The 57,671-nt window shown below is 40.0% G+C and carries 56 protein-coding genes and 1 pseudogene (1 of these 57 only partly in view); 26 read left to right on the top strand and 31 right to left on the bottom strand.

Annotated elements, in window-relative coordinates:
- Positions 1-65, top strand: the 3' end of a protein-coding gene (locus tag ORQ98_RS07170; RefSeq protein WP_274688107.1) for a ubiquinone biosynthesis accessory factor UbiJ. The gene continues 580 nt to the left of window position 1, outside the view; 65 of the gene's 645 nt are visible here — the last part of the coding sequence; its start codon lies beyond the left edge, outside the window; the stop codon is at positions 63-65.
- Between the two features lie 153 nt (positions 66-218).
- On the opposite strand, the pseudogene ORQ98_RS29560 reads toward ORQ98_RS07170, so the two are convergent.
- The 17 genes and pseudogenes from ORQ98_RS29560 to ORQ98_RS07090 form a co-directional block, all read right to left on the bottom strand.
- A pseudogene (locus tag ORQ98_RS29560) lies at positions 219-356 on the bottom strand (MGH1-like glycoside hydrolase domain-containing protein); the annotation flags it as partial.
- Between the two features lie 21 nt (positions 357-377).
- Positions 378-2,564 carry a tetratricopeptide repeat protein gene (locus ORQ98_RS07165; RefSeq protein ID WP_274688106.1) on the bottom strand — a complete coding sequence of 729 codons (2,187 nt, stop codon included), beginning with the start codon at positions 2,562-2,564 and terminating at the stop codon, positions 378-380.
- Positions 2,565-2,700: 136 nt separating this feature from the next.
- Positions 2,701-2,919, bottom strand: a complete 219-nt coding sequence (locus tag ORQ98_RS07160; RefSeq protein WP_274688105.1) for a nuclear transport factor 2-like protein — start codon at positions 2,917-2,919, stop codon at positions 2,701-2,703.
- Between the two features lie 147 nt (positions 2,920-3,066).
- Positions 3,067-3,408 carry a hypothetical protein gene (locus ORQ98_RS07155; RefSeq protein ID WP_274688104.1) on the bottom strand — a complete coding sequence of 114 codons (342 nt, stop codon included), beginning with the start codon at positions 3,406-3,408 and terminating at the stop codon, positions 3,067-3,069.
- A 284-nt stretch (positions 3,409-3,692) separates the two neighbouring features.
- Positions 3,693-4,028: a hypothetical protein gene (locus tag ORQ98_RS07150; protein WP_274688103.1), complete on the bottom strand. Its 336-nt coding sequence runs from the start codon at positions 4,026-4,028 to the stop codon at positions 3,693-3,695.
- Positions 4,029-4,121: 93 nt separating this feature from the next.
- The gene (locus ORQ98_RS07145; protein ID WP_274688102.1) at positions 4,122-4,742 is read right to left on the bottom strand and encodes a hypothetical protein; all 621 of its coding nucleotides are present in this window, start codon (positions 4,740-4,742) and stop codon (positions 4,122-4,124) included.
- A 53-nt stretch (positions 4,743-4,795) separates the two neighbouring features.
- Positions 4,796-5,209 (bottom strand): hypothetical protein, encoded by a 414-nt coding sequence (locus ORQ98_RS07140; RefSeq protein WP_274688101.1) that lies wholly within the window; start codon positions 5,207-5,209, stop codon positions 4,796-4,798.
- Between the two features lie 2 nt (positions 5,210-5,211).
- Complete coding sequence (locus ORQ98_RS07135; protein WP_274688164.1) at positions 5,212-5,910, bottom strand: polymorphic toxin-type HINT domain-containing protein; 699 nt, start codon at positions 5,908-5,910, stop codon at positions 5,212-5,214.
- A gap of 19 nt (positions 5,911-5,929) precedes the next feature.
- Positions 5,930-6,082 carry a hypothetical protein gene (locus ORQ98_RS07130; protein ID WP_274688100.1) on the bottom strand — a complete coding sequence of 51 codons (153 nt, stop codon included), beginning with the start codon at positions 6,080-6,082 and terminating at the stop codon, positions 5,930-5,932.
- 217 nt (positions 6,083-6,299) lie between these two features.
- Positions 6,300-6,797, bottom strand: coding sequence for a hypothetical protein (locus ORQ98_RS07125; protein WP_274688099.1), 498 nt, complete (start codon positions 6,795-6,797; stop codon positions 6,300-6,302).
- Positions 6,798-6,799: 2 nt separating this feature from the next.
- A complete protein-coding gene (locus ORQ98_RS07120) occupies positions 6,800-14,578 on the bottom strand; it encodes an RHS repeat-associated core domain-containing protein (RefSeq protein ID WP_274688098.1) in 7,779 nt (2,592 codons plus the stop codon).
- A 101-nt stretch (positions 14,579-14,679) separates the two neighbouring features.
- Positions 14,680-16,320, bottom strand: coding sequence for a prenyltransferase/squalene oxidase repeat-containing protein (locus ORQ98_RS07115; protein ID WP_274688097.1), 1,641 nt, complete (start codon positions 16,318-16,320; stop codon positions 14,680-14,682).
- A gap of 47 nt (positions 16,321-16,367) precedes the next feature.
- Entirely contained in the window at positions 16,368-16,730 is a 363-nt protein-coding gene (locus tag ORQ98_RS07110; protein ID WP_274688096.1) for a hypothetical protein, read from the bottom strand.
- Positions 16,731-16,747: 17 nt separating this feature from the next.
- Positions 16,748-17,086 (bottom strand): hypothetical protein, encoded by a 339-nt coding sequence (locus ORQ98_RS07105; protein ID WP_274688095.1) that lies wholly within the window; start codon positions 17,084-17,086, stop codon positions 16,748-16,750.
- Positions 17,087-17,203: 117 nt separating this feature from the next.
- Positions 17,204-17,539, bottom strand: a complete 336-nt coding sequence (locus tag ORQ98_RS07100) for a hypothetical protein (RefSeq protein ID WP_274688094.1) — start codon at positions 17,537-17,539, stop codon at positions 17,204-17,206.
- Positions 17,540-17,611: 72 nt separating this feature from the next.
- Positions 17,612-17,983, bottom strand: coding sequence for a hypothetical protein (locus ORQ98_RS07095; protein ID WP_274688093.1), 372 nt, complete (start codon positions 17,981-17,983; stop codon positions 17,612-17,614).
- A gap of 486 nt (positions 17,984-18,469) precedes the next feature.
- Complete coding sequence (locus tag ORQ98_RS07090) at positions 18,470-19,150, bottom strand: ricin-type beta-trefoil lectin domain protein (protein WP_274688092.1); 681 nt, start codon at positions 19,148-19,150, stop codon at positions 18,470-18,472.
- Between the two features lie 508 nt (positions 19,151-19,658).
- Here ORQ98_RS07090 and ORQ98_RS07085 point away from each other — a divergent pair.
- From ORQ98_RS07085 to tatC, 9 genes are all read left to right on the top strand, one after another.
- Entirely contained in the window at positions 19,659-20,681 is a 1,023-nt protein-coding gene (locus ORQ98_RS07085) for a M57 family metalloprotease (RefSeq protein ID WP_274688091.1), read from the top strand.
- A 292-nt stretch (positions 20,682-20,973) separates the two neighbouring features.
- Positions 20,974-21,261, top strand: a complete 288-nt coding sequence (locus ORQ98_RS07080) for a hypothetical protein (protein WP_274688090.1) — start codon at positions 20,974-20,976, stop codon at positions 21,259-21,261.
- A 225-nt stretch (positions 21,262-21,486) separates the two neighbouring features.
- The gene (gene ubiB / locus ORQ98_RS07075; RefSeq protein WP_274688089.1) at positions 21,487-23,094 is read left to right on the top strand and encodes a ubiquinone biosynthesis regulatory protein kinase UbiB; all 1,608 of its coding nucleotides are present in this window, start codon (positions 21,487-21,489) and stop codon (positions 23,092-23,094) included.
- Between the two features lie 15 nt (positions 23,095-23,109).
- On the top strand, positions 23,110-23,535 hold the full coding sequence (gene hisI / locus ORQ98_RS07070; protein WP_274688088.1) for a phosphoribosyl-AMP cyclohydrolase: 426 nt from the start codon (positions 23,110-23,112) through the stop codon (positions 23,533-23,535).
- Between the two features lie 12 nt (positions 23,536-23,547).
- Positions 23,548-23,904 (top strand): phosphoribosyl-ATP diphosphatase, encoded by a 357-nt coding sequence (locus ORQ98_RS07065; protein ID WP_274688087.1) that lies wholly within the window; start codon positions 23,548-23,550, stop codon positions 23,902-23,904.
- A gap of 26 nt (positions 23,905-23,930) precedes the next feature.
- The gene (locus tag ORQ98_RS07060) at positions 23,931-24,266 is read left to right on the top strand and encodes a histidine triad nucleotide-binding protein (protein ID WP_274688086.1); all 336 of its coding nucleotides are present in this window, start codon (positions 23,931-23,933) and stop codon (positions 24,264-24,266) included.
- Between the two features lie 72 nt (positions 24,267-24,338).
- Positions 24,339-24,566, top strand: a complete 228-nt coding sequence (gene tatA / locus ORQ98_RS07055) for a twin-arginine translocase TatA/TatE family subunit (RefSeq protein WP_342455185.1) — start codon at positions 24,339-24,341, stop codon at positions 24,564-24,566.
- Between the two features lie 25 nt (positions 24,567-24,591).
- Positions 24,592-25,023 (top strand): Sec-independent protein translocase protein TatB, encoded by a 432-nt coding sequence (tatB, locus tag ORQ98_RS07050; protein WP_274688085.1) that lies wholly within the window; start codon positions 24,592-24,594, stop codon positions 25,021-25,023.
- A 14-nt stretch (positions 25,024-25,037) separates the two neighbouring features.
- Positions 25,038-25,805: a twin-arginine translocase subunit TatC gene (gene tatC / locus ORQ98_RS07045; RefSeq protein ID WP_274688084.1), complete on the top strand. Its 768-nt coding sequence runs from the start codon at positions 25,038-25,040 to the stop codon at positions 25,803-25,805.
- A 165-nt stretch (positions 25,806-25,970) separates the two neighbouring features.
- Here tatC and dtd read toward each other — a convergent pair whose 3' ends face one another.
- The 3 genes from dtd to pip all read right to left on the bottom strand — a co-directional run bounded on the left by dtd (position 25,971) and on the right by pip (position 28,453).
- Entirely contained in the window at positions 25,971-26,408 is a 438-nt protein-coding gene (gene dtd, locus ORQ98_RS07040) for a D-aminoacyl-tRNA deacylase (RefSeq protein ID WP_274688083.1), read from the bottom strand.
- Between the two features lie 112 nt (positions 26,409-26,520).
- Complete coding sequence (locus tag ORQ98_RS07035) at positions 26,521-26,943, bottom strand: hypothetical protein (protein ID WP_274688082.1); 423 nt, start codon at positions 26,941-26,943, stop codon at positions 26,521-26,523.
- A gap of 535 nt (positions 26,944-27,478) precedes the next feature.
- Complete coding sequence (gene pip, locus ORQ98_RS07030; protein WP_274688081.1) at positions 27,479-28,453, bottom strand: prolyl aminopeptidase; 975 nt, start codon at positions 28,451-28,453, stop codon at positions 27,479-27,481.
- Between the two features lie 56 nt (positions 28,454-28,509).
- Here pip and ORQ98_RS07025 point away from each other — a divergent pair, with 56 nt between their 5' ends.
- Positions 28,510-28,968 (top strand): hypothetical protein, encoded by a 459-nt coding sequence (locus tag ORQ98_RS07025; protein WP_274688080.1) that lies wholly within the window; start codon positions 28,510-28,512, stop codon positions 28,966-28,968.
- A 163-nt stretch (positions 28,969-29,131) separates the two neighbouring features.
- Here ORQ98_RS07025 and typA read toward each other — a convergent pair whose 3' ends face one another.
- Complete coding sequence (gene typA / locus ORQ98_RS07020) at positions 29,132-30,946, bottom strand: translational GTPase TypA (protein WP_274688079.1); 1,815 nt, start codon at positions 30,944-30,946, stop codon at positions 29,132-29,134.
- A 197-nt stretch (positions 30,947-31,143) separates the two neighbouring features.
- Entirely contained in the window at positions 31,144-32,595 is a 1,452-nt protein-coding gene (gene thiI / locus ORQ98_RS07015) for a tRNA uracil 4-sulfurtransferase ThiI (RefSeq protein ID WP_274688078.1), read from the bottom strand.
- Between the two features lie 527 nt (positions 32,596-33,122).
- Between thiI and glnA the strand changes: the two genes are divergently transcribed.
- The 6 genes from glnA (at position 33,123) to ntrC (ending at position 39,916) form a co-directional block, all read left to right on the top strand.
- Positions 33,123-34,529, top strand: coding sequence for a glutamate--ammonia ligase (gene glnA / locus ORQ98_RS07010; RefSeq protein ID WP_274688077.1), 1,407 nt, complete (start codon positions 33,123-33,125; stop codon positions 34,527-34,529).
- Positions 34,530-34,810: 281 nt separating this feature from the next.
- Positions 34,811-35,440 carry a DUF4124 domain-containing protein gene (locus ORQ98_RS07005; RefSeq protein ID WP_274688076.1) on the top strand — a complete coding sequence of 210 codons (630 nt, stop codon included), beginning with the start codon at positions 34,811-34,813 and terminating at the stop codon, positions 35,438-35,440.
- Positions 35,441-35,581: 141 nt separating this feature from the next.
- Entirely contained in the window at positions 35,582-36,133 is a 552-nt protein-coding gene (locus tag ORQ98_RS07000) for a DUF4124 domain-containing protein (RefSeq protein ID WP_274688075.1), read from the top strand.
- 365 nt (positions 36,134-36,498) lie between these two features.
- Positions 36,499-37,098 carry a DUF4124 domain-containing protein gene (locus ORQ98_RS06995; RefSeq protein WP_274688074.1) on the top strand — a complete coding sequence of 200 codons (600 nt, stop codon included), beginning with the start codon at positions 36,499-36,501 and terminating at the stop codon, positions 37,096-37,098.
- A gap of 273 nt (positions 37,099-37,371) precedes the next feature.
- A complete protein-coding gene (gene glnL / locus ORQ98_RS06990; RefSeq protein ID WP_274688073.1) occupies positions 37,372-38,502 on the top strand; it encodes a nitrogen regulation protein NR(II) in 1,131 nt (376 codons plus the stop codon).
- Entirely contained in the window at positions 38,489-39,916 is a 1,428-nt protein-coding gene (gene ntrC / locus ORQ98_RS06985; protein ID WP_274688072.1) for a nitrogen regulation protein NR(I), read from the top strand. Before glnL ends, ntrC begins: the two co-directional genes overlap by 14 nt.
- A 245-nt stretch (positions 39,917-40,161) precedes the next feature.
- On the opposite strand, the gene pdxH is transcribed toward ntrC, so the two are convergent.
- A complete protein-coding gene (gene pdxH, locus ORQ98_RS06980; RefSeq protein WP_274688071.1) occupies positions 40,162-40,803 on the bottom strand; it encodes a pyridoxamine 5'-phosphate oxidase in 642 nt (213 codons plus the stop codon).
- A 143-nt stretch (positions 40,804-40,946) separates the two neighbouring features.
- Between pdxH and ORQ98_RS06975 the strand changes: the two genes are divergently transcribed.
- Positions 40,947-41,645: an alpha/beta fold hydrolase gene (locus tag ORQ98_RS06975; RefSeq protein WP_274688070.1), complete on the top strand. Its 699-nt coding sequence runs from the start codon at positions 40,947-40,949 to the stop codon at positions 41,643-41,645.
- A gap of 37 nt (positions 41,646-41,682) precedes the next feature.
- On the opposite strand, the gene ORQ98_RS06970 is transcribed toward ORQ98_RS06975, so the two are convergent.
- Together ORQ98_RS06970 and ORQ98_RS06965 are read right to left on the bottom strand one after the other, a co-directional pair.
- Positions 41,683-42,033, bottom strand: coding sequence for an STAS domain-containing protein (locus ORQ98_RS06970; protein WP_274688069.1), 351 nt, complete (start codon positions 42,031-42,033; stop codon positions 41,683-41,685).
- Between the two features lie 502 nt (positions 42,034-42,535).
- Complete coding sequence (locus tag ORQ98_RS06965) at positions 42,536-42,976, bottom strand: hypothetical protein (RefSeq protein WP_274688068.1); 441 nt, start codon at positions 42,974-42,976, stop codon at positions 42,536-42,538.
- A gap of 238 nt (positions 42,977-43,214) precedes the next feature.
- On the opposite strand from ORQ98_RS06965, the gene ORQ98_RS06960 reads away from it, so the two are divergent.
- A complete protein-coding gene (locus ORQ98_RS06960; protein ID WP_274688067.1) occupies positions 43,215-44,024 on the top strand; it encodes a hypothetical protein in 810 nt (269 codons plus the stop codon).
- Between the two features lie 8 nt (positions 44,025-44,032).
- On the opposite strand, the gene ORQ98_RS06955 is transcribed toward ORQ98_RS06960, so the two are convergent.
- Positions 44,033-44,926: a LysR family transcriptional regulator gene (locus ORQ98_RS06955; RefSeq protein ID WP_274688066.1), complete on the bottom strand. Its 894-nt coding sequence runs from the start codon at positions 44,924-44,926 to the stop codon at positions 44,033-44,035.
- Between the two features lie 189 nt (positions 44,927-45,115).
- Between ORQ98_RS06955 and ORQ98_RS06950 the strand changes: the two genes are divergently transcribed.
- The 3 genes from ORQ98_RS06950 to ORQ98_RS06940 all read left to right on the top strand — a co-directional run bounded on the left by ORQ98_RS06950 (position 45,116) and on the right by ORQ98_RS06940 (position 46,923).
- A complete protein-coding gene (locus ORQ98_RS06950; RefSeq protein WP_274688065.1) occupies positions 45,116-45,718 on the top strand; it encodes an FMN-dependent NADH-azoreductase in 603 nt (200 codons plus the stop codon).
- Positions 45,719-45,944: 226 nt separating this feature from the next.
- Positions 45,945-46,403: a macro domain-containing protein gene (locus tag ORQ98_RS06945; RefSeq protein ID WP_274688064.1), complete on the top strand. Its 459-nt coding sequence runs from the start codon at positions 45,945-45,947 to the stop codon at positions 46,401-46,403.
- A 178-nt stretch (positions 46,404-46,581) separates the two neighbouring features.
- Positions 46,582-46,923: a hypothetical protein gene (locus tag ORQ98_RS06940; protein ID WP_274688063.1), complete on the top strand. Its 342-nt coding sequence runs from the start codon at positions 46,582-46,584 to the stop codon at positions 46,921-46,923.
- Between the two features lie 44 nt (positions 46,924-46,967).
- Here the strand turns inward: ORQ98_RS06940 and ORQ98_RS06935 are convergent, their stop codons facing one another.
- The gene (locus ORQ98_RS06935; protein WP_274688062.1) at positions 46,968-48,467 is read right to left on the bottom strand and encodes a ricin-type beta-trefoil lectin domain protein; all 1,500 of its coding nucleotides are present in this window, start codon (positions 48,465-48,467) and stop codon (positions 46,968-46,970) included.
- 973 nt (positions 48,468-49,440) lie between these two features.
- On the opposite strand from ORQ98_RS06935, the gene ORQ98_RS06930 reads away from it, so the two are divergent.
- Positions 49,441-49,998, top strand: a complete 558-nt coding sequence (locus ORQ98_RS06930; protein ID WP_274688061.1) for an HD domain-containing protein — start codon at positions 49,441-49,443, stop codon at positions 49,996-49,998.
- Positions 49,999-50,119: 121 nt separating this feature from the next.
- Positions 50,120-50,815: an alpha/beta hydrolase gene (locus ORQ98_RS06925; protein ID WP_274688060.1), complete on the top strand. Its 696-nt coding sequence runs from the start codon at positions 50,120-50,122 to the stop codon at positions 50,813-50,815.
- Here ORQ98_RS06925 and ORQ98_RS06920 read toward each other — a convergent pair.
- Positions 50,782-51,639: a hypothetical protein gene (locus ORQ98_RS06920; protein WP_274688059.1), complete on the bottom strand. Its 858-nt coding sequence runs from the start codon at positions 51,637-51,639 to the stop codon at positions 50,782-50,784. The two genes, ORQ98_RS06925 and ORQ98_RS06920, sit on opposite strands and share 34 nt — an antisense overlap.
- Positions 51,640-51,936: 297 nt before the next feature.
- On the opposite strand from ORQ98_RS06920, the gene ORQ98_RS06915 reads away from it, so the two are divergent.
- Positions 51,937-52,749, top strand: a complete 813-nt coding sequence (locus tag ORQ98_RS06915; protein WP_274688058.1) for a Fic family protein — start codon at positions 51,937-51,939, stop codon at positions 52,747-52,749.
- 64 nt (positions 52,750-52,813) lie between these two features.
- Here the strand turns inward: ORQ98_RS06915 and ORQ98_RS06910 are convergent, their stop codons facing one another.
- On the bottom strand, positions 52,814-55,330 hold the full coding sequence (locus ORQ98_RS06910) for an esterase-like activity of phytase family protein (RefSeq protein WP_274688057.1): 2,517 nt from the start codon (positions 55,328-55,330) through the stop codon (positions 52,814-52,816).
- 235 nt (positions 55,331-55,565) lie between these two features.
- Entirely contained in the window at positions 55,566-56,057 is a 492-nt protein-coding gene (locus ORQ98_RS06905; RefSeq protein ID WP_274688056.1) for a pilin, read from the bottom strand.
- A gap of 982 nt (positions 56,058-57,039) precedes the next feature.
- Between ORQ98_RS06905 and ORQ98_RS06900 the strand changes: the two genes are divergently transcribed.
- Positions 57,040-57,246 (top strand): FitA-like ribbon-helix-helix domain-containing protein, encoded by a 207-nt coding sequence (locus tag ORQ98_RS06900; RefSeq protein WP_274688055.1) that lies wholly within the window; start codon positions 57,040-57,042, stop codon positions 57,244-57,246.
- Positions 57,247-57,249: 3 nt separating this feature from the next.
- On the opposite strand, the gene ORQ98_RS06895 is transcribed toward ORQ98_RS06900, so the two are convergent.
- A complete protein-coding gene (locus tag ORQ98_RS06895) occupies positions 57,250-57,504 on the bottom strand; it encodes a hypothetical protein (protein ID WP_274688054.1) in 255 nt (84 codons plus the stop codon).
- Positions 57,505-57,671: the final 167 nt, after the last annotated feature.

The raw sequence follows: 57,671 nt of genomic DNA, 5'->3' as shown, positions 1-57,671 counted from the left end.
TAACCGCACGAGTAAAAAGGCTAGCTGCGCAGCTAGACAAAGCGACAAATACTAAAAGCTCATAGCTGTGTTTAACGCCCGATATAACAAGTAAAAGTGCCCTGCAGACCAACTAAAATTTGGCGACTCCAAAGGCTCCCCAGTGAGAGGGCGGTAGTTTTCATAAAGAGGTACACCAACTGCCGTCACTCCTTTACCATGGGTGATCAGCTTATCTGCTAATAATCGCGCTTCTTTGTTAAAGCCATAGTTGATATACTGAAATAAGCCTGGTCAAGCCAAACAGCTCCTTGCCAATAGCCATTTGGTTTAAAGCCCGGGCTACTTTGCGAAGCTGAAGGAAAAGGCATATAACTATTAAATTCGTTAGCTACATTTTAAGTTTCTAATTTCAATTGTATTAGTAATCTTTCCGCCCTTTTATTACCTTGCTCTTTAGCCTTAGTTAACCAGTATTTTGCCTTTTCAATACTCTTTTCAACCCCTTTTCCTTCCGCAAGAATTTTTCCATACCAAAACTCGCCAAAATCAAAATTTTGCTCTGCTGATTTTTCAAACCACTTTGCGGCTTCTTGATATGATTTTTCAGTTCCCCAACCATTATAATACAAAACACCTATATTAGTTTGGGCAGCCATATGACCTTGATTAGCTGATTTCTGATACCAATTAAAGGCTTGACTCAAATCTTTACTTACATTCTGCCCAAATTGATATGCAATACCCATCTCATTTTGACCATTTGCATGACCAGCAAATGCTAATTTTTTATTTAATTCAAATGCCTTATTTAAATCTTTATCAACATACCGACCATACTTATACATAGTAGCTAGTCTTTCAAGGGCTTGTATAGACCCTTGCTCACCTGCTTTTTCAAGCCAGTCTACCCCTTCTGGGATATTTATTTCCGTACCTTGCCCAAACATAAGCATCATTGATGTTTTCAATTGTGCAAAGGCATTACCAAACTCAGCATATTTTTTATACCATTTGAAAGCTTCTGTTAAATCTTTTTCTACTGCTTTCCCATTTTCGTACATAAAGGTGAGTGTTTTCAAAGACTCCTCAACGCCTTGTTCAGCAGCTTTTTGTAAATACATTAGCGCCCTATCAATGCTCGCTTCAACACCATCTCCCCTTAGATAGGCAACACCCATTGTGTACTGCATTAAGTGATCACCATTATCAGCTAGTATTTTCGTCCAATGAACAGCTTTTTCTTTATTCTTTAAAGCAATATACTGTTTAACCAACTCTTTTTGTGCCAAAACATCATTACTATCTGCTGCTTTTTCAAGCAATTCAATACCTTCAGAAGTTTTTCCTTGTTCAGCCAAAGCAACTCCAAGATTACGAATACTTGCCATATCTCCCTTATCTGCTGCTCGCGAAAATAATTCAATTGCTTTCTTTACGTCTTTCTTTAGCCCTTTGCCATAATATAAGCTAACACCATATCGCCTAAGCCCTTCAACACTCCCCTGCTCAGCAGCGAGTTTAGCCCACCTTGCAGATGCAGTATAGTCCACTTCCATATCTTCACAGTCATTTTCATAGTAAACCTTAGACAATTCTACTTGGGCATGGACATAGTTTCTTTCAGCTGAATAAGTCAATAATTCAACTGCCTTCTTACAGTCTTTTTCAAAACCTAAGCCATAACGATAAAATCGTCCAAGATTCGCTACTGCTATTTCATTCCCATATTGAGCAGACTTTGTATACCAATAAATAGCTTTCTGGTAGTCTTGGTCAACATAGATTCCATTACCATATAGAGAGGCCAGATTATTTTGTCCTATTAAATACCCTTGATATGCAGACCTTTTGTACAACTCAAATGCTTTTTCATTACTTTTTTCTACACCCTTACCATTTCTATACATAACTCCCAGTTCATTTTGAGAACACGGATCATTGAGAGTAACTCCTTGTTTAAAAAACCCCACAGCTGCATCAATATCTTTTTCAGGAACTAAGCCATATTGAGCCAGAATCCCAAGTCTACAAAATCCTTCTGCTAAACCATTTTCTGCTGCTTTTTGGTACCAGGAAAATGCTAGTTTATAGTCAATTTTAGTTCCTATTCCATCACTATAAAAATCAGCAACAGATTTTTGAGCCTGTATACTTCCTAGCTCTGCTGCTTTATACATTAATTGAAACGTCTTGTTATAATCTTGGGCAACACCTTTTCCTGTATGATATAGATAAGATAGGTGTCCATAAGCATCTGGTACATTGTATTTAGCTACCTGTTCAAACCACATCATAGCTTCTGAGTAAGCTTCAAGCTCAAGTGCCGTTCTACCTAACTTTAGCATTGAGTAACTTGATCCAGAAGAAGCTAATTTTTCATCAAAATACCAACTTACAGCAGTGCTATAAAAATAATAAAGTTTTGATAGTGCCCTTTTTTCCTTTTCTGAAAATAACTGTTCATCAAGTATACTCCGTTTTTCATCAACTACTTCTGAAGTTTTGGGTTGTCTTATATCAGCGTATATTTGTGTAGTTAATGTTAACGCACAAATAGTTAAATAAATACGGTTCAATAACATGTAATGCTGAGGCCTTAGGTTTTGGTCGGTAATTTATGTTTCATTCACTAAAAATAAATGATAATGAATTTTTTTGAGATTGCTCTATCTGCTTAGTAAATAGAACGAATAAGCCCGCTGATGGTTGGCTTTGGACTTATGGAGTTTCAATAGGCTCTTTTATTTCTATAAGCTCCGTTACTTTCCCTTGCTTTACTTTAAGAAACCAACAGAACCTATATCTTAGAAGCGTGAATTCATCTGTCATTTCAAAAAGCATAGCTCCTTGGTCCCCTTCAATTACTACTTTTTTCAGCTCTACATCTTTAGAAGTTGCTTCATCATCAAGCTCTAACCACACTTTTGCGTCAATCATACTTGATGGCCCAATGTATTTGAAATCTTCAGCAAAAAGCCCTTTGTCTAAGCTATTAGTTAACTTCCACGAATTAAAAACCTTAAAAAAGTAGCTCTTTCATTAAAAATTTTAATAGGTGTATCAATTAATCATAAGCGCACTAGTTTATTTTTCAAACTCAAAATGTCGTTTCATCAAACTCATAGGCTCGCGAAGATCTATTTTCAAAAAGTCCAATAACTCAAAAAACCAAAAAAGCTTTTGATCCACTTCATCCAGCCCTTTATTAGCTGATAAAAGCGAAATTCCAATTCTAGAACTTAAAATGGCTTCACTACTAAAATCCCGAATTGCATCTCTACTGTCAATATAAGCCCAGAACTTTTCTAAAATTTTAGAATACTCTTCTTCCGATATATTTCCATGCTGAAAATCACTAGCAACTTGCAATGCATTCGGTAGTTCATCAGGAAAACCAATATCTAGTTTTTCTAGAACTTTAATCATGAAATTGAGGTACAGTTTCATGATATTTTCATTATCTTCAGGCCATCTAATTTGACTGATATACATAGTTTTTTCAGTAATTTATATTTAAGTAATCAAGAACATCGGAAAAAGATGAGCGAATAGTTATGACATGCAAAACATATAAACAACTAACTACCTATTCGCTTCATAGCAATAGCAGAAAAGTTCAACTGATAGTAAACCTTGAAAGCAAGTCTTTTAAGTACCAAATTGCTAAAGAACAACAAACAGCTGGTATTATAAACACAAATTAGCTTTAGTTAAACAGATGAGATATTTATAGGAATAGAAAATAATTGCTGCGCAGAACGTATTCCCTTTAACCAAGTTTGCCCTAATTGACGACTCAGTTGTTGTATTTTTTCCTTGGGACCCACCACCCTGTTAAACTGACGGGTCAGTTGTTGCATAGTATTTACATCAACGCCTAATCGCTGCAAAATAGGAGGGATATGAGCAGGAATTGATCCTCGTTTGTCCTCACGAATAGCTCTACCACTCCAGTCAACTAAATCAAAGTAGTCACTCTCATGAAAATAAATACCACAGGTTGGATCAAGCTCAAGTTTAATATTACCACTAAAAGGTAACAACACTGGTGGTTTATTTTCTTCTGTTGATTTTTGTTTCGTAGCTCTTTTTGAGGTTTTAACTTTTTTAATTACTTTTTTCTTCTGTCGGGCCTGAATTCAACTTTGTACCGAAGTAAAATCAGAAGTTTCTGGCCTGTCAGACAACTTAGTCCGAATAGGATTTAAATCCACATAGGCCATACAGGTTAACAGAGCTTCTTCTGCTAACAAGGCTTGGCTCTTAAAACGAGACTCCCAAAAACGACCTTTACAATTATCCTCCTTATTCGCTTTGCGTGCAATAAACTCATTTAAACAACGCATAAACCAGCTTAAATCACAAAGTCGCTTGCGCCATAGCTGAATAATTTCATTCACTACCAAATTTTCTGCTTTACCCGTTTCACCATTTAACCACCGATTAACTAAAAAGTTACCGTTATAAAGTTTCATCCAGCGTTCAACCACCTCATGATTACTCCACTCTTCTACTCGATGGTTATTAATACGAACAACAATATGATAATGATTGCTTATCGCCGCATAAGCACAGAGGTCAATTGCAAATATATCCACCAACTCTGCTAAGCGATCAACCACCCACTGGCGACGATGCTTAAATGACTGGCCTGTCAATTGATCTTCACCACATAAAAACGCCCGCCTCACACAGCGGGTAATACAATGATAAAAAGGCATCGCATCTAGCGACACCTGTTCTCTATGGGCATGTGTCATACCAACATACCCTTTTATTTGACAATTAATTTGGTCTTAGATGAAGCTTTTATTTAGTCTTTTGCAACTACTCTCATTAAAACAATTGGACTCAATGAACCATTCTCTCCAGTATCACAAATGCACTCCACCATATTAATGTCAAACACGTATATAGCTGGATATCTACCATCATCCCTATTCAATAGATATTCTCTAAACTTTAAAAAATTCCTCGTATATAGTTTTGATCTTTTCCGTGCTTCAATATAAACATAACACGGGTCTGGATCAAAGTCTTTAATTTCATCTAACTTTACCCAATTTACAGCTCCCTTAAAATTACTCCAAATTAAGCCGTGCGTAGATATATCTTTCTTTATAAATTCTTTTCGAAATTTATTTTTAAATTTTTCTAAAACAATCTTCGTCTCATCGAGAGGAAGAGAAAGACCAAAAATATTTGAAAATTGATCATCATCCAACATAATTAATTCCATATATCAAAGAAGACATGCCCATCAGCTCCGGTATTTTTTCCAGAACGCCAGTCATACCATTTAATATGCTGTAAATCATTACTAAATGGCACAGTCCCTGTTTCATTCCCTCTATGATATTCGTAACCGTGTGTCCCTCTAGTTTGAGGTTTCTGGTGTGGTAGCTTATTTCCAAAAGCATCTTTAACCAACTGTTTAGCATCTCGCTGAGAAGTAACACGAAAATTATGTCCACTGCCATCAACAGCATGTCCTGTAGCATTTCTTATAGAATCAACAGCTTTACTCCATGCTTTTGACCCTTGCTTAATAAGAGGTAATTCACTTGCCTTACTACAAGGGCACTCATTATGCACAAATGCTTGCTGCTCGCCAGCATAATAAGTATGGAAATCTGCAACTGTCAGATTATAGGTATCTTCTGTTCGACCAGCTTCTGTCAGGCTTACCACTTCCAGTGACTTACCTTTAAAAGCTTCTATCTGCATCCCTGACTCAAGCTTGGCAGAATCGACCCAGCCTTTCCCGATTACCCAAAATGGATGGTTATCCGTTACTTCAATCGTTTCTTCTTCACCTTCTGTATTTTTTAGCACTAAGGTATATAGGGGTTTACCTTCAGTTAAAATACGATCAGTGATGGGTTTAAGTGCTACTTCTCCTGTTTCAGGGTCTTTCGAATAAACCAGTGTGCCTTCTTCAATGGTTTCAATGGATTACCATATGGTGATCATTGCCTGTTGCCACTTTGAGGTTATCCACTGCTGCCAACTCTGTTAAACGATCAACCACCCACTGGCGACGATGCTCAAATGACTGGCCTGTCAATTGATCTTCACCACATAAAAACGCTCGCCTCACAAAATGATTAATACAAAGTGGTAAAAAGGCGTCGCATCTAGCGACACCTGTTATCTATGGGCATGTGTCATACCAACATACCCTTTTATTTGACAATTAATTTGGTCTTAGATGAAGCTTTTATTTAGTCTTTTGCAACTACTCTCATTAAAACAATTGGACGCAATGAACCATTCTCTCCAGTATCACAAAAAATTTTATAGGATGTCCTTATTATTTAAAGTTTAGTTATTGATATTTCATGGTTTGAAGAATTTTCTATAAATTTATCTATTTCCTTTATGCTTCCGACTTTGATACCAAACAAATAAGTTGGATCAAAAAAAAGTACCTGACCATTATCTAATTTTATAGATAATGCTAAGCACTCAATTTGATTGGAAACACTTTCAGCACCATAAAAAGTTATTGAGTCAATTTTGTTATCAGCCAATGAACTAGTCATATACACATTAGCTGCTGAGTATTTACATAGTGACATTTCTTCTTCAATTTCAAAGTCAAAAGTGAAGTCTACTTCTTTTGTGATGCTAGTCTTAAGTCTTGAATATTGCTCAATTGACTCTAATTTAACGAATACTTGACCTACTTCTAGAAACAAATGTGTATGAAATGTTGTTACTTCTGCAATTTTGTCTTCGAAGTCAACGACGCCGATATGAATAATATCGTCAAGCTTTTTGTGTTTGATCGTATTCCAGATATTATCAGTCATATTTATTCCTTCATAAATTGAGAAAATTGTATATCCATACCTTTGCCAGACTCAAGTAACGTTACAAATTCACCATTCTCTTTAGTAGCTATAGTCATTCCATTCCCTCTATATATGTTTAGCAATGGTTGATCTTTGCCAGCTGTTGACTTACCAACATATTGCACAGTTCCATCTTGAATAACTTTTCCAATATCTTCTAAAAATCTTCCGCTGTCTTTTTTAAACTTTGGATATTTAGTCCCTAACTGATCTTCCAAGATTTTTTTATGTCTAATAAAGTGATCTTTAAAATTCTTCCCTGCTGTAATGCAATCACAATTATGCACAAATGCTTGCTGCTCGCCAGCATAATAAGTATGGAAATCTGCAACTGTCAGATTATAGGTATCTTCTGTTCGACCAGCTTCTGTCAGGCTTACCACTTCCAGTGACTTACCTTTAAAAGCTTCTATCTGCATCCCTGACTCAAGCTTGGCAGAATCGACCCAGCCTTTCCCGATTACCCAAAATGGATGGTTATCCGTTACTTCAATCGTTTCTTCTTCACCTTCTGTATTTTTTAGCACTAAGGTATATAGGGGTTTACCTTCAGTTAAAATACGATCAGTGATGGGTTTAAGTGCTACTTCTCCTGTTTCAGGGTCTTTCGAATAAACCAGTGTGCCTTCTTCAATGGTTTCAATGGATTGTTTACCACTAGCTGTTAATACTGGCGTACCTGCTGCAAAACAACACTTGCAACCACGCTTAAACAAATTTCCTACTTTTGAAGTAAATTTAGCTCCTATCCTTGCAGCACTTGAAGCAGCTACCTTAGCTGGTCCACCAACTAAAGACACAATTTCAACAGTAGCAGCACCTTTACGCTGATTAGCAGGAATGTTTGCATCAGGTAGGAAGTTAACAACTCTACCTGCAGGATGCATAGAGGCTAAGCCTTTAGCTTCATTATAAATAGCCTTTGCACCGCCAATCATCTGGCCTGTCCAAGTACCTTCCGTTTTTTCAGCAAAGGTATTTGGCATTAAAAAAGAGCCAACTGTATGCAAATATGAGGAAGATGTATTTGGCGTATGCGCTTCTGAATTAGTCCCCCACGGATCCACATACGCCACTGGATTATTCATCACATAGGCATAGCGGTTTACTCCGTCCACAAAACCCAGTGGGTCTAGTTGGGTAAAACGACCAACTGATGGATCATAATAGCGGTTACGATAATAAATTAACCCTGTGGCATCCGGTTCACGACCAGTGTAACCATAGGTGCGGATTGCCTCACCAGTTGTTGCTAATTGATTACCCCAGGCATCAAAGCGTTGGCTACCTAATACTTGACCTTGTGTATTAGTGGTGCTGGTAATGGAGCCCAATGTATCACTATGGTAATAGGCAACACCTTGTTCGGTTATTCTGGCTAGCGGGTCATCGATACCAATGCCATAACCGTAACGGGCTTTGGGTTGTTTCCAATTGTTGCCGTATTCTGCCCAAATATCTGGCCCGGCATAATGGTAGCGTGTTTGCTCGCCATTACTGACTTTTTCTATCCGCTTACCAGTAGGGCCGTAACGGTAGGTTTCGGTTAATTGACTGTTTCTTTCTGCCTTAACTAGTTGATCTAGTGCGTTGTAGTGTAGGGTTAAAATATCATCGCCATTTTTACGGCTAATTAAGTTACCGTTTTTATCGTAACTGAATTCACCTGTCGTGGCTTTAACCTCACCGGCATCATCTAATTCATCAATTTTGGTGATTTGATGTAAGGCATTATGGGTATATTTAAGGGTTTTGCCCCATTGTTCCCTCGTTCGCCAATTACCGAATGGGTCATAATTGATTTGGTCAATGGCCAGTTTAGGATTATTACGGTTATGGATACTGGCTCGGCGTTTCCGGTCAATGACTTGGGTTAATCGGTTTAAACCATCATATTGGTAAGAGCGCCAATCTTTAATAAAACCATTAACCTGATGGTTATAGGTGCTGACATTACCTCTATCATTGTAGTTATAGCTATGGGCTTCAATAGCGGTTTGACCAGGTACCCCCGTTTTTATTTCTTTTATGCTGCCATCCCTAAAATAGCTATACGCCATCTGCACATTATTAGGGAATAATTTATGGCTTAAACGGCCTGCTTCATCATAAATGTAACTAACTTGACGTTTATTACCCAGCGATACACTGCTCACCCGCCCAACAGCATCATATTGATACTGCTGCTGGAAGCCATCGTTATCACTAATGCTATTGAGTAACCCACCTAAGCTGTATTGATAAGATAAGATTTTACCAGCACGGGTATCCTCTACTTCTGCCAACCGATGGGCTGCATCATACCCATAACGTAAAGCCATCTCGTTGTTAGCAATACGTAGCAATTGTCCCCAGCGATTATATTGATAGGTTTGATATAACTCATTATCGCTATCTGGCTGAGTGCGCTGACTTTTTAATAGACCGCTTTCATCATATTGATAAAGGGTTATTTGGCCTTCAGCATCAGTACTTTTTATTAAATTACTGTGCTCGTCATACTCAAACTTATTGGTATGACCTAAGGCATTGCTTGCCGTTAATTTACGACCAAAGTCATCATAGGTATAAGTGGCTTGTACGGATACCTGATCAGCCGACTTATCACCAGCCTCATTGGTATAACCTGCTTCAACTTGAGTTAAAAAGCCTAAGTTGTTGTAGGTATAGCGAGTAACTGGCCTGACCCGTTTTAGTAGTTTGTCATCATAAACTGGCGACACTACTCGTATAGCACGACCTAAACTGTCGTATTCAGTTAATGTACTACGTCCTTCCTGATCAGAGACTTTAATCACCTGACCATTTTTGTTGTATTCGTAGTGGGTTTGCTTACCGGTTAATGAAGTTGGGCTTGGTGAAATGGTGGTTTTTAACCAGCCATTATTGTCAGCACCATAATAAACAAACTGGGCTTGCGTGCCATCAGGATAAGTCGTTGAACGTTTTCGGCCTAAAATATCCAGGTCATGGCTAATGGTGTTACCCTCAGCATCATACGCTTTGATCAGCTGATTGCCTGAGTTATACACCATTTGCACTACATATCCATCAGGATTTGTAATGCCAACAACATTACCTACTTCATCATATTGATAACGAGTGGTTGCACCTGTTTGGTTTGATACTGCAACTTTTCGGTTGGCTTTGTTATAGCTCAGTGTTTGCTGGCTAAAAATTTGATATTGACCATCCACAAAATCCGCTACATTTTGACTTAGTGGTAAGCCAGATGCGTCGTATTGAAAAGCGACTTTATTGCCTAAAGCATCTTTGTGGCTAGTTGGCTGGCCAATGGCATTGTAGGTTTTTTCAAAAGGATAAAAGCCACCCGTTACGCCTTTAGTTGGGCGCCCCAGTGCATCATACTCAGTGAAATAAGGGCCATAACCTTCCTTTTCACCAATTACCCCATCACCATTAATATCTCCATAATAGGTAACACTGGTTGGGTATACGCCTTTTACCTTGTTAGTTGTATCGTTATATTCAAATACCGTGTAAGGGCCAGAGTTAGGGTTGTTGAAGTCCTTAACCTGACGAGACTCAACTACATTTCCCCACTCGTTATAACGGTAACGAGACCAACTAATAATATTATCAGCATACTGAGTGAGAGAGTCGCTGGTTAACGCCGTTGGGTTAATACCTGCACCAAAACCCTTTTTAAAGCGTACACTATCAGTTGCTTGACCTTTGTCGTTATACAAGGTCAGGCTAATATCACCTCTGGCATTTTCTACAATACCTGGGCTACCAAAAGCATTATGGTATCGATACTGCACCTTGCTACCAGAAGCCATGGTAGTCTCAACCAGGCTACCTTGATCATCATAATGGTAACTGACTTTATGACCCATTGGGTTGGTATAACTGGTGCGCAAGAAGGGGTCACGCTCATCATCAAAACCAAAGCGATGAACACCGCCATTTAAATCAATCTTTTTAATTAGCAGGGCATTTTCATTAAAAAAGAAATGCTCGCTAAATCCACGCTCACTGGTAAAAATAGCTTCACGACGGAAGTCATTATATTTAAACGATGCGGTTTCATTTAACGCATTGTAATGGCGATAAGCTTTACCATTAGCGTAATACTCAAAGGTCATCTTATAGCCATTGGCATAAGCGAACGTTTTCATACTGTGATTAACGTTCGGGCCATCTGCTTCTGTGTAGTAGCTATAAGTGGTCGCTGCTACCTTGGGGTTATCAGGCCTGAAATAACGAACTAAATCCCCTAAATGGTTATACTCATAACGATAGGTGTTACCACTCCAGTCAGTTATTTGAGTAATATGGCCTTTGCTGTCATAACTGAAATTAACTTGACGATTATCAGCCGCCGTAACAGAGGCTAGTCGGTTATTAGCATAATTTAGTTTCAATTTATTACCGTTATTATCAGTGATTGATAATAACTGGGCTTTATCACCTACCTTGCCTGCTACATTACTGAATAAATAGCTTAAGCCATTTTTTTCAGTTAATTTGTAACCACCAGCTGTTTTTTCAAAGCTAAAATAATAGCCTTTAGGAATTTCAGCATTGGCTTTAGTTAACGTTGTAATTCCAGCAGCATTTGCGGAGCTGGCAGGTACGCCAATAAACCGTTTTGCACCGGAGCCATCAACCCAAATCACTGAAGAGGTTTTATTATCTTTGGATTTACCATCAATAAAGACTAAAGAGTGATTTAAACTATGGGTCCAACCATAACTAAGAGGTCCATCAGTTTTACCACGGCTATTATAGTGGCGCTCAAAAATTATCGGTAACCCCCGTGCCGGTAATATAAAATCACTTTCTTTGTGATACATATTACCAGTGACCATATTAACAGGGTCACCACTATAAATATTTCCTTCGTTTATCCCTGATCCTGTCGAACTATTTAAATCAGGTGCTAGTGTAGAAGACTCTTTAATGTTTAATTTTGAAGTATCACCATTGGCTGCATTCGCCCAAGCATGATCAGTTGTATCAAACCAAAATGAGTCTTGGACTTCCGGTACAACATTATAACCACTGCCTAATGCTTCATTGACAATATTAGGATTAATCCCCATTTCAGGAATCGCATAACCACCTGAGTATTGGCCAATTGAAAATGAAGCACTTAATTTCCCATTCGCTTTATCTTCTAGAAAATATAACGATGTTAGCCCGACCCATCCTTCATAATCTATCGGGTACTGGGGAATTGTTAATTTACCGCCATTGGTTTTTAAACGATTAACTAACTGATCAATGGCTTGAGGCGGATAACAACCTGCAGGTTTAGTATTAGGTGCACAAGCTTTTGCCCATTTTTTAAAGGCATTGCCGTCAGTAAAGGTTTGAACTGGAATATTTTGCTGATGAGCGATTTGGATACCTGTAATAGTACTTACCGCATCCAGCAAGGCATTTTCTTGCCAAATATAGCTTTCGTACTGAGAGCCCACCATTCCAGCCAGCTTGAATGTTTCAGCATTGGTTTTACCTGTTTCAAGATCCGCTATACGACTGATTCCCCCAGGCACATCCACTAAAAAGCCTCTGGAGTATAAGGCGAATGGCGTATTAAACACATAGCGGATATTCGCTTCAGTGCTTGTTAATCCAATATGATGGCCATTCCAACCGGTACTATTATCCAACTGAGCAATACGTTTAGTCGCATCATTGATGTACCGCATATATTTCAGCAGGACAATATCTAAATATTCTCCAACAACATCATCCGGATTTTGCCAAGGGTTAGGGTTAGCTTTAAGGGCTTTTAATAACCGTTGATTACGCTTAGCTAAATACTGATCTGATGCCTGAAAACCATAAGACTGGATTGCATGGTAATTCAGTGGCTGAATATTTCTGTATTCAACATGACCCAAGTCATAACCATCCACTGTTGTGGCTAGTTTCAATGTAACTGGCTTGAAAATATTATGCTGACACAAAGGTATCGCTTGCTGGTTCGCAATTGATATAGGTTGACCATCGACTTTTATTACAGGGTTAACTGTATAGCTATTAGGACAGGTTAAACCACTCTTGCCTTGTTGCCAGGCTTGCAACGCTTGTTGCGCCTGCGGTGTGCTACCCGCAAATGATAATGTTACCCGCTTTTGGGTCATATCAATTAAGTTAACAGTGGCTCGTTGACTACCATTAATTTCAAAACTGAGTTTTACCCGATAGCTGTCTGGCAATGCAGAAGTCGTTGATTGGCTGTTACCTGAAGTCCAACTGGAAAATTGTTTAACTTTATAGGGTAAAGACTCTGGCAAGTGTGAAAAGCTACGATAAATGGGCTCCCAACGATCCCCAACATCATGAACCGTTTTATTAGGGTGCTTTTCTTTAATCGACTTTTCTATTGCCTCTTCATAAATCTCATGAACGAGCTGTGGTGTGCGTTTACTTAAAAAGTCATTATAATCAAATTTAACATCATGTTTTAACCCAGCAATATGTTTATTGGTTTCATAGCTGGGGTCCATTGGCATCCATTGATAGCCTTGTTTCCCCTCGCCGTCACCGCGATAGTTGGCATAAGGTACACAGGCTTCTACCCAAACATGATCAAAATCAAGCCCCGCATTACCATCAACTAATACAGCTTGATTATTAATATGCAATCCAGCACGCTTAATAACAGTAAAAGCAGCATTGATTTTTTTTACTTTTAACCAGTTAAGATGCTCTGGTTTGTTTTCTAAAAATACATTACCACGTACATAATGGGCTGGAATATTACTGGCACGTAATAACGCAATTAACAGAGAGGCTTGGTCAACATCATTACCCGCCTTACTCCAAAGTGTTGAATTAGTCCCTTTTACAGAACCTCGGTAAGGTTCAAATGACACTTTGTTAGAAACATATTCAAAGATTTTAATTGGTGAATAGTCCAGCTTTTTTGCTAGCTGCTTAATTTCATCAGTAATTTGCACATCAGGTGCTGCATCTAAGTCACCCGTTTTGATATTGCCATCGGCATAGCAAGTACCAGCTCCAGAATGATTGGGAGCAGCTTCATTGCTCGTTGTTCGAGCAGGGTTATTGTTTAAATGTAGTGGTGCCTCAGCATACGCAATGGACCGTTTACGTCGTGATGACCTTTTAGGCGGCTGTTGTACATATGCCGGTGGTTCACCAACAGCTGGGGCAGGAACAACTACTAAGTCTTCGATTGATTCAAAGCTTTTATAAGGATTTGCAGGTAAGTTAAACCAATTGTTTTGATCTACTGGAGACTGTAAATCTTGCAGTAAATTAATTGCTTCATTTAGTGCCGTTACCCGGCTCTCTTGACTACTGGTTGCGGTAATTTTATTCAGTGCCTGGGTTAAAGCATCCAGTGATTGATCAACTTGCCCGACCACTGCATTGCTATCTTCTAAACTGCTATCAGCAAAGCTTTCTAGTTCATTTTTTAAACTGGTAAAATTCGTTATCTGTTGAGCGAGTTGTGCATTCGCTTCCCGCTTGGCGAAATAACGTTTAATAAAATTTTTATCAGTTAATGTCCCTTCTTTAACCTTGTTTAGTACAGTTAACGTTTGGCTTGCCTGTTCATTAATCACTCGAAAGACACTATAAAGAGTAATTTCACTACTATTACGTTGAGTAATCGCATCAACAACCACCCTGTCCAGTGGTGCAACATCTTTATGGGTAGCAGCATTTATATGGCTACTAGCCAAACCTTGGGCCATTATCACAGCCAAGGCTATAGAGCTTATCTTATTCATAAATTTACTGTCTTATTAACTTCAATAAGGCAACGACTATTAGTTGAGCGAAATGCTACTTATAGCCGCCACAGAATAAATAATTAGAAAAAAACTTTTGTTTATAAAATAGGTAAAATCAAACTACTATTAATTAATAAAACTGCTGGTTCATTTACCAACGGGTTACGCCCATCAGCAACTTCCTCACCATCACCTGCGTTGTCACCATCAGTATCTGGATTATTAGGGTCGGTATAAAACAGTTGCTCATCATAGTCAGGCAGTAAATCATTGTCCGTATCAAGCGAGCCTTCACCTTTAGGGTTAGTGCCAGCTAAAAATTCATCAATATTGGAAACACCGTCATCATCCGAGTCTTCTTGCGCATCGTGCTTGTTAAATGGGTTTAATCCATATAAATGTTCTACACTAGCAATTAAACCATCTTGATCTAAATCAGAATCTGGTGTTATGACATAAACGCTGGCACTACCCGTTTTTATTACTTTGCCATGGTCACTTACAGAAAATGCTATTAAAAACTGCCCTGTTTGGTCGGTTTTTCCTGTTAATTTATCACCACTAAAACTTAGTCCTGCTGGCAAAGATCCAGAGGTAACTTTGACAGCTCCATGGCCACTATTGAGTGGATAGTTAATTTCAAGCCCCTTGACCACACCAATATTCTGCAGTGGTAATGTGGCAACCTCACCATTCAAACCATTGCCTTTAACCAACTTATGAGCATCTGCTTTATTAGGATCGTGTCCTAGTTTTGTTTCAATTAAATCAGGAACTCCGTCATCATCCGTATCCTTTAATGAAGGCTGGGTTGAATTAATCGCTTGTAATGCAGTAGCTGTTAATAGTGCACTTTTAGCAATATGTCCCTGTGTATCAAGCTGATCTAATAGATACTGTTTAGCTTGTTGATAAGCAGGCTCAATTACATCACTCTCTAATCCATCAACCTGTGTTAATTTTGCTAATGCTAGTGCTGTAAATACAGTATCGGCATCATTACCTATTGCATCATCACCAAATAATCCATTGGCTTTTTGCTTACTGACTAACCATTGAGCTGCTTCAACCACATCAGCTGATGTATTAAATCGATCAGAAGCTGTTAAAGCGATTAATGCAAAGGCTGTTGGCATAACCTTACTGGTAGTTTTTTCTTTATCAGACAGTGTTGCAAATCCCCAACCAGCGCCATTTTCAGAACTAAGGCCAGCTTGGTTACGGCGAGACAACAAATAACGGCTAGCAGTGAGATATAACTGGGTGTTTGCTTGCTGCAAAATTGCTAACATCCCCAAGGAAGTATCAATAGTAGAAAATTTATAGCCTTTAATAGGCCCCCACACCGAAGCCCTTCCAGTTGCAGAGCCTGTATCCTGATAATAAGTACTAATCAGGTAACTCAAGGAAGTTGAGTGAGAAATCCCTAATTTAGTTAATGACAATGACTGTCTAGCTGCATCCTCAACATCTTGTGGCTGAGTGTTACCTAACCATGAAGCTGCTCGTTGTAGGGGTACACCAGCCACATTTAAATAACTGAGAGACTCAGCTACAACTGCAGTATGCTTCAGCTTGTTTTTTGCACTACTTCCCCAGCTACCATCAGGATGTTGTTGCTGTAATAAATAAGCAACTCCATTAACTGTGGCTATTTCTAGAGAGGTACTTTCTTCATTTGCCTGGGTGGAAACAGCTAACACACCCACCAGGCAAATTAATAAATTAAACCGTTTCATTGATTATCCTAAAGTTCTTCATTACTCATCATGAAAATGCTGTTTGTTTATTCTTTAATAACCCGCAATCCAAACATAACAGCACCATGACTTTCACACGTTCCAGTTAGGTACAATTTTACTTTACTACCTAATGCTTGTGCTGAAGATGCCAACATTAACCAAGGTCCATTCCATGAACTTGGCCTACCTTGCTCTGTATAGATAAAAGCCTTTTTTTGGTTAGCACTCTCACAGCTAGTCTTAACTTCTTCATTCACATAAATAGCTAAATGTGACTTACCTCCACCAAGGGCGATATGCTCGATAGCCTGTATGGTGTAAGGTCCTGACCATTCATAGGAAAACACAGGGAAAGAACAAAGCACCAATAATGAGAAAATTAATTTAAGAAAGTGTTTTATTTTCATTGATAATCCTAAAAGTCTCACTTAGTGATATAAAGCTGGTGGAAAGCAGGATAAGTTTCTTGGTTATTCCATAGAGTTGTCCAACAGCCAGAAAAATACCCACCTACTTTTTGCCCTGTCGAGTATGCTGTTAGTACAAGTGTTAACATTGAGTTTTTAGTTGTTTCATCCTTCAGTACAGCAATTTTTGAGCTGCTACAACCTGGATTATCAAAAGCATTTTCAGCTTCAATCATAATCACATTATTTTGAAGCACTTCAACTCTGGTAATTTTTTGTGGTTTAGTAAAACCAGCAGCTAAAGTAAAACTGGAAATTAAGCTTAGCAGCAGTATTATAAGTGTTAGTTTTTTCATTTTGATACTTCCTGATGTACAACTAACCAAGTTAATTAATGGTAAGTTTTCAGTAGAAAACATGAATAAAATTAAATGAGCAGTTTGAAATCTAAAATATTTGTTAGAACTGTTGAATTACTGTTCTTTAATTAAAGTGATTTGAGTAGTTACATCATAGCTTGCACAGTTCCCTTCAGTTAACAGAACATTAACCTTAGAACCAATAGTGAATCCATTAAGAGCAGTTGCATACATTGCCTTGCCTTGTTTCATGTTCATATCCCATGTAATCCAGCCAGAATTAGGACAATTACTTTTCGATTTCCAGCTTTCACAAGGTTTAATATAGGCTTGATCAGTAGTTGTATGAGTCTCGATGGAACAAATTTTGATCGTATGGTAGTCCGCATAACTGTTAATGCTTATAAGTATGGCTAGGGTAGTAAAAAGAACTAATTTAATTACTTTCATTAGCTGAGCCTTTTAATATCATTATTGAGTTAACTGAAAATTTTAAAAAATAACTTTGGAAAGTTTTATAGCTTATTCTTTAACTATGCTTATACCGTGAAAATGAGCACCAGATGGACGGCAAGTTCCTTCTAAATAAAATTTAACTTTACTGCCTAAAGATTGAGCGGTTAATGCCATTGTCAGCCATGTACTATTCCATAACTGTGGCCCGCTTTGGATAATATAATCAAACTCTTTGTTTTTATTTGCACCTTCACAGTGGGTGTTAACATCTTCATTAACAATTATAGCCATATGGCTTTGGTAGGTATTCCCTGTTTTATGGGCGATATGCTTTATCTCCTTGATAGTATAAGGCCCAACCCACTCATTTGCTAAAACACTGCCGGATAAGAAAACAGATAGTAACAATACGAACTTGGCTACAACTTTTAACTGCATGTCAATACATCCTAAGGTATCAAGCCAGGCATCCCTGTGCTTTAAATAATCACACTCAAAATACGCGAATTATTTCACACACACCTCGCACCCTCAATCCCAAAAAAAATACCTATATACACCTATTGCTTTATGGATAAGCAACAAATAACCACTACAAAACAAGCAGGATCTATTTTGTAAAAATTTGTTATTTTTTTATTAATTTTTGTATGAGAGGCTAAACCACCCCATCAATTAGCACTAAAGTACGTATATTAAAATCAAAGGAGACAGCATGATTGAGCAAATATAGAGTTGATTAGAATACATTTAAGATAGGAAACTGACACAGATCTTATGATGTCATATAGCTAGACTTTAGAAGGGAATTCAAAAAGAGATTTGTAATTTAAAGAAATTTTATTCTCACCATCCCTGATGAGAATTTATATATTACTACTTACACAGATCAGATATTAGCTAAGGCCATACACAAATTCACTATCAGCACCGCTTACACTGACATACTGACATTGAACCCCACTCTACTGTATTCCAGTGGCCTGTCCAGCGGCTGTTATATGCTGCGCATACGCCAGGGCAGGTTTCATTAGCATGGCGCTGGTCCCAAATGGGGCCTGCTCGACGGTCTTTAGTTCGGCATGCTGGTTTATAATTGTACTGTTGCTCTTCTTGATAAAAGAACTGATCTAAAAACTTATCGTTGTTTCTGGACTGGCGAGGCTGCCAGTACCACTTTTGATTGGAACGATTATGACGCGGCCAAACACCAACTCTGCCTTGATCTACAAAATAATCCAGCACCACTCCACGATTGGCCTTATTTTGCAAAGTATTGCCATTCCACTGCCAGCGCTGATGTCTGCCTGAGTGACACTCATATATAAATGCCTTATCACCCTGCCTTAAGTTTTGACCAGCTTCTAAACACATATGGGGTGCATGCTTAGGGCGCAAACGGCCCTTGCGGTCCATTTTCCAAAGTTGGTTTGCTCTGCCGTGGCAGTCCCAGGCAATGACGGGGGCTAAATTATCTGCTCTTCCACCATCTACATCCAGACACTTACCTGTTGCTGACTGGATTAATCCATAACGCCCACCAGCATTTGCTTGCAATGCAATAATTGTAAGACAAAACAAACACATCAATCGAATTACTTGCATAAAATACCTCTCCAGCAGCCTGTTTAGCCAGAACATCCTCGTCACTTGAATATCCGGACTGGCAGGTAATTTTCAATAACTCTTATTAGAGGCACCCTTTATTCATACAGCAAAAAAGTTATACCCTATATTAGAGCTATACCCTACATTTTTGATAAATTACAATGGTTTTAAAAAACACAGGCTACTTAAGTTTAAACAGACTGGATATAGCAGAAAATACCTACAAGCCATACAAACCTGAAAAAATTTACACAACATTTACAGTAGACAATAAAAATTTTTAATTTGTCAATTATTTTTTATGATTTAGTCGCATTATTTTATACATACTAACAAAAAACTCACATTTGTATATATAACTCAACGCACTACTTTATTTATTTAGATTTTGCTAATACCACTAAATATACCAATTAGACACTTATATAAGTACTTAACCTAGTACCCATATCAAATATTATTTAATAATCTGAAATAGAGTATTTTTTTAAGGAATATTTCTACCATGAAATTCACTCTTATTTCATCTGCTCTAAGTTTAGTAGCATTAGCCCAAGCAGCATCAGCCTCATTAGTAGATACCTCCAACAAATGGCCAAACCCTGAAAATATACCAGTTTGCTGGCAAATAGAAGAACTGCAAAAATTATCAGATTTCTCTCCAAAATTATCTGTTATCAACGATCTTGATCAATTAATGATGATGGATGCAGAGCAATTGGTGACAATTCTTAGTTTAGAACCATCAGAAGAAAATTTAGATAAAATAGAGAATGAAAGATTTTTATTTCAAACCATTCTCGGGTATGAGCAAGGAACCCAAGCGATCAAGCCCTATATTTCTATATATAAAGAAAAAATAAAAGAGATGGCTATAAATGAATACCATAAAAAAACCAATATTCGATTTACAGGCTGGAACGATTGTACTGAACAAGATAAGCAATCAACTAATAATATCAGAATTAATATAGTAGGCTTATACTTTGGAAATGGAAAATACCAGGTAACAGGCGCTTATTCTGGTATAGGCCAGCCATCAACAGAACTAAAAGGTAAGCCAACCCTTAGCATTACAGTTTCCCCAGAAATAAATGAAAAAACTGAGCTGGCTGTAAAAGGTTCAGTTATTCATGAGTTAGGCCATGCACTTGGACTACAGCATGAACATGACAGAGTTGATGCCCAAGACTGTAAATACAGTAAATTAACAGAGCCTACTATTAGTAATACCCCATCAAGTTATGGTGGCAATTACCGTTACGTTGGCCCTTATGACTCACGCTCTGTCATGAATTATTGCAGTGATGGAACAGAACTTACAAATGGAGACGTACAAGGGCTGCAATACCTATACCCTGAAAGCACTCAATCAAAAGCGGTAAAATGTGCTATCAATCCAGCTTCCAATTATAAGGAAACAGGTTTTAACTATAAAGGCTGGTGCAATGGCTTTAAAAACCAAAATGCATGTGAATCTGCAAAAAAACAAGACATCACTTTATGCAAGTGGACTACTAGCAATTAAATAGAAAGTAGCCCTTATCTATGGCTTATTTCCTTTAGTCAAAGGGTATCCTCTGCCCCTTTTATGTTAACTTTTGCAAACTTACTGAAAGGGGTAGAGTTTGTCATTTCAAGTTAATAAATCTTGCTTGTCACTTTAAATTTTTATTATTCAAGTTATTTTCTTAAATATTTAGTGATTACTATTGACATATTAAAGCAAACTAGGAAAAACGTTCAAACGATCTAAACTTACAAAAAGCCTTTTATTGAGTAGCCAAATTCAAACTAAGACTAGCAAGGACTGATAGTTAATGGATATCCCTCCCAAGTTAACAGGAATATACGACGAAGAACGTAAAAAAATACTTAAGCAGCTTATAGAGCAGCACGAGCCTCTGCTCAAATTATGCTATCGTCACACCAAAGGCATATATGAAATAGGCTTACGTTCTTATTTGCTTGACTGGGAGGAGTGGGTTTGGACAGCAGTAGACTGCACCTATCAAAAAATGGTAGATCGCCATATACCATTAGATTCATTCGAAACTGAGCTACAGAAAGTAGTTTGGCCCTATACTAACAATGCAAATGACAACTGAGTGCTCCCAAACCAAGAAATTAGCTAAACCAACAACACAAAACTGTACAACAGTTCACCAGAAAGACAGTACCTGCCTTTGCGTTTGCATTAACCTACCTCTTTGTTGTGGTTGCCTTAGTCAGACCATAGAAATCCTCCACATAACTCAGTCAGTTTATTGACGAAACTGCCTGGCATAACGACAATGTAAACACCTAGATTAACCACAACTACAGAGTAAACCGTGGTCCAACTGCTTCGTTTGTTTAAAATTATCCATGTTGTCGCCAAGTATCGTTTAGATGAGTTGGTCTACCACCCACAACTGCCCTGGTATCTACGCTTTGCCTTGCTTTTACTTCCCTGGCGATGGATTAAAAATCCTGCTCCTCGTGCCGAACGGCTAAGAAAAGCGCTTGAAGAGCTTGGCCCTATCTTCGTTAAGTTTGGCCAATTATTATCCACTAGACGAGACCTGTTGCCTGATGATGTTGCAAATGAGCTGAAAAAGCTGCAAGACCAAGTGCCCCCTTTTTCTGGAGAATTAGCCACCAAACTGATTGAGCAAAATTTAGGTAAGGCAGTTGGTGAATTGTTTGCCGAGTTTGACCCAAAACCAATGGCCTCAGCTTCTGTTGCTCAAGTACACCTAGCCAAGTTGCCTGATGGTAAGCAGGTGGTAGTAAAAGTAATTCGTCCTGGTATTAATAAAATCATTAAGCAGGATATGACCATCTTGTATTTTATGGCCAAGCTGTTGGTGGCTTTTTCTACTGAAGGTAGACGACTGCGCCCGGTAGAAGTAGTGGCTGACTACGAACACACTATCTTCGATGAGCTGGATTTACAACGAGAGGCAGCGAATGCCTCGCAGCTACGGCGTAATTTTGCTAACTCTGACCTGCTCTATGTACCACAAGTGTTTTGGGATTATTGCTCACGCTCCGTGATGGTAATGGAAAGAATTTATGGTATTCCGGTAGCAGAAATTGACCAGCTTAAGGCCCATGGCATTGACATGCAAAAGCTGGCTGTGCGAGGCGTGGAAATCTTTTTTACCCAGGTATTTCGTGACAGTTTCTTTCATGCTGACATGCACCCTGGCAATATTTTTGTGTCACCTCACGAACCAGAAACCCCGCAGTATATAGCCATTGACTGTGGTATTGTTGGCTCACTAACTGCCGAAGATCAAAGCTACCTGGCCCGAAATCTACTGGCATTTTTTAATCAGGACTATCGGCAGGTTGCTCAACTACATATCGATTCTGGCTGGGTACCCAAAAACACCCGAGTAAATGAGTTAGAGTCTGCCATTCGCGCCGTATGTGAACCCATTTTCGAAAAGCCATTAAAGGATATTTCCTTTGGCCAAGTGTTACTGCGCTTATTCCAAACCGCTCGCCGCTTCAATATGGAAGTACAGCCACAACTAGTGTTACTACAAAAAACCTTACTTAATATTGAGGGACTTGGTCGCCAGCTCTATCCAGACTTAGACTTGTGGCATACAGGAAAACCCTTTCTTGAGCAATGGATGAAAGATCGAGTAGGCCCATTAGGCGTATTAAAGCATATTCACCAGCGAGCCCCAGAGTGGCTAGAGCAAGCCCCCATTATTAGTCAAAATATGCTTCAGTGGCTGGAACAACGTGCTCAAGAGCCGACTCAAATAACAAAACAGCCTCCAACCACTAACAAGCGCTATTTAATTGGCTTATTGTTAGTGGCAGGTTCAGCCGCCAGTTTGATTTGGCCTGACTGGACTCAACTACTCAACCAGGCAAATTTACCTAGCATGGTGGTAGGTGTGGTGGGCATATATTTAATATTAAGTGAAAAAAAAACGTAAAGCAGGTGTCGTAGTATGGCTGTAACGGAGTGGCTTAACCAAGTCAAGTGGGATGAAAATGGTCTGATTCCAGCCATTGCCCAAGACCATAAAACTGGAAAAGTATTAATGATGGCCTGGATGAACCAAGAAGCCCTGACCTTAACTGCTGAGCAAGGCCATGCTGTTTACTGGTCTCGCTCTCGGCAAAAACTCTGGCACAAAGGTGAGTCTTCCGGGCACCAACAGCAAATCAAAGCTATTCGCTTGGACTGTGATGGTGATGTCATTATTTTACAGGTAGAACAAATCGGTAATATTGCCTGCCATACCGGGCGTGAAAGCTGCTTTTTTCGCAAGCTGACCAAGCAAGGTGATCAATGGGCATGGCAAACCATAGATCCTGTGTTAAAAGACCCAGAAGCTATTTACAAAAGCACCACTAAAAAAAACAACAAATAAGGTAAAATCCTTATGAGTGACGTATTAACTGAGTTAGCCAACGTACTGGAAGCCCGTAAAAAAGCTAACCCCGAGGATTCCTATGTAGCCAGTCTACATGCTAAAGGACTTAACAAAATTCTAGAAAAAGTAGGTGAAGAAGCCACTGAAACCCTTTTGGCTGCTAAAGACTTAGCCAACCAGGCTGAGGGGAATAAAACAGCAGCAAAATCAGACCTGGTTTATGAGACGGCTGATCTCTGGTTTCATACCCTAGTGATGCTATCACACCTTGGCCTAGGCCCTGAAGATGTGCTGAAGGAACTAGCAAGACGCTTTGACCTTTCCGGACTGGCAGAGAAAGCAGCCAGACAACAACATCCAGGTTAATAAGTATACAAAGGATAAAGAAGTCTGTGAGTGACTGTATTTTTTGCAAAATTGCCTGTGGAGATTCACCAGCCAAGATTGTCTACCAAGATGACCTCTGCTTGGCATTTAATGACCTACACCCCAAAGCGCCAGTACACTTGCTTCTAATCCCCAAACAGCATATCGCCAATCTTTACGACATTGGTCCTGAGCATCGTGATATAATGAGCCAGTTGATGTTAACGATTCCCAAAGTGGCTAAAAAAGTGGGGTTAGAAAATGGTTTCCGCACCATTACCAATACTGGACAAGGGGGTCGACAAGAAATCTACCATTTACACTTTCATATTTTAGGTGGCGGCACGCTAAAACCCATGTAAGATGAAAGTGTTGCAGCGAGTAGTGCTGACTAATAGCACAGCTTGGGTATCAAAATAGTTTGGAGATAAAGGATGTTTGGCATTAGCGTTCCACAATTAATTATTATTCTGGTTATTGTTCTGCTGATATTTGGTGGCAAACGCTTACGCTCATTAGGCGGCGATTTAGGCTCTTTTATTAAAGGCTTTAAAAAAGCGGTAAGTGATGAAGATTCCAACTCACAGCAACAGCTTGATAAGCCCAAAGGTGATGCTTCTCTTACCGAACAGCAGCAAGCAAAACAGTCAGAAAATAAATAACCACTCAGCTTTGTTTAGGTGATTTGTGTTTGATATTGGTTTTGCAGAGCTAATAGTTATCGCTATCATTGGCTTGCTAGTGCTTGGTCCCGAGCGGCTTCCTCATGCAATTAAGAAGCTGATGCTTTGGACTGGACGGCTCAAACGGGGCTTCGCGGCAATGAAATCAGAAATCGAGCGAGAGATTGGCGCCGACGACATCCGCCGACAACTGCATAACGAGTCAATTATGCAAGACCTGAAGCAAGCTCAAGCCGATGTTAATCGCCAGATCAATGAGTTCAAGCAGTCTGTTGATAGCTCTGTTGAAAAACTGGAAAACAGCGTTGATGTCAATCAAGCAACCAGTTTTGCCCAGTCAGAAGCCTCCCATAATACTGAGCCTGGCCATACCATTGCCCCTGACCAGCAACCAAAAGCCAAACCTACTTCAGCCACGTCCTCATTAAACGATTAGTGACTTAAGCCTTTATGACAGACCAATCGAATGGCTATTACAATTCAGAAGACCCTGAGCTAGGCCAAGAGCAACCCTTAGTACAGCACCTGGTTGAGCTTAGGTCTCGCATTCTCCGTTGCTTGGTTGCAGTACTGATTGCATTTGCCTGCCTGTTTTATTTTGCCAACGACATTTATAGCTTTATTTCTGAACCGTTGCGATCAATATTGCCTGAAGGCTCTTCAATGATTGCAACGGAAATTACCCAGACATTTTTTACACCATTTAAACTGACTGTGGTCGCCGCTATTTTTTTAGCGATTCCCTATATTCTGCATCAAGTATGGGGGTTTATTGCACCAGGGCTTTATCAGCATGAACAGAAGCTGGCCATCCCACTATTAGCCTCAAGTGTTGTGTTATTTTATCTAGGGATTGCATTTGCCTATTATGTCGTATTTCCTCTGCTCTTTAATTTCTTTACAACTATAGGCCCTGAAGATGTATCGGTTATGCCGGACATCCATAGTTACCTCAGCATTGTGCTAAAACTGTTTTTTGCTTTTGGGATAGCCTTTGAAATCCCTATCGCTACGGTATTATTAATTTGGTCAGGAATGAGTAGTGTTGACAGCCTGAGGAAAAAGCGCCCTTATATTATCGTTGGCTGTTTTGTAATTGGTATGCTGCTGACACCACCTGATATTTTTTCCCAATCATTACTCGCCATCCCTATGTGGCTGTTATTTGAAGCTGGAGTGTTGATGGGGGGGATAGTAGCCAGGAGGAAGCCTACTTAAGGGCACCTCTAAAAATGCACTTTTTCCACGATAGCTGCGTTTGCTCCGTACTCAGATCCTCATGTATTCATAACATACATTGCGGCCTTCCGTGCGGTGCTGTCTTGCTCTCACGAAAAAATTACTATTTTTAAAGATACCCTTATTAACTCCCTTCAATTCGTTTCATACCTCTAAAAGAAAAGTCACTGGCCCGTCGTTAACTAAGCTGACTTGCATGTTGGCACCAAAGCGTCCAGTAGCAACTGTTGGGTGAAGGTTGTTTGCTTGTTCCACAAAATAGTTATATAGATTTTCTCCTGCGACTGGTGGCGCTGCAGAGCTAAAGCTAGGGCGTAAGCCTTTTTGAGTATCAGCAGCCAAAGTAAACTGAGAAACGACTAGTAACCCACCATTAATATCTCTTAAGCTGAGATTCATTTTATCTTCAGCATCAGCAAAAACACGATATTTCAGCACTTTTTCAAGCAGTTTAATTGCTTTTGCCTGATCATCTCCTTTTTGTACTCCCAGCAACACCAATAAGCCTTGGTCAATAGAACCAACCACTTCATTATTAACACTAACACTGGCTTGCTTTACTCGTTGAATAAGTGCTCGCATTGCTTCTGCCACTCATTTTTATCGTTACAAATTTAATGACATATCATATCTGTAAAAACATAAAGCCAGCAATCTGCTGGCTTTATGTTATATAGAAACAAGTGAATGGTTACTAGAAAAGTGCTTCTCCCCCAGCTTCTCCAATACCATTATCAAACTGCGGCTCAGCCATATCAAGCTGTTGCATTTGTTCCTGAGTAAGTGGCTTACTCATTTTAATCATATAGAAACAACCTTCCAGGCCATTATAGCCAACAGCAACTCCAGTGGCTGAACGGCTGGTATGGTAGCCTGTGTAATAGGTGTTATTGCTGTATTTCCAGGTAAGTGTTCTATCGATTTCCTTCCAGGTACCCTTTAAGCTACCAGACTGGAAAGTGCCATCATTTTTTAAAGTAAAGTTTTTTGATATAGAGTAAGTACCATCACACCCCCAATCAAAGTGCATTTCATATACGCCAGGTGTTGTAACTTCAGCAGAGGCAAAGTTAGCAATCAGTAATGAGCATCCTGCTACTATTGTAATTTTTTTCATATTCGTCCTTGTTTTAATAATAAGATGGTTTTAACCCCTAACCTATTCCCACAGTAGGTTGTCGCGAATCAGGAAGATTAGAACTGTGGCACTATCCAACGTCCCCCTTTGGAAAAGGGGGATTGAGGGGGATTTCATAAAAGCCTACTCAAAGCACTTTAAACAAATCATTCGCCACCTATTTACGAGCAAATTTAAATCCCCCCTAGCCCCCCTTTTCCAAAGGGGGGAATTAAAGCTATGAAGTAACCTATTCTTTTCTTTCAAAGCAGACTTTCCCTACACCTTCATTGTAAATCTACCGCCCAACATAAAAACGGCAACAGATTTATAATATTGTTATAGCTGATTTAATTGAGTTTATTACCGCTTTTCGCAAAAAAAAGTTACCACTTTAGTACTATAAGATTAATAAATAGACAGCACTAAAGTAGTTTCTAAAAGGAAAGAGTATTAGATGAGATAAGCTGTGCTTAATCATCTCAGCACAGCTCTCCTATTACATTCACGAAGATTTTTTAGCTCAAAATGAAAGCTAGCCCTCATCAGGCATTAGGTCAGGCTTCAGCCGCTTAGCCATTTCATCCGTTGCTCGAATAAGCGCATCAGAAATACTGGGCTCGGCTGCAGAATGCCCTGCATCTCGTACAATATGCAATTCAGCTGCAGGCCACTTCACTTGCAGGGTAAAAGCATTTTCCAGTGGGCACACCATGTCATAACGACCATGGACGATAATCCCAGGTATATCTCTAATAACTTCCATAGTGTCTAAAATTTGGTTTGGCTCTAAAAAGCCCTTATTTTTGAAGTAATGACAAGCAACTGCGGCCAATGCTCTAGCTTTATGTGGGTCAATAAACGCATCCAATACTGCTTGATTAGGTCTTAATGTAGCACAGTGCCCTTCCCACAACGCCCAGGCTTTAGCAGCTCCCATTCTAGCCAGCTCATCATTACCAGTTAGCCTTTTGTAATAAGCATTAATAACATCATTAGAATCAGCTTCTGGAATCCAGCAAGTAAAATCCCGCCAATAATCAGGAAAAATCTGATTTGCCCCTTCTTGATAAAACCAACTAATATCCTGCTCCCGACAGAGAAAGACACCTCGCAGAATCATCGCCAACACTTGTCGTGGATACTGCTCAGCATATAACAAAGCCAGGGTCGCTCCCCAGGAGCCACCAAACAGTACCCACTGATCAACATTGAGAAACTGCCTGATTGCTTCAATGTCCGCAATTAAATCTTGTGTTGTATTGTTTTCTATACAAGCATGGGGAGTTGAACGACCAGCACCACGCTGATCAAATAAAATAATCCGATAAATTTCAGGATTAAAATAACGACGACTAAATTTATCACATGCTGCACCAGGCCCACCATGAAGATACAAGACAGGTATACCATTTGGGTTACCGCTCTCTTCCAAATAAAGCTGGTGTGGCTCATCAACTTCTAAAGTGTGTCGCGCATAAGGTTTTATTGCAGGATAAAGGGTATACATATTTTGTCCTTCAGTTAGACCTGCTATGTTAATTTACTATCTGTGTTAGGCCTTTTATGAGTAAAGCTAATTTTAAACATTACACTAAGTTCATGCTAAAGTTGATATTCCTCCTAAGTTTTTTTCTCCTACTCTCTGGCTGTGCAGAAACACCTGCTGAATCAGCAATTGCTGAGCAAATAGAAAAAATACAAACAGCTATAGAGAATAAGAATAGTCAAAAAGTACTAGAAACACTTAGTGAAAGCTTTAATTCTAATCAAGGAATGGATCGCAAAGGTGTAAAACGCCTTTTATTAGGTTATTTTTTGCGTCATAAAAATATAAAAATTTATATTACTAACAATAACATTTCATATAACACTGCTTATCCTAATGTAGCAACCTCAGAGTCTGCAGTGACTGTCACTGGCGCAGAAAGCATTCTGCCTAATCAATCAGGCATTTACAAAGTCAAAACAGAGTGGGTTAAAGAGGATGGGGAATGGTTGGTGAGTAGTGTGAAATGGGAGTGAGATGCTTGAGATGGAATAACGCACAATCAACATCCCCCTTTGAAAAAGGGGGATTGAGGGGGATTTCATGAAGCCTAGCCAAAGATCTTAAACAGCCAGCTGGTTATTATGTTCAAACTAAAATCCCCCCTAGCCCCCCCTTTTTCAAAGGGGGGAAACAAGGCTACTTAGCTCTGGAAGCTCGCTTACGCTCGTGCTCTTTGAGGAATTTCTTTCTTAGACGAATGTGATTAGGTGTTACTTCAACCAGCTCATCGTCTTCAATAAACTCTAGTGCCTGCTCTAGCGAGTGCTTAACTGGCGGAGTCAAGATGATATTTTCATCAGAACCTGATGCCCGAACGTTAGTTAACTGTTTGCCTTTAGTTGGGTTTACAACCAAGTCATTGTCACGGTTATGAAGCCCAATAATCATTCCCTCGTAAACTTCCACATTAGGCTCTAGGAACAGACGTCCACGATCTTGCAGGTTAAACAGTGAATAGCCCAGTACCTTACCGTTAACCATTGAAACCAACACGCCATTTTGACGCTTGGCTACTTCACCAGCTTTAACAGGACCAAAGTGATCAAAAATATGGGTTAAAATACCACTACCTGAAGTGATGGTTAAAAACTGCGAACGGAAGCCAATCAAACCTCTGGCAGGCATGATGAACTCTAATCGAGTGCGGCCTTTACCATCAGGCACCATATTCGTAAGCTCGGCTTTACGGTTACCCATTTCTTCCATAATGGCGCCTTGATGCTCATCTTCCACATCTACCATTACTTGCTCATAGGGCTCACACATTTCACCATCAATTTCTTTAGTGATAACTTCTGGTCGAGAAACTCCAAGCTCAAAGCCTTCACGGCGCATGGTTTCAATCAACACTGACAAGTGCAATTCACCACGACCAGAAACAACAAATTTATCTGCTGTATCACCTTGCTCAACCCGTAGCGCAACGTTATGGATCAATTCACGATCTAAACGCTCTTTAATATTACGGCTAGTGACATATTTACCATCTTGGCCAGCAAATGGTGAGTCATTGACCTGGAAAGTCATGCTAACAGTAGGCTCATCTACAGTCAGTGCTGGTAAGGCTTCTGGTTTTTCTGGGTTACACAAAGTATCGGAAATATTTAAGCCGTCGATGCCTGTGATACACACAATATCACCCGCTTCAGCTTTTTCGATATCAACCCGCTCAAGGCCTAAATACCCCATCACCTTCAATATCCGGCCAGAACGTTGATTACCTTCACGGTCAACAACTGCTACAGGCGTATTTGGCTCTAGCTGCCCACGAGTAACTCGGCCTACCCCAATAACACCTAGGTAGCTGCTGTAGTCCAGCGCTGAAATCTGCATTTGGAAAGGGCCATCAACATCTACGGTAGGTACAGGCACTTTATCAACAATCATTTCAAACAAAGGCGTCATGTCATCTTGTAATGACTCTGGGTCATCACCAGCGATACCATTTAGTGCAGAGCAATAAATAATGGGGAAGTCCAGTTGCTCTTCAGTAGCCCCTAAGCGATCGAATAAGTCAAATACCTCATCAATGACCCAGTCAGGTCTGGCGCCAGGGCGGTCAATTTTATTGACGACTACGATTGGCTTTAACCCTTGCTCAAATGCTTTTTGGGTAACAAAACGTGTTTGTGGCATTGGACCATCAACAGCATCAACCAGTAGCAATACGGAATCAACCATCGATAGCACCCGCTCAACCTCACCGCCAAAGTCGGCATGTCCTGGGGTATCCACAATATTAATGCGGTAATCTTGCCAAGTAATTGCGGTATTTTTTGCCAGAATGGTAATACCACGCTCACGCTCTTGGTCATTGGAATCCATGATCCGCTCAGTCCCGATATCACGGCGTTCCAAGGTTCCAGACTGCTGCAACAGCTTGTCTACCAAAGTAGTTTTGCCATGGTCTACGTGAGCAATAATGGCAATATTTCTTAACTTCTCAATCACAGAGGGTGCCTCTACAGTAAAACAACTACAATCTGAAGTGGCCTAAGAGCAGCACCCTAGAAACAAGTATGTTAGTAGGGGCATTCCTATAGTAAATGCCAGAATTAGCAAGTTGTCTTACCAATTCAACGTCTTCAGCTAGAAAATCCAGAAAATTTTGGTGCGGTAGTTTACCACCGTTCTACTAAGAAAGTTCACTAGGGACGATAAACTTTGATGTTTTCGTAACCCTCGTCTTTTAAATGCATGGCATGTAAGCGGCTCATTACGCCTTTATCGCAATAAAGCATATATTGCTGATTAGCATCGAGCTCCTTAAATGCAGTATTTAGTTGATAGAAAGGAATGGTTTTTACTTCATTGTTATCCATTTTTAACGGGCTTAGCTCTTCCTCGGTGGGATGGCGGATATCAAGAATCACACTATTAGGCAGCGGAATACTCAGCACCTCGACCTCAGCCGCTTTTAAGTCATCCTGAATAATATCGTTGATTAACACTTCCCGGCGATCAGCCACCGCCTGATCTAATACCGCGAAATTAAAATTCGATTCAACATCCTCAACCTTATGCCGCCTTGCCCGAGTAGTAGGGTTAACCGATATTACGCCACAATATTCAGGAATATTTTTCGCGAAATCTTCTGTGCCAATGGCTCTAGCAGTGTTGATAATATCCTGCTTATCCATGGTAATTAGAGGGCGAATAACCAGGTTTTCAGTTACCTCATCAATGACTGATAAATTTGCTAGGGTTTGACTAGAAACCTGTGCTATCGCTTCACCGGTTACCAGTGCCTCTACCTCTAGACCTTCAGCTACTTGGCTGGCAGCTCGTAGCATCATTCGCTTCAGCACCACTCCCATGTAGGATTTATCAATGTTCTGTAGAATTTCAGCAACAACATGCTCAAAAGGTACGGTGACAAACTTTACCCGATGAGAAGAGCCAAACTTATTCCACAGGTAATAGGCAACTTCCTTAACCCCAATTTCATGGGCATGACCACCTAAATTGAAAAAGCAGTAATGGGTGAGCAACCCCCGTTTCATGGTTAAAAAGCTAGAAACCGTTGAATCAAACCCACCAGAGATAAGCGATAACACACCATCCTGGGTACCGAGAGGAAAGCCACCCAGCCCAGGTAATACACTCTTCACCACATAGAAACGCTTATTTTTAATTTCCAGCTTAACGGTAATTTCAGGATCTTTTAATTTAATAGAAGTATTTGCAACCCTTTGGTGCAATCCGCCGCCAATATATCTTTCAGCATCAGTCGAAGTGAACTCATGGTGACCAGAACGCTTACAACGCACACAGAAAGAATGGCCAGCCAAAGAATCCCCAAAAATGGTAGCCACTTTATCGAGCATATCGTCGAGATCAACCAGAGGGTAATCCACCACTTCCAATACTTGGCAAATACCAGGGGTATGGGTAAGTTTTTCTGCTATTTGCTGGGTAACAGCTTTATCATCCTGTTGCGTGACAACCTCAATTTTATCCCAGCTCCCTACCACCTCAATTTCAGGATCGATGGGCTTTAACGTCCAACGAATATTACGCCGTAACTGTTTAACAAAGCGTTGACGAACCGGCTTACTTTTAATGGTGATTTCAGGAAATAATTTAACAATGAATTTCATGGAAGGGATTTCATCTGATTGCAACTAACATGTAGCAAACTATTATACAAAAACCAGCTATCATGATCACTAAACCAAAGCAGTCCCACCAGTCGTTAGTATAAGTTGCTATCAAAAAGCGCCTGAGTAGTGCATTTATATTTTAATGCACCAGCTTAGTGCGTTGCTGTTCTATTGTTTTGAGCTTCTACATTGCACTCACCCTGATTTTTCTGGTTTAACCCAAAATTAGCGTGATGGCATGACTATTGCTGCTGGTCGCGATGAAGCTGCGGTGAAATAGTCGTTGAGAAATTTTTTTTGGTGCATTCATCTCAACCGGAGTGGCCAACAGTTTATTAATCATAAGTGGTGATTCAAGCAGCTACTGCTGAGCCAATGTTGTTTCTCAAGCTTGATTGATCAATATCAGTAAGTCTTTGAAGCAATAAGTTCTTAATAATTAATAACAAAACTTTATAGCTTGGACTCATCCAAACACAACCAGTTAAACCGAAACCGGCTTATAGACCTCTGGAGAAAACAGCATGTCAGCGAATACTCTGAAGTTAATTGAAGAAAGTGATGTAAAGTGGGTAGATCTACGCTTTACCGACACTAAGGGAAAAGAGCAGCACGTTTCTATCCCAACCAGTGAAATTGATGCAGATTTTTTTGAGGTGGGCAAAATGTTTGATGGCTCATCAATTGCCGGTTGGAAAGGCATTAATGAGTCTGACATGATGCTGATGCCTGATGACTCCACTTCAGTTATCGACCCTTTTACTGATGAAAACACCCTAATTTTACGCTGCGACATTATTGAACCAGCTACCATGCAAGGCTATGAGAGAGACCCTCGCTCTGTTGCTAAGCGTGCTGAAGATTACTTGAAATCAACTGGTATTGGCGATACTGCTTTCTTTGGCCCAGAGCCTGAGTTTTTTGTGTTTGATGATGTGAAATGGAAAGCAGACATTTCAGGCTGCTCTTATGAAGTTAACTCAGAGGAAGCACACTGGGCCTCTTCTGAAGCCTTTGAAGGGGGCAATATTGGCCACCGTCCAAGAGTAAAAGGGGGCTACTTCCCTGTACCTCCAGTAGACTCACTCCACGACCTACGTGCAGCTATGTGCGCCTCAATGGAAGCCATGAACTTGCCTGTTGAAGTTCATCATCATGAAGTAGGAACAGCTGGGCAATGTGAGATCGGAACTCGCTTTAATACCCTGGTGAAAAAAGCTGATGAAACCCAAATTTTGAAATATTGCGTGCACAATGTTGCTCATCACTACGGTAAAACCGCTACTTTCATGCCTAAGCCGTTAGTAGGGGATAACGGTAACGGCATGCATGTACACCAGTCTATTTCTAAAAATGGTGAAAACATTTTCTCCGGTGATGGTTATGCTGGGCTTTCTGAAACAGCACTGTACTACATAGGTGGTATCATTAAGCATGCTAGAGCATTAAACGCCTTTACCAATGCCTCCACAAACTCCTTTAAGCGGCTTATTCCAGGCTTCGAAGCCCCCGTAATGCTGGCTTATTCTGCGCGTAACCGCTCAGCTTCTATTCGGATTCCTTATGTAAATAGCCCTAAAGCTCGCCGGATTGAAGTACGCTTCCCAGATCCAACCGCTAACCCTTATCTGTCTTTTGCTGCAATGCTAATGGCTGGCCTGGATGGTATTAAAAACAAAATCCACCCTGGTGATGCTGCAGATAAAGACTTATACGATCTGCCACCCGAAGAAGCTGCTGAGATCCCAACTGTGGCGACCAGCCTAGAAGAAGCATTGGATGCATTAGATCAAGATCGCGACTTCCTGAAAGAAGGTGGCGTATTCAGTGATGATATGATTGATGGCTACATTGAGCTTAAGCGTGAAGAGTGTGAGCGAGTCAATCAAACCACTCACCCCGTTGAGTTTGACCTGTACTACAGTGTGTAGCTAACTGTAGCACTGAGCGTAATCAACACGCCATCATAAAGCCCTCAATTGAGGGCTTTGCTACACAAGCGTTACTCTCTTCTGCCTTCTGCAAAAAACAACCAAAGCTTTCTCAGGTGTTCCTTACTTAACGAAAATTTCATTGCAGTTCAAAAACTGAAATGATGTCCACTTTATTAATTTTGCATGTCTAAGATTAAGGGTTTAGAGTTTTAATTAGTGCTGCACCCTTAAATTAAGTAGCACTCATTCCTTTCTAAATCAGACAGGAACACCCTCTTATGTTTAAACCAGCTTCACTATTATTGTGGGTATTAACAGCCGCACTACCTTGGGCTGCCAGCCACGCAGAAATTTATAAAACAGTAGATAACGAAGGTAATGTTAATTTTACCGATGCTCCTGGGGATAAGCCTGCAGAGCAGGTAAAACTCAAGCCCAGCACCATTATTTCTCCCCCAACCATTGTGCCACCCGACCCTCAAGGACCTAGCAAAGAAGACACTTTTAGCTACAGTTCCCTTACTATTAAAAAGCCTGTAAACGGTGACACCATTGCTTTAAATGGCGATGTCACTGTGCTTGCAGTAATCAGTCCTAGGTTAAGGCCAGCGGATAGATTACAGTTAGTCGTCGATGGTAAAGCTCATGGCAATAAACAAAAAGGGTTAAGGTTTAAGGTCAAAAATCTAGAGCGAGGCCCACATACTCTTGGCGTTCAAGCACTTAACTCAAAAGGTAAAGTACTAAATACTGCTAGTGTTACGGTTTACTCACGCAACCCATCAGGTATTAAAAATACTGCCCCTTCATCTAGTTCTCCATCACTGGCTCCACAAGCACCAATGGCTCCACAAGCACCTACAGCCCCAAGAGCTCCAAACGCTCCAACTGTACCAACAGGAAGCTAATTACCACCTAACCCACTAACAACTTAGTTTGTGGGTTAATACAGAAATTTTCCTAATAGTCAGTCATTCAAAGCAATAATAAGCTAAAAATAATAATGGACTTACGAGCGCTTCTCTCCTACAGAATGGACTCTTACTGTTATGTTAAAAACAATTGCTTTGCTATTTGCTCTAGTGGCTTTGCTTCCCTTTAGCCTTATTCAAGCCGAGATTTATAAAACAGTGGATGAAAAGGGAAATATTATTTTTACTGACGAGCCTGGGGATAATCCCGCAGAGCCTGTAAAACTAAACCCTAGCAGTATCATCTCACCGCCCCCTGTTATACCAATTAACAATCAGCCTTCCGAAACAGAAGGCCAACATGGCTATAACTTTTTTACAATTAAACAGCCACTAGAAGGAGAAACCATTCGGAATGCAGGCAACTTTAAAGTCAGCACTGAAATTTCTCCCAAACTAAAAGCAGGGGATAGCTTACAGCTTTATTTAAATGGAAAACCTTATGGCAAGAAACAAAAAGGAACGAGCTTTAACCTTGCTAATATCGATAGGGGAACCCACGATCTATCAGTAAAAGTGCTGAATGAAGAAGGTAAAGTACTTAACAGTGCCAATGTCAAAGTGCACCTTAAGCAAACAAGTAAGTTACTACCCAAACCAAAACCTACACCAGTACCACCTTCACCCTGAATTAGAATGTTGTAAAAGAAGGAGAATTAGAACTATGGCGCAATCCAACTTCCCCCTTTACAAAAAGGGGGATTGAGGGGGATTTCATGAAAGTCGGCTCAAAGCACGTCAAATAACCTGCTCGCTTTTTACATTCAAATTAAATCCCCCCTAGCCCCCCTTTTTCAAAGGGGGGAAGCACCTATCGATAGGGAGAAGGACTTGGTTTGAAAGCACTTTTGCATCCACCTCATATCAAATGCAAGCTCTCTACTATAATTTCTGTGCTAATAGAACTTTTTCTAATAGAAGGTATTCTGAATCAATAACGACTAAAAATAATAATATACTCTTCGCGAGTGAGTTTTATTTATGGAATCCTTTTTATGCTGAAGCCAACATCATTGCTATGGGCGCTAATTGCTATCCTACCCTGGGCAGCGAGCTACGCCGAAATCTATAAAACTATCGATAAAGATGGCAAAGTGGTTTTTACCGACAACCCTGAAGGCAAACCGGCTGAGGAGGTTGAGCTAAAAAAAGGCAATACTATTTCTTTACCCCCCGCCAAGATATCTCCATCAAGCAAATCATCTGACATTAACAGCAAAAGCTTCAGCTACCGCGAGTTCAACATTAAAAAGCCAACCCAGGATGCCACCATCAGAGGCTCAGGTAACTTCTCTGTGTTAGCGGCCATTTCGCCTAATCTCAGGCCTGGTGATAGTGTCCAGCTGTATATTGATGGCAAACCCTATGGAAGCAAACAAAAAGGCCTGTTGTTTAACTTGAATAACGTTGACCGTGGCACCCATAGCATTGTGGTAAAAGTACTCAACTCCGATGGCCGCGTATTAAACAGCGCTAGTGTCACTGTGCATGTTCACCGATCCAGTGCCCTACTAGATCGCAACAAGACTAAGCAGGCCAAAGGGGGAGATGCCTCCCCCAGCCTGCTTAGCAGGCTCAAGGCACTATTGTTTTAACCGTTGTTTTAGCAGGGGCATACCCTACATGCATTAATGCCCAACTTTTTCACTTCCTCTTGCATTACCCTTTCCTTTTAGTGCACCATCACAGTGCAACTTCTTATACAAGCTGTACCTCTACAACAGCAAACAGCCACAAACAACCAGGAATAGTTGACGTTTTATAGAAGAGCCTACAAGCCTATGCATTCCTTCAACAATACTGTTTAGCTTTATTGGCTTGGATTTTGCTCGCACTTATAACTTTTTAATTTATTAACTATAAAGATAATGTCAGACCAATTATTGGAGTTTTTAACCACTGCCGTTTTGGAGATTGATCAGCAGCTTAACCTGCTTTACATCAATCCAGCTGCAGAGATGCTTTTTGCAGTGAGTGGCAGTCAAGTGACAGGTGCTGCTCTAGAAGTCTTATTTGTTGAGCAGCCATCGAACAAGCCTGTTTTTTTAAATGCCCTCAGTAGTGGCCAGCCTTTTACCAAACGAGAGGCCACCCTGCACTTACCCAATGGCCAACTACTAACTGTGGACTATGCCGTGACTCCAGTTACCAATGGTAGGGATAGCTTGGTCATGGAGATTCAGCCTCGTGATCGCCTACTAAAAATAACTCGGGAAGAAGCGCTTCGAGAAAAGCAAGAGAGCAGCAAATTGTTAGTACGTAGTGTTGCGCATGAAGTGAAAAACCCACTAGGGGGCATTCGGGGTGCAGCACAGCTGCTGGCAAAGGAACTACCAGATAGTGCGTTACAGGATTATACCCAGGTTATTATCGAAGAAACAGACCGCTTGACTAACCTGGTTGATAGAATGATAGGGCCAACCAAGCCTTCTAAACTTGGCCCTTGTAGTATTCACGAAGTATTAGAGCGTGTCGCTCAACTGATCTTAGCAGAAACCCACAACCAGCTGACTATTACCAAAGATTACGATCCCAGCATCCCAGATGTAATGGCCGATATAGAGCAGCTCATCCAAGCTATTTTAAATATCGTGCGCAATGCTTTGCAGGCTATTCAAACTGTAATGCCCCTAAACGAAGGGATGATTACCTTTAAGACCCGAGTTTTACGTCAGTTTACTATCGGCAACCAGCGCCATCGGCTGGTTTGCCAGGTAAACATAATGGACAACGGCCCAGGCGTACCTGCCAATATTCTTGAGCATATTTTTTATCCACTCGTCAGCGGCCGGGCAGAAGGCTCAGGTCTGGGCTTATCGATTGCTCAATCGATATTACAGCAACACCAAGGAATGATTAGTTGTGAAAGTGAGCCAGGTAAAACCTGCTTTAGCATGTACTTACCCATTCAATCATTAGTACCTTCACAGCCCATAACACCTGACAAATCAACAGCAACTCGATCATCAATAAAAAGGAGAGCTCATGACTGTACGTGATTCTGTGTGGATTATTGATGACGACCGCTCCATTCGCTGGGTATTAGAAAAGGCTTTGCACCAAGCCCAAATTGAGTCACTCAGCTTTGACTCAGGCAACCAGATTCTTACCAAACTGGAGCGACAGCAACCCCAGGTGATCATTAGCGATATTCGCATGCCCGGTATAGATGGCTTGTCATTACTACAAGACCTGCAAGCTCACTATCCTAAAATTCCAGTCATTATCATGACAGCCCACTCTGATCTGGACAGTGCTGTTTCCTCGTACCAAGGTGGAGCTTTTGAGTATTTACCCAAACCCTTTGATGTAGATGAAGCCGTTAGCCTGGTTAAACGGGCTTTAGCCCATGTTCATGAACAAGAAGTTGAAGCCGTTCAGCAACAGTTACCAGATGCCCCGGAAATTATTGGTGAAGCCCCTGCCATGCAAGAGGTGTTTCGGGCTATCGGCAGGCTGTCTAAATCGAACATCACTGTGTTAATCAATGGTGAGTCAGGTACCGGAAAAGAGCTGGTCGCTCAAGCATTACACCGACATAGCCCAAGGGCAACCAGACCTTTTATAGCTTTGAATATGGCTGCTATTCCCAAAGATTTAATGGAGTCAGAGTTATTTGGCCATGAAAAAGGCGCATTTACAGGCGCCACCCAGCAACGTGCTGGTCGCTTTGAGCAGGCCAATGGCGGCACCCTATTTTTGGATGAAATTGGCGACATGCCAGCAGAAACTCAAACCCGGCTGTTACGCGTACTTGCTGATGGTGAGTTTTACCGAGTAGGTGGCCATACTCCAATTAAAGTAGATGTAAGAATTATCGCCGCTACCCACCAGCACCTGGAAAAACTGGTAGCCAAAGGCAGCTTTCGAGAAGACTTATTTCACCGACTCAATGTCATCCGGATTCATATCCCCAAACTGCAGGATCGACGCGAAGACATACCGCTGCTAGCCCATTACTTCTTAAACCGTGCAGCAGAAGAATTAGCAGTAGAAGCCAAAGCACTAAAACCAGAAACCGCAGACTTACTATCCAAATTAGACTGGCCAGGAAACGTCAGGCAGTTAGAAAATACCTGCCGATGGTTAACCGTAATGGCATCCAGCCGCGAAATTTTACCAACCGACCTACCACCAGAGTTGCTGGAGCAACCTAACACTCCAATCCAAAATTTAAATTGGGAGCAGCAACTCAGGAACTGGATCGACCAAGAACTAGCTCTCGGCCACCGGCAAATTTTGGATATTGCCGTACCCGCATTTGAACGCGCTATGATTGAAGTGGCACTAAAGCATACTGGTGGCCGCCGCCGCGATGCTGCTCAATTACTAGGCTGGGGCAGAAATACCTTAACCCGCAAAATTAAAGAACTAAAACTAGATTTAGGGGCAAATAGCCTGGCGGATGATTAGTAAGCTCTCAGCTTTCAGGCTGTCACAAAAGATTAAGGATATGGCCCCCTCTTCAGGGTTCACAAAAGTCATTTTTAGCTCCCTCTGGGAGAGGGCTAGGGTGAGGATATATTAGCCATAAGATACCTTCTCACTAGAACCATTATTTTTTTACTAGCCTTACGGCTCCCCCTCATCCTAACCTTCTCCCCCAAGGGGAAGAAGGAAATTAGATTCAAAGAATTTCTCCCCTCTTTATTTACCCTCTATGGTTGCAACCGCTCTATTGACCACTCCCCCGCTTCACTCTGACTATAAACCAATCTATCGTGTAATCGGTTCGCTCTGCCCTGCCAAAATTCCACTTGCTCAGGCACTACTCTAAACCCACCCCAAAAACTGGGCAGTGGAATATCTCCCTTAGTAAACTTTTGCTTCATTTGGGAAAAAGCCTGCTCCAACAACTGACGGGAAGAAACTTTCTGACTTTGTTGAGAGGCCCAGGCAGCAAGTTGACTATCTCGGGGGCGGCTTAAAAAATACTTAGTTGCTTCTGCAACTGACAACTTACTGGCAGTGCCGTTAATAATGACCTGCCTTTCTAAAGGTAACCAGCCAAAATGCAGGCAAACATTAGGGTTTTCAGCAATTTGCTTGGCTTTTTTACTTTCCAAGTTGGTGTAAAACACAAAGCCTTTTTCATCAAACTGTTTTAGCAGCACAATTCGCTGGCTCGGCCGCCCGTCGGCACCAACGGTAGATAAGCACATAGCCGTAGGGTCAGTGGAAATTTCAGTATCAATGGCATCCTTTAGCCAGTGACGAAACTGCTCTATCGGAGTGTTATGAAGGTGCTCTTCAGACAAGCCCGCTCTCAGGTACTCTCTACGCTCTTGACTAATATCCATTGTGTTACGCCTATATACTCTTCATGTTTTTCATATTTTTCACGCGATGGTACACCCACATTTAAAGGATTCATTATTGTAGAGTCGTTACTAGCATTATACTACCGAGGATCCTCTGAAAATTGACTTTTTGAGACTATAAAATGAATAAACCTCACGTCTTATTTCTACCTGGTATGCTCTGTGACCAAAGGGTATGGCAATATCAAATGGATCATTTAAAAGAAGTGTGCCAGCCCGACTTTCTTGACTTACGCAATTATAGCCAATTCGATCAAATGCTATCGGCCATTGCTAAAGCCAGCACCTTCGAATCAATTATTATCGGTTTTTCCATGGGAGGGTATCTTGCACTGGAATATGCACTACAAGGTGAAGTGTTATTTAGTAAGTTGGCTATTATTGGAACCACAGCGAAAGGCTATCCAGAATCAGAAAAAAAAATGCGCCGTAAGCTATTAAACCAAATACAACAAGGGCTGTATTCTGGCATGAACCAGGAACGATTACGCTTGATGGTTCACCCTGATCAGCACCATAATGATGAGCTATTAAACCTGATCAAACAAATGGAGCAAGACGCAGGAGAGCAAGTTTTTGTTAACCAACTCACCGCCACCTTAAATAGAGAAAATCGTGAGTCTTTATTATCGAGAATTCAGCAACCAACATTGCTTGTTGGAGCCAAACATGACCAAATTGCCCCCTACAAAGCCATTTCAACCATGGCTAGCTTAGTTCCTCTCTCTGAGTTACATATTCTGGAAGATTGTGGTCATATGATACCTTTGGAGCAGCCACAATTATTGACAACTATATTACAACAATGGATTACACCTTAAGACTCTCATCTATTGATAAGAAAAGCAGCTTTTTAGGTTATCGTAAGGCCGAACAGATATCATAATACTGCTCAACACTTTCAATTAAGTGAAAGTGTTGAGCCATTTTTGTTAACTTAATTAGGCCATAAGGCTGGCTATTTAGCCCCATTAAGAACGCCAGGCGCCCCTGCCCTCTGACTAACTTACAAAGACAAAGTAATACTCTTAACCCAGCCGAGTCAATGTAAGACACCGTACTTAAATCGATAACCAGGTCTTTATTCAGATCAGTTAATAATCTGTTTAACCTGAGCATTAGCGGGCTACTGGTTTTATAATCAAGATCAAAATGCAGCTTAACTAAATAAAAGCTATGTTTTTCAGATACTCTAAAAACCTGCCCCATCAGCAACTCTTTCATCCAACTATCGTATAATAATTATACGCAGCTATTGTTTCTTCACTTATAAAAAATATGGCAAATTTTTAGCTTGCTTATAACTCTACTCTAAGCAATTCTACACTAAGAACGTAATTTTTAATTATTGTCATTAATTTTTAATAAAAATAAAATAACTCACCAGAAGAGTTCTGATCTTCCTCTGGTGGTTAACAGCAGCAATCATTCACAAAGAATGTTAGTCATCAACGATGACTATACCCAAAGCGTAGGGTTTTTAGGGGGCTAGCTTACTACCGTGAAGCTAGCGATAGCTGCACTAACTGAAATAAAAAGCGCTAGCTGGGCCGTCGAATAACGAGTTCCAGTAGCACTTTTTATATAAATTAAAGTAGCTACCGCAAGTCTTACAGTAGCAGACTTGCCCCCATGAGCCTATAAATAATAGGTGATTGGGGTGAGATGCGATGACAACAAAGCCTAAAAATCATTCGCGAAGGGTATATAGTTACTTAATTTTCATTGTGGTTGAGCAAGTCACATTATACGGCAGTACAATCGCTTGAACCTTAATTTCTCCTCCCTTAGGAAAATATGAGTAACCTGGTAAGAAAAAATTAGCTGCTGTGCCTGAAACATTACTTGATGGTGAAGTTCGTTGGTCAAACTGCTCATGCTTCCAGCCACCTGTGGTAGGCAAAACCTCAAAAACTTTTACTGTATATTTTGAAAAAGTTCCCCCTGCGGATCTAACCCACACTTTATGAGTTTTATTTTTTTCTACTTCTTTAGGTGCTTGCAGCTTACAACCTGTTGCTATTAATTCGGCAGGTGCATCAAAATCAAATTCTTCATAGGCATTAGTTTCACCATTATCAGCACTCGCTACTTGCCCCATAAATGCATAAGCTACTCCTGCTGCCATACAAATTAATTTTGTTTTATTCATTTTCAATTTCCCTTTCAGTTTTTTCCCTCGCAACGAAGATTAGATTACTTAACAAAATAGTTCTAACCTATTTTCATTTATTCAATAGCTCAAATTTCGACCAACACAAGCCGACTCAAGAAATTAAGGTGTTAAAATAAAAATGCCAACTAACTTTTAATACTAAAGTGTTATAGCTTTCAAGTTCGAACCTCTTGACTACACTTAGTGATAGTTAGCAGCACCCAGGCGTTAGTAAATGCAACGAACAAGCACTTTTTCCATATTTTTACTTCTTTTTGCTGTAGTTAGTTATCCTTTATTAGCTGCTCAGCAGCTAACACTTACCATTGCCACACTAAAAGACGGTAACCACCGTTACTATCATGAGTTGCTAAGACAGTCCTTAACTCTTGTTGGTTATCAATTAACAATTAACCACATCCATGATTTATCGCAAAAGCGTATTGTGATCTTTTTAAAGCAGGGGGTTATTTCAGTCCACTGGTTTATTAAAGCAATTTCTAGAGACCAAGCTTTTGTCCCAATAAATATAGGCATTACCAACGGTTTAATTGGTAAGCGAGTATTACTTATCCCTAAAAACCAACAGCATATATATCAACAGGTAAAAACCCTGAGTGATTTTCGACAATTGCAAAAAACAGGTGGCTTTGGTGAAGGGTGGTTTGACGTATCAGTCTGGAAATATAATCAATTACCTTATCGAGTCATTTCCGGTGACTCGCAAGACATTTTTCTAATGGTTGCTGCCAGAAATCGTGGTATCGATTATTTTTCAAGAGGAGTCAATGAAATATTAGCTGAGTCAGTTTTATACCCTGAATTATTTATTGAGCAACGACTGTTACTCCGTTACGACCGTGACTTTCAGTTTTACTTATCCCCCACCTCAAGACAGTTAAAACCCATCATTGAGTCTGCCCTATTAAAAGCCAAGCAAACCGGCTTAATTGACCGGCTAGTTAATCGATATTGGCAGGATACATTCAAGCAGCTCAACTTAGAGAAAAGAATTGAACTTAAGCTTAAAACACCATTCTCTTAAGAAAACGATTAACTATTTTTTTTAATACCTGTCTGCAGTATTTCAGCTAACCGTTTTGTACCAGGACCCGCTTTTTCTCCTAACCTGACTACCATATAAATAGGCAGCTGACGCCGCTGTCCAACAGCTAAGTTTATAGGCTTTAATATCCCTTCTGCTAACTCAGTTTCAATATAACTGACTGGTAACCAGGCAAACCCCATTTTTTCTTTTAAGCAACTAACAGAGGTAGCAAAATGACTTACTGTCCAACGTTGTTCTGCTGCTAGCCATCCTGCATCTTGATTACGCTTTAAACCTGAGTCTCGAATTACTATTTGGCGGTGTTTTTTTAAGTCATTTTCACTGATGGGTGATGCTTGTTGATGTAACGGATGATCTTTATGCGCAACGGCTAAAAAGTCTATTTGAAATAGCATGACACCTAAAAACCCAGTGGGCACCCTAGGTGATAGTAAAATATCTGCTTCACCAAATAGTAAAGCTTCATCCGTACCCGATAAACTGGTTTCTAAAAGTGTTAGCCGACTGGTAGGGTATTCATTGTTAAATTGATTCAGCCCGGTTAACAACCATCGCCTAGGCACCAGCAAGTCAACCGCTATTTTTAATTCAGGCTCTATACCCTGAGCCAGTGTTCGAGCTAGGTCTTCTAGCTCATTTGCTTGCTGGATAAGTTGCTTCACTTGTTGATATAGCAACTTCCCTGCGTCAGTCAGCTCCGCTTTGCGCCCTTGCTGCTCAACAATCCTGACTGGTAACAACTCTTGTAACTTGCTAATGCTATAGCTAATAGCTGACTGGCTTTTATTCAATGCTTCTGCTGCTTGGCTAAAACCACCGTACTCAACCACAGCCTGCAACGCTAACCAGTACTCTATTGATATTCTAGGAACCTTCATTCGATTGCTGCTCTATCTGCGACCATTCTACTTTGCTGTCGTTGTTTTTCTTTGGGTTTGTTGGGCTTGCTAACCTTAGCTCCCTCAAACATATCTAATAATTTAATCAAATAGGGCTACTTATTCCAACTATTAATCAATTTTCTAAATGTAAGATTGGACATATTCACAAAACCAGGAGATGCCTTAATGAAACAAATTCTACAAATTAATAGTAGTGTTTTTGGTAGTCAGGGAGAGTCGACCCAATTAGCGAACCAGTTAGTAAGCCATCTTGCCGAGCAATATGGATCTCATGTAACAGTTAGAGATGTTTCTTCCAGCCCCATACCTCATCAGGATGCAGGTTTTCTTCAAGCACTAAGCACACCTGAAAACACCAGAGACACAGAACAGCAAAGCAAGGTGACTTTTGCAGATCAACTTATTGAAGAACTACAAGCAAGTGACTTATTGGTTATAGGGCTTCCCATGTATAATTTTGGTGTTCCCTCAACCTTAAAAGCCTGGTTTGATCATATCGCTCGGGCTGGAGTTACTTTTAGGTATACTGAGAATGGTCCAGAGGGTTTGCTAAGAGATAAACAGGCAATTGTTGTGACAACACGAGGAGGTATCCATAAAAATACTGACCTGGACACTGAAACGCCTTTTGTGAAAAGCTTTTTAGCATTTATTGGTATCACCAATGTTTCCTTTATCTATGCCGAGGGGCTTAATATGGGTGAAAAAATTAAAAATCGAGCATTGTCTGAAGCAGAAGTTCAACTAAAGCAGCTTTCACTAAATTAAAGCTCTTATTCTTTCGTGCTTCTCTATTAGAAGCACTCAAAAATAACTATTTATTTACAAAGCAACACCGATCAAAAAATAATTTGTCATATATTATTCATATTTCATTATATTTAAATACACCTGATTTATTTTTAAGAACTTTTTCAGTTTACTCTACAACAGTATGATATAATTAAATACAGGGTAATCTAGAAGTTGTTTTTTGTTTCCCTCAGGCTGTAAAATGAAAGTGATTACTGGTGATTTAATTAAATTAGTTGCTGATGGATATTTTGATGTAATCATTCACGGTTGTAATTGTCAGTGCACAATGGCAGCAGGCATTGCTAAAACAATCAAGAATATTTTTCCAGAAGCTTATTATGCAGACTGTGCCACCATTAAAGGGGATAGAAGCAAACTTGGTACAATATCTTACGCAACGGTTGAGCTTCTCAGTCATACCTTAACCGTAGTCAATGCTTATATTCAGTATGACTGGCGAGGCCCCCAGATCAGAACTGACTATAATGCGGTACGCTCTGCCATTCATGAAGTAAAGCATCGATTTAGTGGCATGAGAATTGGCTATCCGTTATTTGGTATCGGACTCACTAAAGGCGACTGGGAAGTGATTGAAATTATTCTTTCTGAAGAGTTAGAAGGAGAGGATCATACCCTAGTAGTAAACACCAATAAGTAAGTATACTTTACTCTGAAACCAAACCTATCTATAACAACCAGTTCTTACTCCCCTATCTACTATTTAGCTACTGGCACTATCTCTATCATTAACTTATACATTTAAAGAGTGTCATTACTTTTAAATAGTATGAAAGGTACAAAAGATCACCATGCCCATCAGACCTCTTTTGCTGATAGTGCTTTTAAGCTTACCTGCCATCTCCCCTGCAGATATTATTTTTCAAGCTGGAAGTAATTCTATTATTGCAAATAAAGCTGACATTCTTGATGCTGCCCTCGGGCGCTCAAGAGCTGAAGAGTATGTTGTTCACTTAGAGTTTACCATTGAATTCGGTAGAAACCTTTTTCTGTTCACATCAAAAAACCTGGGAAAGCCTCTTACTATAAAAGCATTTGGCACGCTTGTAGGAAAACCTAAAAAGCTGGAATACAGTTATACTGACAGAATCCAAATTACTAATCTAAACAAAAAAGAGGCAGAACTATTGGTAAACAATATAAAGAAGCCAGTAGACTAACTCGCCCTTTCACGATTATATCCGTCATGAACGGGCTTTAGATATTAATAAGTAAGCGCTTCCTTGGCAAAAGACACTCTCCAATGCGGCAATACTTTTACAGTTACCTTCGCGCCACCATGAATGCCTAGTGCAGTCAAACTCAACGTAGGATCCAACTGACTCACCATATCACCTTTAGTAATTCGCCAAAGTTGTTGTTTATCCATATTACAGGTTTGCAAAGTAACCTTTTGTTGATTGCTCTGCTCATCAACTAAACTCAAGCACTTGTTTTTATCCCTTTGTGGATGTAGCCGCCCATCACTATCCAGCCACCAAAGCTGTAAATTTGGCTCGTTACAGTGCCATAGCTGCAGCGTATTTTTTTGGTCAATTTCTCTATACAAGTCCAAACATAAATTATTACCAAACAGAATGGCCTGATAGAGCTTATCAGACAAAAAGTCTTTAGCCTGCTCAATGATATTTTCACCCATCAAAGGCTTCTGTTTAATTTGTTGTACTGTGGGCGTCTGCCACTGCCAGCTGCCTTTCACTCTGGCCAAAACCCTGGCATTTGGTTTGTTGCTTTCTACATCTAGCACCAACTGTTTATTAGCCAAGTTACTTATTATTCCGTTTTCTATTCGCCAGCGTTGTGATAACTGATGATTACAAGGCTGCATTGCTGTCATTACAGCGGCTAGTGTGCTTTTCTTGCCCGGATCAAGACACTTATCCACAGAATGCTGAGGACGCAGACGCCCGAAGCGGTCTATTTGCCACTGCTGGTTTAAACTATTATCACATTGCTCAATCACTACTGGAGCATCCGCATTCACCAATCCACCAGCAACAGATAAACATAGGTTTTCTCTGAACTTTATTGGTACAAAGCCCGTTACTGATGACAAGCTTGTCTTATCAACAGATTGCAACTGTTTCGATAAAATTTGCTGGTTAATGACTTTAAATTGCCATTGCTGACCTGGAGCATCCTCAGCTGCTACCAGAGATAACTGGCTACCTGCATTATTATCAAAGGCAATGAGTCGTTGATTGTTAGCTACAGCAACCAGTTGGCCTGCTTGAAACTGCCACTGCTGAGCTGGTGAATCTGAACACTCATTGATAAACACCAGTCCGACAGGGTTAATGCTAGATGCAGCTAGAAATTGTAAACATTTGCCATCGGCCAATTGGCTGTGCAGCCTGTTTTGATCATCAAACCACCACTTTTGATGTTTAGCGTTAATACAGCTTCCCAACTTTACTGGTGTATAGTTATCACTATTACTCCACAACACCTCTAAACATAAATCATTGGCAAATTGCAGCAGTGCAATCTCTTTTTCAGGCCGCTTAGGTATAGGCGGGCTCTTTTCATGGATAATCGGTCGCGTTGAAAGAGAAGACGGCAAAACTTCTGCCCCTAACCGCTCATTAGCAGCTACTAATTGACTTAGAGTTACCAATGATAAAAACCAAATGACTATTACAGTAGATAAAAAACTATTAACCAAAAATAAAGAGCTGACAACAGGGTACATCTTGTAGTGCATATTTATTCCATTTAAACAACACAAAAACTACCGCTTTACGAGAACTGATAACACTTACCTGATAGAGCCTCACTCAAGCAAATAACAACAAACCTATTGTCACAAAGTTGGCTTTTACGCAAAGGTCTTGCTTTATTCAAATACCTTGTTATGAAGCCAATCATTTAGTTGCTCAAGAAATAAGCATATTTAGTTTGAACGTACAAAGCACGAATGATAAAAAAAATGACGAGCAATAGCTGGAAGTGGCGCACGCTGTGGTGCTTTCATTGTTGAAGTCATATAAAGCCAGCAGTGCATTCAACCTTCTCTATTCGACCAACCACTATAAAGCAGTAACAACCAATTATTAACCAACAGTTAGGCACGCAAACAGTTTCTAGTATAATTGGCAGCTTTAAAATAGTACTTTATCGACTTACAACAGTTAATTTTTAGTGACATTTTTACGTAATATTTGCTGTACTATCCCATTATCAGCAGCTAAGGTAATAAATAAGGTGGCAAGCTAACTTCACCATCAAGTCCTATTACTGTTAAAGCTTTTTAACAGTAATAACTGTACAGGAAAGGTGCTGACTTTACAGGAGTGTGAACACTCCGACATATAACAGGCATCAAATAAGCCTGATTCAGTAACAATAAGAATCAGACAGTCAGCAGAAGGCCCTGCAAATATTTTAATCAAAGCGAACAGTTGTCGGATACGAACAGTAATAAAATAATAGTGTCAAACCAACTAGTAGCTCTATAAAAATTCAGTAATTAGTCATTTATACCTAATAAGAATGGTTTGTAGGTGAGGCCATCAAGTGACGAGGCCCCATAAGCCTATAAATAATAGGTGATTGGGGTGACAGTTAAATGCTCCTGCATTAACTGCATTCCCGCCATCCATGGTGGTCATAACAAAAGCTAGAAGTCATTCTTGAAGGGTATATTTGTTGTAACCATTGTAGTAACAGGTAAGGCTATGGTTTTAGCACTCATCGAACAGGCTCGAATATTTGCTACAGAAGCCCATGCAAGCATTAATCAACGTCGCCGCTTCACAGACGATCCTTATATCGTTCATCCAGAAGCAGTTGCAAAACTCGTTGCTGAAGTGACCGATGAGGTAGTATTGATTGCCGCTGCCTGGCTACATGACGTTGTTGAAGGCACTCCTGTTACCCTCTCTGATTTACGCAATCAATTTGGAGAAGACATTACCCAGCTGGTTTATGAAGTCAGCAAGATCAGTGGTGATGTTGCAGGCGACAAGGTTTTGAAAAAAGCGCTTGATCGCGACCACTTTGCTCAAGCTTCACCAAAGGGAAAAACCATCAAACTAGCAGATATGATTGATAACTTAAGTAGTGTTGTACAATTAGCTCCTGAATTTGCCAAATCATATGTTCCTGAAAAAGCATTGCTATTGCCTTTATTAAAAGAAGGCGACAACACCTTGTATATACGTGCAACTACCGTGCTTGAGCAATGTGAACGAGAACTTTACAAAGTGTTTGGCGATCTTTACAAAGATTATTAAAAACTGTAAAAAATACAAATTTACTGTACTCCCAACAACCGGGAATGTTTAGAAGCCACTTTTATATAAGGATATAGTCATATCTAATTCAGCTATAGAGCATTGCATCCTCATCCCTGGCATGGATGGAACAGGTCTTCTATATGATGAGTTTCAACAATACTTGGCAAACCAAAATGTTCATCTAACTATTCTTAACTACCCAACAGCTCAGGTATTGACCCAACCAGAACTCCTGAATCAATTAGATTCTGTTTTACAACAACAGGATAAGCCTGTTTGGTTAATTGGTGAGTCATTTGGGGGGCATCTTGCCTATCAACTTGCCCAACAGCATCCAGAAAAGGTCAATGGACTGGTTTTGGTTGCCTCTTTTTTAACACCTCCTTTTTTTCTATTAAAGCTAATGCCTGCAAAATTAGTTCAGTTCAGCTGGCTTTGTCTACAAAAGACACATTTACTAAGAAAACTAGTTATATCTGTATTACTTCATAAAAGCTGTTCAGATACCACCAAGACAAAGCTAAGTCACGCTATTAAGCAAGTTGACGCAAAAGTAATAGCATCGCGATTTACCCAAATCAAACAGTTAAACATCACGTCGGAGCTAAGCAATTGTCACTATTTAAAGCCAACATCTGACCTATTAGTTAGTAATAAAGCTATTCACCAATTAAGTCAGCTGTTTAATAAAAGCATCTGTTACCCAATTAAAGGCACCCATTTTTTACTACAAACCAATCCAGAAAAGTGCGCAGAGATTGTGTATAAAATCATTACCTGTCAGGGAACTGGAGAAGCCTTTACGGGAGAATAACTTGATATCAGTTTTAACATCTTAACAATCATCCACAAAAACAACAGTGGCAATAAAATTGTCTGTAGTATAAAACTGGCTATTAGTTTAATAATATCCTCAAGCGCTTGTTCAGAAATCGCTTTTAATTGTTTCATTTTCTCAACAGGATTAAGTTGGGCTGTAAGCTGATCCATATTATTTTTCAACTTTTCCCAAAATGATTCTGGTTGAGCTTGTAAAGCCTGTTGCTGCGCTTGATGATAAGCTTCAATTTGCTCTGTTGTGTCTTGCAAGCGATCGGTAGCAGCTTGCTGCTCTGCTGCAAAAAAGCCTAAATACAGTGCCTGATTAAATAGTACCATTAACACCACTGCATAACGTAGTACAAATAAACAGGCAAATAATTTGGCACTCACCAGCCACCACTTGAGGCCAATATCTTTGATAAACCATAATGCAAAAAGATAAAAAACCGCACTGACTGCCAATAATATACTCATTAAACCCGTTGCAATTAATTCATTAATGAGTTTCTGAATACCTAACGACGTAGTACTGGTCAACATTACCCAAGAAAATCGTTCAACTAAATCATTAACTGGATCTAAAATTTCTCCAGCAGTAATCGTTACCCCCACCCCTACTGGTTGAATAGACACCTCTGTGCCTTGAATAACCGAGATCACCCCATTAAGTAAACGCGCAGTCGCAAACGTCACCGCCGCCTGTTTCAATTGCTGATCAGTCAGCTCTGACGCCTCCTCATCCACCCAAGTAAACCAGGAGCCAACACACATTAGGATCACTAACAAACTAATCAAACACTTCCAACGAGCCTTCATATCCTTCCCAACCCTCTTACACCTCTATCTAGCCAAAGTGAATGTCTTTTAGGGGAGGCCGTCGAGCGATGCAGCCCCATGAGTTTATGCTTTTATAAATGATTGGGGTGAAGAGCGACGACAACAAACCCTAAGAGCCATTCGCGAAGGGTAGAGGTTAGTTATAACACAAATTGGTTATAAGTTCGTCAGCATAAGACAATGGACGATACAAACTTCACTCTATTAGGGGTTGAACATAATAGGCTGTATAATTGATTAGGCTTACTTAATTTGCTTTATAGGAAAACCTGTGCAATGAGATCATTCGCTTTTCTACAGGGGCTTGATAGAGACCTTCAAGAGAACCTGCTCAAACAACTGCGAGATCTGTGGACTCATACATCTACTGCATTGGAAGGTAATACCCTAACTCTAGGGGAGACCAAATTTGTCATTGAAGAAGGTTTAACCGTATCAGGTAAACCAATCAAAGATCACCAGGAAGTGATTGGCCACGCCAAAGCCATCGAAATCCTCTACCACTTATTGGACAAACCTGTTACTGAACAAGATTTATTCAACCTGCATAAAGCTGTGCAAACAGAAATAGTGAGTGATATTTATAAACCACATGGCGCCTGGAAAGTAGAACCCAATGGCACCTATGCAGTGGATAAAGAAGGTAAGCAAACATTTATTGAATATGCTTTTCCCAGTGATGTTCCATCACTGATGAACCAATGGTTAATAGCAGTCAATCAGTACAACAGTGAAAGTCTATCTTTAGATACCGCAATTGAAGCCTATGCAAAAATTCATATGGGGTTTGTTCATGTCCACCCATTTTGGGACGGTAATGGCCGAATAGCCAGATTACTGGCAAATTTACCCTTATTGAAATCCGGCCATGCGCCAATGGTAATTGATTCTAAAAATAGAAAAGAATATATAGAAAATCTAGCAGCATACCAGCTTGAAATAGGTACCTTAGATAAAAACACCGGGCTATGGCCAGATGAAAAACAGCTAAAACCGTTTATTGATTTTTGCAAAAAGAGCTATCAAACCACATTGGATTTAATTACTAATGCTAAGAATCAGCAGGAAAAGCGGGATGCCCGTGATTAAATGCTATCTGGATTGATATTTCCCTTTATCAATCCAGACTTTTAGCACAGTAAAAATAAACAGTTTACTCCTTCAATCCCTCTGGCAATCGAATAACAATGATCTCATTATCATCCGGTTTATTGGTGGTTACATGTCGACCAATACTAAATGGATAATTATTATCATTCAGCAAGGCAATATGGTTTTTATCCAGAATAACTATGTTTTCAATCGTTTCGAAAGGGAAGGCAAACTGGTTATTGCCGATGCCTACATCACCGGTTTCGCCCATGGCTAGGTTATGTGGGTCTGCAATAGTAAGCAAGTCTACCAGCTCTTGTTTTTCAACCTGACCATTTGCTTTAAGCGTAATTAAATGGACTTTTTTATAGCCATTTAAATCGCCTTGGCTACCATCCCTTTCTACTACTAACCCTTGATTATTATTAATCATTTTAAAAGCACCAATGGCTGTACCTTGTTTATCCATGGGGTAATAGTATTGTTTACCAGTGAATTGTTTAGTCAACAAATCAAATTCGCTTATTATTAAATTTCTATTTTTGCTATTAGCTAGTTTTTTATTATTCTGACTTAATACCGGCAATTCCAGCATTGCCAATAAACGTTTGCCATCCTTAGAAATGGCAAGCCCTTCAAACCCTCCACTGCGCTTTATACTGATACCATCTACCAGGGCAGTATTGCGGTATGGCCAATACAAGCCTGCTAACCAAGGAGTGTTTTTGCCATTTTCATCCTGCAAATTAGTGCCATCATCAGCATCAGGCCCTATAGTCGGGAAATCGCCTATTAAATAAACCGTACGAATACCTGGGTAATTTTTCTGTACTTCTAATAAAGTATTAAAGTCAAAGCTTTGAATATCCACCTGTTCAACTAAGTTATTTGTTTTGATTAACTGAGCTAATTTACTTGCAAAAGTTTTAGCGTCTACTGTACGGTCTTTATAAACGTTGCCATGTTTATCTTTGTCACTGCGAGGATTTATTTTAGTTTCGATATTAAACCGTGCTGTTGCTGCTACTTTACGCCGTTTAACCGCTTTTGGATGGTATTTACCAGGGCCACTGGTATAATAGTCTTGATAGAATGTTACAAAATCAAATAGCTGTTGCAATGTTGGCATTACATAGACGCTAGGTAAATGTTGTACTTTTACAAATGCCTCTGTGACAGGAGACAGTGCAGGGTTGCTTTGCTGGCTGTCACCACGAAAGGTTTTATCACAAATAAACTGTTGTTGTATTTGCTTAGCTGTTAAGTCTTTTATTAATGCTTGATTATCTTCCGTATAAGCTGAGCCATCCTTACGGCGACACTTACCTGCTTCAATATAAGGATCATGATTAAGCATTAACTGGCCATCTTTAGTAATGCCTGTATCAGTTTCCAGTGTGGTCATTAAATTATCAAGCGCCACTTCCATAGCAGGTAAAGTATTTTCTGGTCGTAAATTACGCCCGCCACGATGACCTTGGGCATCAAACTTACTGCTATCAATCAAGCCTTCTCTAGTTAAAAAATCACCTGGCTTACCATCATTATTAGCATCAAACTCTTGGACCGCTTGTAATAATAAGTCAGGCCGATCAGAGATAATACCATCCACCTCTAGCTTCATTAGTTCTAACATCCGGGGCTTGTCGTTTACTGTCCAGGTTACCACTGGATAACCTGCTTTTTGCACAGACGACACATCAAACACACCACTCGCCGCCAACTTTAACTCTTCAGGTGTGTCCTTATCACGGGCATAGTGAGTAACTTTAGGGTTGTTGTCCTGCAACATGACATGGTAAGGAGAAAATACTGGCCGAAACTGAGCACCCTGTTGTTTAGCATGTTGAGCCACCGCATTCATCACCCGTACTGCGCTACCTTCTTCTAGATAAGGGTTTTGAGGGGAGTTTAAATATTTCGCTTTATTAGTTAAATCGCTGGCAAAATTCGGTAAACGATAAGGCGGCTCTAGTAATATGCCGTCTTTATCAAAATGGAGTAAAAATGGTCCAAACTCATCACCAATCCACAACGAACCATCTGGTGCACGCTGCACAGATTCCACATCAAAATCTGCACCGGTTAATAAACGCTCTTCAGTAAATTGATTAACAATAGCAAACGGTACTTGTTTATTAGGGTCTTTTAAACTAATAAACCCTTCCACCTTCACTTTGCCAGAGCCTTTGCCTGTTTGAGTTTTATAATCTGGCTTTAAAGTATACAAGCGCAATAAATAATCGGCTGAAGTTTCTAAAGTGCCATAGCCATTATCGGAAAGCGCTAATAAACGCCCATCCTTTTCCTTTAATACTGCCGAAAAGCCCTGAACAGGCTGTTTTTTAAACGGCAACTGCTGACCATTGATATTATTACTACCCAGCCGACCACCAGAAACCAGCCCATCAGCAAAGCTATCAGCCGGCAACTTAGCAAACCCCACCAGAGTTGGCTGAGTAATAGGGCTGGTTTGAGTATTAGTTTCTGCATTAGCTGTAAAGTGCGTTGGCTGTTGGCAGGCAACCAAACCCAAAGCTGTAGATAAAACGAGAGTCGAGTATTTTAGATAAGTCATTGCTTACACATCCCTTCCTAAATTTGTTGCTAAAATAAGCAACTAGTGTGAATCCTTGATGACAGGAATTAGCATCGTGGAAGAGAGAATGGAAAGCAACTGGTAGAAAATCTAAAAGATAGATACAAAAGCAAAAACTACCAGTTTAGAGAAAATTACAGGAATGAGCAGTTACACAATTTAAATTACAGACTATAGCTTCCCTTAAGCTATATCCTAAGGGAAGCTAGTTATTTTACTCTGTTTCTTCCTCTGCTGCTTCCTCTGGTGGCTTACAACCCTTAGGAGTTGCACCAAACTCATCTATACTTTTTTCAACTTCACAAGACCAAAAACCATCTACATCCCTTTTATAACTAATTTTCTTACCTTTAACACCCTTAGTTATGCCACTTCCATTCAAAGTAACCTCTAAAGTCCCTGCTAGAGTAGCTGCATTAGTTCCACTAACCGTAACATTCGTAGCAGGTCCAACTAAATCCTTATTGAATGTTATACCCAACTTCTTAGGGTCTTGTATTTCTGCCGCTGTAGGAAACGTACCTTTTTCAGCAATATATGTCTCAATAATTGCTCTAGAGGCAGACAATGTAGCTAAAGTACTAGCAACTTGCGACTTAGCTGTATACTTCTGATAAGCAGGTAAAGCTACACTCGCTAGCACCCCAATAATCGCCACTACAATCATTAATTCAATCAGCGTAAAACCGCTTTGCTGTTTTTTCATTTGAGTCTCACTCCGTTTAATAAACAACCAACATCTTTTTTATAAGTGTTTTTAGGCACTTTAACGGATTGAATAATTAATAAGCGTTTTTGGGTGATTTTTATTTGCAAAATTAACTGTGTGTTTTGTACATCTTTTGTAGTTGATGATTTCGCATGCTGCTTACAACAAGTTCCTTCTCCCACAAGGGGGAGAAGGTTAGGATGAGGGGGACTAGCTTTGCTAGTGAAAATATATTTCCTGCCAGCTAAATAGACATTTTACCCTCACCCCAACTCTCTCCCAGAGAGAGAGGGAGCTCAGAGCATCGTTCGCCACTCAAACACTTTCAAAGATATAAACAAAAACCTGTTAGCCCATCAGCTTGTGTTAATTTTGCTTTATTTATAATCACCTAGTGCTTATTTAACTTATTCAATACCTGAGTGGTATATGCTCAAGATAAGATAACAGCTTCTTTTTCATTGACTCTCTAGCTGTGTTGCTTGTTTTAGGCATAGCGCCCTATGTCAGCAAAAAAGCGCATTACCAGAAAATAAATGACATTGAAGGCTGATACCACTATTTACCCCTATACCACTAACATGTTGAAATACACGACAGAAAATGTAGAATAGTTCACAGTTTACTAGTGCAATTGTTTTCCGACAAAAGGATAGTGTCGAGCTGTCCTACAACTGACCATCATTTATACAACACGTGACATTTATTATGCATTAATTAACTCACTCTTTGCAATTTGTTGAAGCATTTCTTAAAGCAAATATGAACTAGCTATCATTCATTCTACTTAAGTTGTACATTTTTTGTTGTATAAAAATACGGCACAATCATCCTATCTGACTGTTTAATACTCACCTCAGTATGTTTTTGATTATTTTTTAGCTGGTTTTTAGTCGCTGTTCAGTTTTTGTAAGTGGGAATTAACCAATTAGTCTAAGACTGTTACTATTACCTAATTGAAATACACAGGTGGTGATTAATGGCTGCTTTAGTAATTCATGAAATTGATGAAGAAATAGTAGAAGCCCTCGAAGGCGTAGCAGAGCAAAACGGCACCAGTCCAAAAATTGAGCATCGAAGAATTTTAGAAGCAGCTTTAAAACCAGCTGAGCCTCAGAAAAAATGTTTTGTTGAGTTTTTAGCTTCCATGCCAAATATTGGGAAGGATGAGGATTTTGGGTGCTAATCATCAATGCGCATGAACAGGTCTAGTAGCTCTTCTTTTCTGCCGTTTGGGATTTGATTTAGTGGGCTGTTGTACCCAAGCACCTTTTAGTTTGGCCAGGTTGTATTTGGGCAGATTATTAAATTTATCGCCTATTTCGCCTGCGGTTTGAAATATAACCAGAGAGACTAAGATGATCGGCAGTCCCCATGATGCTCCTTGGAATAATGCCAATATGCCAAATAATAAGATCATTGTGGCCAGTGTTTTCAGCATCATCGCGACTACCTCCTTAGCGGCGCAACTTCTTTAAGTTTAGCACATGCCAATTCACTAAATAGACTGCTGCTGGGATGAGCCAGCAGCGCCTATGCGAACGACACCAGCTCTTTAAATAAGCTGGAAGGTTGATCACTGACTAAGCCTACCCAAATCTTATACCCGTC

Source organism: Spartinivicinus poritis, from assembly GCF_028858535.1.
GTDB lineage: Bacteria > Pseudomonadota > Gammaproteobacteria > Pseudomonadales > Zooshikellaceae > Spartinivicinus > Spartinivicinus poritis.
The sequence above is the reverse complement of the archived record's forward strand: the minus strand, read 5'-3'. Positions and strand labels throughout refer to the sequence as shown.

Bases quoted from the DNA above. Each gene is read 5' to 3' on its own strand.
- pip (WP_274688081.1), bottom strand. From the start codon at position 28,453: ATGTATACCCTTTATCCTGCAATAAAACCTTATGCGCGACACACTTTA.
- tatC (WP_274688084.1), top strand. From the start codon at position 25,038: ATGACAGACCAATCGAATGGCTATTACAATTCAGAAGACCCTGAGCTA.
- ORQ98_RS06925 (WP_274688060.1), top strand. From the start codon at position 50,120: ATGGATGGAACAGGTCTTCTATATGATGAGTTTCAACAATACTTGGCA.
- ORQ98_RS06950 (WP_274688065.1), top strand. From the start codon at position 45,116: ATGAAACAAATTCTACAAATTAATAGTAGTGTTTTTGGTAGTCAGGGA.
- ORQ98_RS06900 (WP_274688055.1), top strand. From the start codon at position 57,040: ATGGCTGCTTTAGTAATTCATGAAATTGATGAAGAAATAGTAGAAGCC.
- thiI (WP_274688078.1), bottom strand. From the start codon at position 32,595: ATGAAATTCATTGTTAAATTATTTCCTGAAATCACCATTAAAAGTAAG.
- ORQ98_RS07125 (WP_274688099.1), bottom strand. From the start codon at position 6,797: ATGACTGATAATATCTGGAATACGATCAAACACAAAAAGCTTGACGAT.
- ORQ98_RS07145 (WP_274688102.1), bottom strand. From the start codon at position 4,742: ATGACACATGCCCATAGAGAACAGGTGTCGCTAGATGCGATGCCTTTT.
- ORQ98_RS07065 (WP_274688087.1), top strand. From the start codon at position 23,548: ATGAGTGACGTATTAACTGAGTTAGCCAACGTACTGGAAGCCCGTAAA.
- ORQ98_RS06935 (WP_274688062.1), bottom strand. From the start codon at position 48,467: ATGCACTACAAGATGTACCCTGTTGTCAGCTCTTTATTTTTGGTTAAT.
- glnL (WP_274688073.1), top strand. From the start codon at position 37,372: ATGTCAGACCAATTATTGGAGTTTTTAACCACTGCCGTTTTGGAGATT.
- ORQ98_RS07025 (WP_274688080.1), top strand. From the start codon at position 28,510: ATGAGTAAAGCTAATTTTAAACATTACACTAAGTTCATGCTAAAGTTG.
- ORQ98_RS07165 (WP_274688106.1), bottom strand. From the start codon at position 2,564: ATGTTATTGAACCGTATTTATTTAACTATTTGTGCGTTAACATTAACT.
- ntrC (WP_274688072.1), top strand. From the start codon at position 38,489: ATGACTGTACGTGATTCTGTGTGGATTATTGATGACGACCGCTCCATT.
- ORQ98_RS07100 (WP_274688094.1), bottom strand. From the start codon at position 17,539: ATGAAAGTAATTAAATTAGTTCTTTTTACTACCCTAGCCATACTTATA.
- ORQ98_RS06930 (WP_274688061.1), top strand. From the start codon at position 49,441: ATGGTTTTAGCACTCATCGAACAGGCTCGAATATTTGCTACAGAAGCC.
- ORQ98_RS06995 (WP_274688074.1), top strand. From the start codon at position 36,499: ATGCTGAAGCCAACATCATTGCTATGGGCGCTAATTGCTATCCTACCC.
- hisI (WP_274688088.1), top strand. From the start codon at position 23,110: ATGGCTGTAACGGAGTGGCTTAACCAAGTCAAGTGGGATGAAAATGGT.
- ORQ98_RS06905 (WP_274688056.1), bottom strand. From the start codon at position 56,057: ATGAAAAAACAGCAAAGCGGTTTTACGCTGATTGAATTAATGATTGTA.
- dtd (WP_274688083.1), bottom strand. From the start codon at position 26,408: ATGCGAGCACTTATTCAACGAGTAAAGCAAGCCAGTGTTAGTGTTAAT.
- ORQ98_RS06895 (WP_274688054.1), bottom strand. From the start codon at position 57,504: ATGATGCTGAAAACACTGGCCACAATGATCTTATTATTTGGCATATTG.
- ORQ98_RS07090 (WP_274688092.1), bottom strand. From the start codon at position 19,150: ATGCAAGTAATTCGATTGATGTGTTTGTTTTGTCTTACAATTATTGCA.
- ORQ98_RS07005 (WP_274688076.1), top strand. From the start codon at position 34,811: ATGTTTAAACCAGCTTCACTATTATTGTGGGTATTAACAGCCGCACTA.
- ORQ98_RS06910 (WP_274688057.1), bottom strand. From the start codon at position 55,330: ATGACTTATCTAAAATACTCGACTCTCGTTTTATCTACAGCTTTGGGT.
- ORQ98_RS06920 (WP_274688059.1), bottom strand. From the start codon at position 51,639: ATGAAGGCTCGTTGGAAGTGTTTGATTAGTTTGTTAGTGATCCTAATG.
- ORQ98_RS06965 (WP_274688068.1), bottom strand. From the start codon at position 42,976: ATGAATAAAACAAAATTAATTTGTATGGCAGCAGGAGTAGCTTATGCA.
- ORQ98_RS07080 (WP_274688090.1), top strand. From the start codon at position 20,974: ATGGATATCCCTCCCAAGTTAACAGGAATATACGACGAAGAACGTAAA.
- ORQ98_RS06960 (WP_274688067.1), top strand. From the start codon at position 43,215: ATGCAACGAACAAGCACTTTTTCCATATTTTTACTTCTTTTTGCTGTA.
- ORQ98_RS07105 (WP_274688095.1), bottom strand. From the start codon at position 17,086: ATGAAAAAACTAACACTTATAATACTGCTGCTAAGCTTAATTTCCAGT.
- ORQ98_RS06915 (WP_274688058.1), top strand. From the start codon at position 51,937: ATGAGATCATTCGCTTTTCTACAGGGGCTTGATAGAGACCTTCAAGAG.
- ORQ98_RS07035 (WP_274688082.1), bottom strand. From the start codon at position 26,943: ATGAAAAAAATTACAATAGTAGCAGGATGCTCATTACTGATTGCTAAC.
- glnA (WP_274688077.1), top strand. From the start codon at position 33,123: ATGTCAGCGAATACTCTGAAGTTAATTGAAGAAAGTGATGTAAAGTGG.
- ORQ98_RS06970 (WP_274688069.1), bottom strand. From the start codon at position 42,033: ATGGGGCAGGTTTTTAGAGTATCTGAAAAACATAGCTTTTATTTAGTT.
- ORQ98_RS07000 (WP_274688075.1), top strand. From the start codon at position 35,582: ATGTTAAAAACAATTGCTTTGCTATTTGCTCTAGTGGCTTTGCTTCCC.
- ORQ98_RS06945 (WP_274688064.1), top strand. From the start codon at position 45,945: ATGAAAGTGATTACTGGTGATTTAATTAAATTAGTTGCTGATGGATAT.
- pdxH (WP_274688071.1), bottom strand. From the start codon at position 40,803: ATGGATATTAGTCAAGAGCGTAGAGAGTACCTGAGAGCGGGCTTGTCT.
- ORQ98_RS06955 (WP_274688066.1), bottom strand. From the start codon at position 44,926: ATGAAGGTTCCTAGAATATCAATAGAGTACTGGTTAGCGTTGCAGGCT.
- ORQ98_RS07155 (WP_274688104.1), bottom strand. From the start codon at position 3,408: ATGATTAAAGTTCTAGAAAAACTAGATATTGGTTTTCCTGATGAACTA.
- ORQ98_RS07120 (WP_274688098.1), bottom strand. From the start codon at position 14,578: ATGAATAAGATAAGCTCTATAGCCTTGGCTGTGATAATGGCCCAAGGT.
- ORQ98_RS07095 (WP_274688093.1), bottom strand. From the start codon at position 17,983: ATGCAGTTAAAAGTTGTAGCCAAGTTCGTATTGTTACTATCTGTTTTC.
- ORQ98_RS06975 (WP_274688070.1), top strand. From the start codon at position 40,947: ATGAATAAACCTCACGTCTTATTTCTACCTGGTATGCTCTGTGACCAA.
- ORQ98_RS07160 (WP_274688105.1), bottom strand. From the start codon at position 2,919: ATGATTGACGCAAAAGTGTGGTTAGAGCTTGATGATGAAGCAACTTCT.
- ORQ98_RS07115 (WP_274688097.1), bottom strand. From the start codon at position 16,320: ATGAAACGGTTTAATTTATTAATTTGCCTGGTGGGTGTGTTAGCTGTT.
- tatA (WP_342455185.1), top strand. From the start codon at position 24,339: ATGTTTGGCATTAGCGTTCCACAATTAATTATTATTCTGGTTATTGTT.
- ORQ98_RS07140 (WP_274688101.1), bottom strand. From the start codon at position 5,209: ATGTTGGATGATGATCAATTTTCAAATATTTTTGGTCTTTCTCTTCCT.
- ORQ98_RS07110 (WP_274688096.1), bottom strand. From the start codon at position 16,730: ATGAAAATAAAACACTTTCTTAAATTAATTTTCTCATTATTGGTGCTT.
- ORQ98_RS07085 (WP_274688091.1), top strand. From the start codon at position 19,659: ATGAAATTCACTCTTATTTCATCTGCTCTAAGTTTAGTAGCATTAGCC.